This is a genomic window from Massilia sp. CCM 8734 (assembly GCF_011682155.1).
Lineage (GTDB): Bacteria > Pseudomonadota > Gammaproteobacteria > Burkholderiales > Burkholderiaceae_D > Telluria_A > Telluria_A rubra.
The window spans coordinates 1-57,671 of record NZ_WHJI01000026.1; the positions used below are offsets into that span (position 1 = coordinate 1).

Here is a 57,671-nt window from a genome sequence, read left to right on the forward strand (position 1 = left end):
CATCGTCGTTCCCGCGACGGCGGGAACCCAAGTTTCCAGAAGTTGCTAAGAAACTTGGGTTCCCGCCGCTGCGGGAACGACGGTTTTGCGGGTAGCGCTTCCTTGATTACTTGATCGCTTTCGCCGCCTTTGCCGCTTCCGCCGTCTTGCGAATCGTCTCCAAGGTCGCATTCGGGGTAATCAAATTCCCGTCGTAACGCAACTCGATCACCGCCGGCAAGGCATTGTCCCGGGTGTGCGCCAGCGCGCGCGCCAGGGCCGGGCCGAATTCCGCCGTGGCATTGACCACCTCGCCATGCGCGCCATACGCCTTGGCCAGTTCCGCAAAGTCCGGGTTGTGCAATCCGGTGCCCGATACGCGGCCCGGATAATCCCTTTCCTGGTGCATGCGGATGGTGCCGAACATGCCATTGTTGAAAACAATAATAATCACGCCGGCCTTGTATTGCACCGCGGTCGCCAGTTCTTGTCCATTCATCATGAATTCGCCATCGCCGGCAAACGTCACCACCGTGCGTGAGGGATCGACAATCTTGGCCGCGATGCCGGACGGCACGCTGTAACCCATCGCGCCATTGGTCGGCGCCAGTTGGGTGCGCATGCCGCCATAACGATAAAAGCGGTGCGCCCACGAGGCGTAATTGCCGGCGCCATTCGTGATAATCGTATCGCGCGGAACTTGCGCCATCAGTTCCTGCACCACTTGCCACAGGTCGAGCGGGGCCGTGCCATCCTTGAAAATCGGCGGCTGTTCCTGATAGGCGGCCAGCTCGGCCTTCGCCTCGGCGACCGTGCCGCGCCAGGCGGACGGGTCGACCGGCGCCATCGCGGCCAGCATGGTGCAGGCTTGCGCGGCGCCGCTGTTGATCATCAGCTCGGCCTGGTACACACTGCCCAGTTCCTCGGCGTCCGCATGAAAATGCACCAGGCGCTGGCTTGGCACGGGCGAGGCGAGCAGGGTGTAGCCGCCGGTGGTCATTTCGCCCAGGCGCGGGCCGATGGCGATGACCAGGTCGGCGTTTTTGACGCGCGCGGCCAGTTTCGGATTGATGCCGATGCCGACATCACCTATATAGTGAGGATGGGCGTTGTCAAGCAGGTCCTGGAAGCGGAAGGTGCAGCCGACCGGCAGCGCATTGGCTTCGGCAAACCGTTGCAGGTCGGCGCAGGCCTGGGCGTTCCAGCTGGCGCCGCCAAGCAGCACCACCGGACGTTGTGCGGCGGCCAGCATCTCGCGCAGGGTGGCGATCTGGGCGGCGGATGGCGACGCCTGCACCGGCTGGTAGCGGCGGGTGTCGGCCACGGCGGCGGTGTCGATCAGCATGTCTTCCGGCAGCGCCAGCACCACCGGGCCGGGACGGCCGCTGGTGGCGACCTGGAAGGCGCGCGCGATGTATTCGGGAATGCGGTCGGCGCGGTCGATCTGGGTGACCCACTTGGCCATCTGGCCGTACATGCGGCGGTAGTCGATCTCCTGGAACGCTTCGCGGTCGATGAAATCGTTGCCGACCTGGCCGATGAACAGGATCATCGGGGTCGAGTCCTGGTAGGCGGTATGCACGCCGATCGAGGCATTGGTGGCGCCGGGGCCGCGCGTGACGAAGCAGATGCCGGGTTTGCCGGTCAGCTTGCCATAGGCTTCGGCCATGAACGCGGCGCCGCCTTCCTGGCGGTTGATGATGAAGCGGATATCGGAGTCGTGCAGGGCGTCGAGCACGTCGAGGTAGCTTTCGCCGGGAACCCCGAAGGCGGTGTCGACGCCGTGAATGTTGAGCGCATCGACCAGAATCTGGCCGCCACTGCGGGAAGGGTGCGTCATGGAGTCTCTGCCTGGATGGTTGAGTATGCGTCATTCTATGCGAGCCGATTCGGGCAAGCTTTTGAAATTACGACATTAAATATCACAATTTCTATCCCCGCCGGACCGCGTGCGACATTGTGCTGCCTCAAACCCACGAATATGGCAGCGCTAACGTGGATGACTTGACCAACCCACCAGCCGCTTTCCATGGAATTGCTGATCATCCTCGTCCTGATCCTGCTCAACGGCGTGTTTGCCATGTCCGAGCTGGCGCTGGTATCGGCCAAGCGGGTGCGGCTCGAAAAAATGGCCGCCCGGGGCCGGGGCGGGGCGCGCACCGCCATGCGGCTGGCCGATGACCCGGGCGCCTTTCTTTCCACGATCCAGGTCGGCATTACCCTGATTGCCATCTTCAACGGCGCCTTCGGCGAAGCGTCGCTGACCGAGCGCCTGGCGCCGCAACTGGCCACGCTGCCGGTGCTGGCGCCCTATGCGCGCCAGGCGGCGCTGGCGCTGGTGGTGGCCGGCATTACGCTGGCGTCGATCCTGCTCGGCGAGCTGGTGCCCAAGCGCATTGCGATGCAGTATCCGGAAGCCGTGGCGGCCATCATCGCGCCGCCGCTGCAGGCGCTGTCGCGCGCCATGGCGCCGTTGGTGCGCGTGTTGTCGGCCTTGAGCGAGCTGATCATGCGGGTGCTGGGCATGGGGCGCGCGCCCGCCAGCGCCCCCACCGCCGACGAGATCAGCGGCATGCTGCGCGAGGGCGCCGACGCGGGCGTGCTCGACAAGACCGAATCGGACATCGCCGCGCGCGCCCTGCGCCTCGACGACCAGCGCATCGATGCGCTGATGACGCCACGCGCCGCGCTGCAACTGATCGACCTCGATGGCGAACGCGGCGCCAACCTGGCGCGCATCGCGGCCAGTCCGTTCAGCCGCTTTCCGGTGGTGCGCGGCGACGCCGCGCAGGTGCTGGGCGTGGTCGACGCGGGCGAACTGTTCGCCCAGGCGATCGCCCATGGCGCGCTGAACGCCATCGATATCGGCGCGGCCATGCGCGCGGCGCTGCTGGTGCCGCACACGGTCAGCGCGCGCGGCCTGCTGGAACAGTTGCGCCAACAGCAGGCCGAACTGGCGCTGGTGGTCGACGAGCATGGCGAACTGAAGGGCATGGTGACCCTGGTCGACCTGATGGCGGCCCTGATCGGCGCGCTGCCCGGCGACGAGGCGGGCGAGCCGGACGCGGTGCGACGCGAGGACGGCAGCTGGCTGCTCGATGGCGCCATGCCCCTGCCACGCCTGCGCGAGGTGCTCGGGATCGCTGATGTGCTGCCCGGCGAAGCGAGCGGGGCCTACCAGACCCTGGCCGGTTTCGTGCTGGAGCAACTCGGGCATGTGCCGGCCGCGTCCGACCGTTTTGTGTGGGAGCGTTTTCGTTTCGAGGTGGTCGATATGGACAGGCACCGGATCGACCGGGTGCTGGTGACGCAGCTGGAACAGGCCGGCGGCGCCGCGCCGGCCATTTCAGGCTGATTTACCGCTGTCAACGCCGCAGCCGGGGGCGGGCTGCGGCGCGATGCGGGACGTGCCCGGATTACCTGACGCTGAGCTTGCCGGCGCCCGCGTTGCGCAGTACCGACTCGCGCACTTTGGACGCATCGAGCACGACCGGGGTGTACGGCAGGGTCCAGCCGACCGCAGTGCTGAACTTGCAGCTCTCGCCGCCCAGGCCCAGCGCTACGCCGTTGAGCAAGGAACCGCTGTCGACGATGGCGCCGGTTTTGCCGGACGAGCCCGATGCCTCGACCACATCGCCGCATTCCTTGGCGCCGATGATGTCGAATGCGTTGTGCTGCGAGACGATCTTTGCCTTGTAGCCGACGCCGATGCTGTAGTTGTGCGGATACAGCTTGGCGTCGCGGTCGCCCTGGTAGTAATTGTTGTACACGTGAACCTTGCCGAAACGCACGCGCGGCGAGCGGCCGGTGATGTCGTGGTACAGATTGCCGTGGAAAGTGACGGTCAGGTGGCCATCGTCGGACGTGGTGCTGTCGGACGAGCCGACCAAGGTGTTTTTCTCGTGCAGCTTGAACACATTGTTCGACACGGTGACGTAGTCGGCGCCGTTCTTGATGTCGAGCGAGCCATCGTGGCACTGCTTGAGTTTGCCGTTTTCTTTCGGGAACTGGTCATCGGTGCGTGGGGCATCGGTGAAGGTGTTGTGGTCGATCCAGACGTGGGTCGCCCCGTCGACGTTCAAGCCGTCGTAGCGCGAGTTCCAGTTGCCGGTGCTGGTGTCTTTCGGATCCCACACGGGAGCGATATCGCAGGGGTTGGCGATGGTCAGGTTGCGTACGATGACGTTATCGACGCCCTTGATCATGATGCGGCCGTTGACAATGCCCGCGTCGGCGCCGACGCCGATCAGGGTGGTGTTCGATGGCAGCGAAATCAGGCTGCGCACGCCCTGGTCGGTGGCATTCTTGAACGGGCCGTCGGCAGCCATGTCGATGGTGCCGTAGATCTTGACCTGGGTCGGCTTGCCGCCCGTGTTCTTGAGCACTCCCTGCAGTTGTGCAGCCGAGCTGACCAGGAAGACATCTTTCTGCGTCGCCGCCGCGCCGCCGCGGGTGCCGCTGCTGTAGCTGGCCCAGCCCGTTGCGGGCGCTGCTTGCGTGAGCGGATCGGTGCCGGCCGGCGGCGTGGTTGGCGGCGTTGTCGGCGGCGTCGTCGGTGGGGTTGTCGGTGGCGTGGTTGGCGGGGTGGTCGGTGGCGTGGTGCCGCCGTCCAGCGGGCCTACCGCGCATTTTTTGTCGACGCCGGGATACGGATCGCTGCCGAAGGTGGCGGCGGTGCAGGCCACTTTGCCGCTGAGCGACTTGACCACCCACTTGTTCTTGATGCCGAACGATACCTGGCGCTTGGCGGCGCCGACGTCGCAGCTGCCGCCCTGGGCGGCGCATTTCGAAAAACTCTCCGGCCAGTCGGCGGCGTTGGCGGCGGAGGTGGCGAACAGGGCGGTGCTGATCAGTGCGGCAAGAGGCAACAGTTTCATTAAAGTTTCCTTGTTAAAAATTGTCTATATTGTAATAGTGAGTATGTACGTTGGGTAACGCAACTGCGATCACTTTTTTTGCAATAATGATATCGAAATCGATATCGATCGCATGGTGGTTGGCGGAAACTTGGTGGCGTGCGCGCTGGCGCGGTACAATGGAGGAGTGAAGCAGGCCAGACAGTCGCTGGCTGGCGCGTAATGCGTCGGCGGGAGGAAGGTCCGGACTCCATAGAGCAGGGTGACGGTTAATGGCCGTCCGCTGAAAGCCGACCGGCGCAAGCCGGGGAGTATAAGGCGAGGAATAGGGCCACAGAGACGAGCGTATTAAGTTACGGTGAAACGCGGTAACCTCCACCTGGAGCAATCCCAAATAGGCACGCGTTGAGGCGGCTCGCGGAGCGTGCGGGTAGGGAGCTTGAGCGCAGGAGTAATTCTGCGCCTAGAGGAATGGCTGTCATAGCGATTGCCCGCAAGGGTCGTCGCCGTAACAAAATCCGGCCTATCGGCCTGCTTCACACTGAATAATCCGGCGCGTAAGGCGCCGCTGAAACATCCTGCCTCGCCCCCGGCGAGGACATTCCCAAGGGATCCGCATGCGGGTCGGCCGCGCTGCGGCCCTGCCCCCGGCGCCATGCCGGCCTGCTGAAGAGCGACCTCAAATTTTCACATGTTGACACTCATTAATTATTTCTATAAAAGAAATGTTTCCTCATTCTTAATGGAATTTTTTGATGATCTCCGTATTTCGCAGCAATGATAATGCCGGTTTCCTGATCGGAAGCGCCGATAAGGACTATCTGTTCGGCATGGGTGGTGACGACCGCCTCGACGGCGGCGCCGGTAACGATACCCTCGTTGGCGGCACGGGCAACGACATGCTCAACGGCGGCGCCGGAGACGATACCTATTTTTTCGGGCGCGGCCATGGGCGCGACGTGATTAGTGCGGACTGGGGCGTCGCAAAGGAACGTAACCTGATCCGCTTCGCCGAAGGCATCAATCCGGCCGACATCGTCCTTTCCAGGGCCGGCTACGAGGACTTGACCTTGTCGATTCGCAATAGCGACGACAGCATCACCGTCAAGGGGTATTTTGGTCCGGGCGTGAACTTGTCGAGCGGCGAAGCGCGCCCCGCGCCGGTCGCGGACATCCGCTTCGCCGACGGCACCAGCTGGGACCACGCGGCCGTGTTCGGCCTGCTCAACCCCGTTCAAACCCTGTCCGCCGGCGCCGACTGGTTCCGGGGAGTCAACCTGGACGGCGGCGACGGCGACGACCGACTGCAGGCCGGCTACCCGGCCAGCCAGCTTGCCGGCGGCAATGGCAACGACAGCCTCGACGGCAGCGGTGGCGAGGACCTGCTGGTCGGCGGCGCCGGCGACGACTGGCTCTCGGGCGGCGAGGGCGTCAACACCTATCGTTTCAATGGCGACTGGGGGCACGACACCATTGTGACGAGCCGCTATGGCATGCACGTGGATCTGATCGCGTTGCCCGATCTGCTGGCGGGTGCGCTGACCTTCGCGCGCTCGGGCGGGGGGAAAGACCTGCTGATCGGGGTCAAGGGCGGGACGCAAAGCATCACCGTGACCAATTACTTCGATCCGCAATCGCCCGAGATCGCCACGCGTCTGCGCATCGTGCTGGCCGACGGCAGCAACTGGAATGCCGAGCAATTGCGCATAACGGCGATCCAGGCCAACGGTCTCGAAGTCAACGGCACCGACGGCGGCGACTTTCTTACCGGCGGTGCGCATAACGATTTGCTCAGCGGCGGCAATGGCAGCGACACGCTCGTGGGTGGCGAAGGCAACGATGTCCTCGTTGGCGGCGAGGGCAATGACGTTTTGTTCGACAATATTGGCGACAACCTCTTCGACGCGGGGGCCGGGAACGCCAGGTTGACCGGCGGCTCCGGGATCAATATGTACAAGTTCGGCCGCGATGCGGGAACGTATGTGGTCGACCCCGCCGTCGGCGGTACCCATATCGTGCTGCTGGGCGACGATGTACGCCCCGCCGATGTGAGCTTTGCCGCCAACTGGTCCAATCAGCTGAACATCGCTATTACCGGCACCAGCGCGTTGCTGCAACTGTCATTCAACATGTCGTCCGACGCCGAACCTGGCATGCGGGGCCGGGTGCAGCTCCAGTTTGCCGATGGCACCATCTGGAGCGAGGACGACATCCTGAATCGAGTGTACCGGGGCGATGAGGGCGATAATCTCATCAAGAGTGGCCAGGGGCTCGACGTTTTGTACGGCCTGGACGGCAATGACACGCTCGATGGCTACCGTGGCGACGACACTTTGTATGGCGGCAACGGCAACGACAGCCTGGACGGCGGCGACGGATACGATGTCCTGGTGGGCGGGGAGGGGCCTGACGTGCTCCTGGGTGGCGAGGGCAATGACCTGCTACAAGGCGGGGCCGGCAACGACAGGCTGTTCAGCGATAGCGGCGACGATACCGTGCGCGGCGGCGCCGGCGACGACGAGATCTGGGAAAAGGATGGCAGCAATACCTTCGTGTTTGCACGCGGCGACGGCAACGACGTGCTGCACATTACGCAAAACGATGCCAACCAGAAAAACGTGATCACCTTCGAGGGCGACCTCAAGCCCCAGGATGTCTGGGTCAGCCTGGTGAATGCGGGTGGGGGCAATGGCACCCAATTGACCCTGGAGTCGGGGGCGGGCCGTATTACCATCCCGAATTACGACTATCATTACTACGGCGCGACGTCGGTGCACGAAATTCGCTTTCCCGACGGCACGGTGTGGGATCGGGGCGCCATTTTCGCCTGCTCGCTGATCGGCAACGAGCGCGATAATATGCTGGAGGGCGACTTCCTCTCCAATGTCCTCGAAGGTAAAGGCGGCACCGACTCGCTGAACGGCCACAGCGGCCACGACACCCTGTCGGGTGGAACCGGCGACGACATGCTCGACGGCGGCGGTGATGACGCCAATACCTATTTGCTGAACCGCGGCGACGGTGCCGACGTCATCCGGGACTGGGGCGTCGGCAGCGTGATCCGTTTCGGCGCGGGCATCAGCCCCGCCGATATCGTTGCCGCCCCAGTCAGTGGTTCAATCATGCGCCTGAGCTACGGCAGCGATTCGGTGGTGATCGGCCGGATCTACAGTAGCAATGTGGCCGAGGTCCTGGCGCAGAGCTACCTCGAGTTTGCCGGTGGTGCGCGCATCCCCTTGTCGGCCTTCAACAACCACGCACCGGTCGCGACCTACGTCCCGGCGCCGCCGGCGGCTGAAGAAGCGCAGCGCTTCGAGATGGTGCTGCCGCGCGAGATGTTCTCCGACCCGGATCAGGGCGATAGCGGCGTCATGAGCGTCGGCGCTCTGCCGGCATGGCTGCACTTCGACCCGTTCACCCGCACTCTGAGCGGCATCCCGTCGTCCAGCGATACCGGCACGGTGCCGTTGACCGTGACCTGGACCGACAAGGGCGGCTTGCATGCCAGTGTCGTCATGGATCTGGCGGTCAAGCCGGCGGCCAGCGTAACGCTGAGCGGCGGGGCGGATGCCGATATCCTCACCGGCAAGTCGAATAACGACGACCTGCGTGGCTTCGATGGCGACGACCAACTGAACGGTATGGGCGGCAACGATACCCTGGACGGCGGCGCCGGCAAGGACACCCTCGCTGGCGGCAGCGGCAACGACAGCTACGTCGCCGACGCCACCGATGTCATCATCGAAGACGCCGGCGGCGGCCTGGACCAGGTCACCTCGGCGGCCAGCCTGACCCTGGCCGGGCATGTTGAAATCCTGACCCTGTCCGGTGCCGCACCGGCCGACGGCATCGGTAACGCGCTCGACAACCTGCTCAAGGGCAACGCCGGCGCCAACCTGCTGGACGGCCTCGATGGCATCGATCTGTTGCAGGGCGGCGCCGGCAACGACGGCTTGACCGATGCGCTCGGGCGCGCCAGCCTGCTCGACGGCGGAGCCGGCATTGACTGCCTGGTGGGCGGCAGCGGCAACGATATGTTCATCAGCGGCAAGGGCGCCGACACGATCACCACCGGCACGGGCGCCGACCTGATCGTCTTCAACCGGGGCGACGGCGTCGATACCGTGCTCGGCACGACCGGCGCCGACAATACCCTGTCGCTGGGCGGCGGCATCCGCTATGCCGACCTGCTGCTGACCAAGGCCGGCAGCGACTTGGTCCTGACCACTGGCGTGGCCGAGCGGATCGTCTTCAAGAGCTGGTACGCGGCGCCGGGCAACGCCAGCATCGGCACCTTGCAGGTGGTTACCGCCACTTCCACGGACTATCATCCCGGCGCGCTGAGCCCGATCAACGACAACATGGTCGAGCAGTTCGACTTCATCGGCATCGTGGCGCGCTTCGACCAGGCGCGTGCCGCCGGCGCGACGGCCTGGAGCGCGTGGACCACGCTCGAGCAGTTCCATCGTGGCGGCAGCGACACCGCAGCCATCGGCGGCGACCTGGCTTACCAGTACGCGCTCAACGGCAACCTGGCCAATGTCGGTGCAACGCCCGCGATCGGCATCGTCGGCAACAGTGGTTTCGGCAGCGCAGCGCAGGAATTCTTGCCCGCGTCCAGCCTGAACGACGGCTCGCCGCTGCTGTACTAAGCACGCATGAACCTCCATACCCGCGCGTTCTGCGGGGGTGTGGTGTTTTGCCCGGCGCCCCTTCCCACTCACTCCCGGGCCAGCATCGCAACGCGCCGGTAGCTGTTGGCGCAACGCGCCGGCGCGGCATGCTCTACCCACCCGCAAAAAATTGACCTTGGTTAATTAGTTGTATAAAAGTAAGCGCTCTTTCATCGGGACAGGTCCAATACCTGTTCCTTTTCAATTTTCTTCTCAACAACGGATATGCCCATGGCGCTGCAAACGAATAACGACCTCCCCCTCTTGATCAATGGTAGCGATATCGGGGAGACGCTCACTGGATTAGGCAATGGCGATCAGATATATGGCAACGGTGGAGACGACACCTTGATCGGCGCCGGCGGCGACGATACGCTCACCGGCGGCGCGGACGACGACCTGCTCAAGGGCGGCGACGGCAATGATGTGCTGATGGGCGGCGACGGCAGCGACGACCTTCATGGCGGCAGCGGCGTCAACGTGCTCCATGGCGGGCGCGGCGACGATGTCCTGCGCCATACGCCGAGTTGGGATGTCAACAATACGTTTGTGTTCAACCAGGGTGATGGCACCGACACGATCGTCGATGCGGGACTGAACGCCGTGATCGAGTTCGGCCCTGGCATTCAGGCCAGCGATATCGTGCCGGTCAATTTCGCGCCGACGATGGCGTTTGCCTATGCCAGCGTCAACGGCGCCATCGATCGGGTGGTGCTCGCCGACCACGCACGGCAGGCGGATTTTGTGAATGTCAGGTTCGCCGACCAGACAGTCAGGCCGCTCTCCGATTTCATCCGCCATGCGCCGCAGGTGGGCATTGGCATGTTCGACTTTGCGGTGCAAGAGGGCGACAGCATCGCGCTGACTGTCCCCGATGATGCTTTTGTGGATGTCGATGCAGGCGATGTACTGCGCTACAACCTGCGCACGGAACAGGGCGGCGCGCTTCCCGCCTGGCTCAGCTTCGATGCCGACGCCCGCGTCATGCTGCTCAGTCCGGGGTATCGCGACGCCGGCGACCTCAGGCTGATCCTCACCGCGACCGACAGCTCGGGCCAGTCGGCCAGCGCCAAGTTCACGCTGCAAGTGTTCGACCTTCCGCTCGCCCCGGTCGTCGGCACGCCCATGGCCGACCAGACGGTCGAGGAACAGCGCCCTTTCAGCCTGGTCCTGCCTTCGGATATGTTCGTCGACGAGGATGACGACGGCGCCGGCGTCATGACGGTCGGCGCGCTGCCGGCCTGGCTGGCCTTCGATGCTCTCAGCCGTACCCTGAGCGGCACCCCGGCCACTCCCGGCGCCGGCCCGCTCGCCATCGACGTTACCTGGACCGACAGCGCCGGCGCCAGCGCCAGCACCAGCTTCAATCTGAACGTGGCCGCGGCCGGCAGCATCGCCCTGCGCGGTACGGCGCAGGCCGACATCCTGCATGGCAAGTCGAATGACGACCACCTGGCCGGCCTGGGCGGCAACGACCAGCTGTACGGCCATCTGGGCAACGATGTGCTCGACGGCGGCGCCGGCAGGGACACGCTGGCCGGCGGCGCCGGCAACGACAGCTACCTTGTCGATGCCCAGGATGTCGTGACCGAAGAGGCCGATGCGGGACTGGATCAGATCAGCAGCGCGGCTGGCCTGACCCTGCCGGCGCACGTCGAGATACTGAGCTTGACGGGCAGCGCGGCGGTAAACGGCCGTGGCAATGGGCTCGACAACCTGCTCAAGGGCAATGTCGGCGCCAACCAGCTGAATGGGCAGGACGGGGTCGACCTGCTGCAGGGTGGGGCGGGCAACGATACCCTGACGGATACGGCCGGCCATGCCAACCTGCTCGATGGCGGCTCCGGGGCCGACCGCCTGAGCGGCGGCGACGGCAAGGAGCTGTTTTTTGGCGGCAAGGGCGCCGACAACATCGCCACCGGGGCGGGCGCCGACCTGATCGTGTTCAACCGCGGCAACGGCATGGACACGGTCGGATTCTCCTTGGGCACGGACAATATCGTCTCGCTTGGCGGCGGCATCGCGTATGCCGACCTGGCGCTGCGCAAGTCGGGCGCCGACCTGATCCTGTCGGCCGGCGCCGGCGACCAGATCACCTTCAAGAGCTGGTACGCGGGGCCGGACCATGCCAGCGTCGCCGTGTTGCAGATGGTCACGGCAGCATCGGCGGACTACCTCCCCGGCGCAAGCAGTCCGATCCACGATAACAAGGTGGAAACCTTCGATTTCATGGCCTTGATCGCTCAATTCGACCAAAACCGGGGCACCTTGGGAAGCACCTGGCGCTTTGGGGCAAGCCTGGAGCAATTCTCCAACGGCGGCAGCGACACGGCGGCCATCGGCGGCAACCTGGCTTATCAGTATGCGCTCAACGGCAACCTGGCCACGGTAGGTGCGGCGGTGGCGATCGCCATTGTCGGTAGCAGCGGTTTCGGCAGCTTAATGCAGGAGTTCTTGCCCGGCGCCAGCCTGAACGACGGCTCCCCGCTGCTGTACTAAGCCAAGTCCACTGGGCATTTGCAGCCATTCCCTGGGTTCCTGCGCTCGGAATGGCTTTTACGCCTTCGACAGCTGCATGGCCGGCGCCGGTGCGGGCACCATTCGCGCGGTTGCGCATGGCGCTACCGGACAGCGCGGATAGCGCTACCAGGACGGCATAAATTGACGCATGTGAAACATTTCTATAAAACCAATATTTACCTTAAAGAAATGGAAACGTGATGAATGTGATTCAACCGGACGTTCGAACAGCGACCGTTTGTATGGACTCGATGGTGATGACCAGTTATTCGGCATGGCGCATGATGATTTCCTGTGCGGCGGAAACGGTAACGATCTTCTTGACGGCGGCTCCGGTATCGATCTCTTGCAGGGTGGCGCGGGCAACGATGCCCTGTCGTCGGCGGGCGGGGGCAGGCTGCTGCTTGATGGCGGGTCGGGCGACGATCGCCTGCTCGGCGGCGAAGAAATCCGGATGTCGATCGGCGGCACCGGCGCCGATATGGTCATGGGCGGCGGCGCTGTGATAGCCTTCAACCGTGGCGACGGCCATGACACCGTGGTGACGTCCGACTCCTTCCAGGGCGACGCACTGTCGCTCGGTGGCGGCATCACCTACGCCGACCTGGTGCTGCGCAAGTCCGGCAGCGACCTTGTGCTGTCGTCCGGCGCCGCCGACCAGATCACCTTCAAGGGCTGGTACGTGTCTCCTGGCCATGCCAGCATCGCTACCTTGCAGGTGGTAACTGCGGCATCATGGGATTACAAGCCGCAAGCGCTGAGCCCGATCAACGACAACAAGGCCGAGCAATTCGATTTCCGGGCGTTGGTGGCGCGCTTCGATGAAGCCCGCGCAAGCGGCGCGACCGCATGGAGTGTCTGGACCACCTTGGAGCAATTCTCCCTGGGCGGCAGCGACACGGCGGCCATCGGCGGCGACCTGGCCTACCAGTACGCGCTCAACGGCACGCTGTCGAATGTCGGAATGATAACGGCTATCGGCATCGTTGGCAGCCCTGATTTCGGCACTGCCGGGCAACTGCTTCTCGACCCTGCCAGCCTGAACGACGGCTCCCCGCTGCTGTCCTGATCCGCCGCTTACCCGCGGCGCTGGCCGGCTGCGGGCTTCCTATCACACTCCATCGTCCACACCGGACAAATCACTCATCCGTTGCGCAAAAGTAAGCAGATGTAATTATTTTAAGTCTTGTTGTGTCTCGCAAACCCATGTGTATAGATGAGGTTGAACATTCACTGTCTTGTCTAAGTCTCTAATTTATCGACATATTTTCCTTTGAAGATCCTTCAAGGTAATGCGCTAAGTCCTTGACTTCATTAACAAAATTCCCTTTTAGCACGATTGAAAGCGCTTGACCGTCCAGATGGCTTCATCTAAAGTGGGCAACTGTGTGGAAAAGTGTAGTTTTGTGGGAGAGAATTCATGCTCCTGGCGCCAAAACACCGACTTCATAATAACTTTTTCAAGTAGGTAACTCGTGTTTCAAGGCGCGTCCGCAATCAATCTCGATGCGAAAGGCAGGATGTCTATTCCTTCCAAGCATCGCGACGCACTCGCAGTCCAGTGCGAAGGCCGCCTCACGCTTACCCGCCACCCGCACGGGTGCCTGCTGTTTTTTCCGCGTCCGGTGTGGGAATCGCACCGCGAGCAGATCGCCGCCTGGCCGATGTCGGCCCGCGCGTGGCAGCGTATTTTCCTCGGCAACGCTTGCGATGTCGAGCTCGATTCTGTCGGGCGTATCCTGATCTCGCCCGAGTTGCGCAGCGCTGTCGGCCTCACCCGCGAGGTCATGCTGCTTGGCATGGGCAGCCATTTCGAAATATGGGATGCCGCCAAACTGGCCGAAGACGAGCAAGCCGCCGTCGCCGGTGGCATGCCCGATGTGTTATCTAATTTTTCTTTCTAAGGCGCGCCGATGATGAATGTGGTGGCGGTGCCGGAATTTCAGCACCGGACGGTGTTGCTGGACGAAGCGGTTGACGCACTCGACCTGACGGGCGTGCGTGCCGATGGCACTTATATAGACGGGACCTTCGGTCGCGGTGGACATAGCCGCCTGATCCTGTCGCACCTGGGGCCGAACGGGCGCCTGTTTGCTTTCGACAAGGACTTGCAGGCGATCGCCACGGCCGGCCAGATAACTGACGCGCGCTTTGAAATCGTGCACGACAGTTTTGCCACGATGCAGCAGGCCCTGGCCGCGCGCGGCGTGGACCAGGTCGACGGCATTTTGCTCGATTTGGGCATTTCCTCGCCGCAGGTGGACGATGCCGCGCGCGGTTTCAGCTTCCGCAACGATGGCCCGCTCGACATGCGCATGGACACCACGCGCGGCGTGTCCGCCGCCGAGTGGCTGGCCAGCGAGACTGAACAACAATTGGAAAGGGTCATTCGCAATTATGGGGAAGAACGGTTTGCTTTTCAGATTGCAAAGGCGATTGTTGCTCGCCGGGCAGTCGAACCAATTTCAAGCACACGACAGCTTGCCGGCATCGTGGCAAACGCGGTTAAAACCCGCGAGAAGGGCAAGGATCCGGCCACACGGACCTTTCAAGCTATCCGGATTTTCATCAATAAAGAGCTTGAGGACCTTGAAACAGGCTTGAGCGCGGCTTACGCCATGCTCGCGCCCGGCGCGCGCATGGCCGTGATCAGCTTCCATTCGCTGGAAGACCGCATGGTCAAGCAGTTTCTGGCCAGCAAGGTCAAGGTCGAACAGCCCGACCGCCGCCTGCCGATCCGCGCGGTCGACCTGCCGCAGCCGCTGATGAAGCTGATCAGCAAGATGAAACCGTCCGAGCTTGAAGTCGAAGGCAATCCGCGCTCGCGCTCGGCCGTGATGCGGGTGGCCGAACGCTTGCCCGAATCTCGTCCCAATCGGAGCGCCGCGTGAACAGCAAGATTAACGCCGTGCTCGCCGTGCTGCTGGTCGGCTGCGCACTGTCGCTGGTCAACGCCCAGTTTCAGGCGCGCAACCTGTTCATCGAGCTGGGCAAGCTCGAACACCAGGCGCGCCAGCTCGACATCGACTGGGCGCAATTGCAGCTCGACCAGTCGACCCTGGGCACCAACGCGCGCATCGAACAGATCGCGCGCGACAAGCTCGACATGACGCCGCTGACCCCGGCGCGCACGCAGTACCTGACGGAAGGGGCGCAATGAAACGCGGTAACAATGGTGCGGCAGGCGCGCGTGTAGCGGCCTCGAAAGGCGTATCGTTCTCGAAAAGCCCGGTGCTGGCGGTCAGCCTGCCCACCTGGCGTTCGCGCGTGGTGCTGTTTGTGCTGTTCGCCTCCTTCATGGTGCTGGCCGGGCGCGCCGTGTGGCTGCAAACCGTGTCCAACGAATTCCTGATCAGCCAGGGCAAGAACCGCTACGAGCGCACCATCGAACTGCCCGCCACGCGCGGGCGCATCCTCGACCGCAACGGCCAGGTGCTGGCCTCCTCGGTCCCGGTCAAGGCGGTGTGGGCGATTCCCGAAGACGTGCTCGAGTCGCCGCCGGAAAAACTGCGCGCCCTGGCCGCGCTGCTCACCATGAGTGACGCCGCGCTGCGTAAAAAACTCGATTCGGACCGCACCTTCGTGTACCTGAAGCGCCAGGTCGAGATGCCGGTGATCGAGCAGATCGCCAAACTGGGCATCAAGGGCCTGGACACGCGCAAGGAATACAAACGCTTCTATCCGCAGGGCGAAATCGCGACCCACCTGGTCGGGTTCACCAACGTCGAAGACGCCGGCCAGGAAAGCATGGAACTGGCCCAGCAAAAAAACCTGGTCGGCACCACCGGCAGCCGCCGCGTGATCAAGGATCGCCTCGGCCAGATCGTCGAAGACGTGGGCCTGTCGAAAGAGCCGCACGACGGCAAGGACCTCACCCTGTCGGTCGACAGCAAGCTGCAATACATCGCCTTCAACCAGGTCAAGGAAGCCGTGGCCAAGTTCAAGGCCAAGGCCGGCGCCGCCGTGGTGCTGGACGTGAAAACCGGCGAAGTGCTGGCGCTGGCCAACTGGCCGACGTACGATCCGAACGACCGCAAGGGCCTGACCGGGGCGCAGCTGCGCAACCGCGTCATCACCGATACTTTCGAGCCGGGTTCGACCCTCAAACCGTTCACCGTGGCGCTGGCGCTCGACAGCGGGCGCGTCACGCCCACCACCCGCATCGATACCGGGGCCGGGCGCTTCGTGATCAACGGCGCGCCGATTTCCGACACCAAGGCTCACGGTGTGATCACGGTCTCCGAGATCGTCGAAATGTCGTCCAACATCGGCACCTCCAAGCTGGCGCTGTCGATGCCGCCGCGCGAAATGTGGGAGATGTTTACCGAAGTCGGTTTCGGCCAGCAGCCCAAGTTCGGCTTTCCCGGCGCGGTGGCGGGGCGCGTGCGTCCGTATAAATCGTGGCGTCCGGTCGAACAGGCCACCATGAGCTACGGGAACGGCATTTCGGTCTCGCTGCTGCAACTGGCGCGCGGCTACATGATGTTCGCGCGCGACGGCGACACCATTCCGCTGTCGTTCCAGAAGGTCACCGAGCTGCCAGTCGGACGCCAGATCATCAAGCCGAAAACCGCGCGCCAGATGCGCGAGATGCTCGAGCTGGTGGTGTCGGGCGCGCACGGCACCGCCAAGCAGGCGCAGGTTGCCGGCTACCGCGTGGGCGGCAAGACCGGCACCGCCTACAAGGTCGAAAACGGCAAGTACGCCATGCCGCGCAAGTACATCGGCAGTTTTGTCGGCATGGTGCCGATGTCGAACCCGCGCTTCATCATCGCCGTCATGATCGACGAACCGACCGCGATCGGCCACTTCGGTGGCATCGTGGCGGCGCCGACCTTTGCCGCGCTGGCCGCCAACTCGCTGCGCGCGCTCAATATTCCGCCCGATTCGGACGTGACCGAAATCGTCGCGCCGAACGATGGCTCCGGGGAGGTGATGTAATGACACAAATAGTGCCGTCCTTGAATCCGCAGCAGGTCTGCACCTGGATCGCCCAGGCCGCTCCCGGCGCCAGGGTGGTGTCCGACTCGCGCCGCGTCAAGCCGGGCGACGTTTTCTTCGCCTACCCGGGCGACGCCGCCGACGGCCGCGCCTACATCGCCAGGGCGATTGAGCAGGGCGCCGCCGCCATCGTCTACGACGACCGCGATTTCGCCTGGACTGACGCCTCGGGCGTGCCGCACCTGGCCGTGAGCGACCTGAAAGCGCACGCCGGTCCGATCGCGCACGCCTGCTATCGGCTCCCCGATGCCGCCATGTTCACCGTCGGCGTGACCGGCACCAACGGCAAGACCTCGTGCGCGGTCTGGCTCGGCCAGGCCTTTGCGCGCCTGGGCGAGACGGCGGCCGTCATCGGCACGCTCGGCGTGGGATTGTTCAGCGGGCGCGGCGAAGTCGAGTACGACGTCACCGGCTACACGACACCCGACGCGGTGCTGCTGGCCGAAAAACTGGCCGGCGTGCGCGATGCGGGCGCCACCGCGCTGGCGATTGAGGTAAGCTCCATCGGTCTCGGGCAAGGCCGTACCCTGGGCATGCATTTTGACGTTGCGCTGTTCACCAACCTGACGCGCGACCACCTCGACTATCACGGCACCATGGAATGCTACGAAGCGGCGAAGGCCAAGCTGTTCGCGTGGCCAGGATTGAAAACAGCAGTGCTTAACCTCGACGACCCGGCAGGACAACGCCTGGTCAAGCAACTCGTATCCCAGCCCGGCGGCCCTTGCGTGACCGGCTACACCCTGCGCGACGCGGCCACCCAGCCCGACATCGCCGGTGTGACCATGCTGCGTGCCTCGCAGTTCCGCAGTCGCCACGCGGGCACCGAATTCCATCTCGATTCGCCGCTCGGCGGCGCCCAGGTCAAGACGCGCCTGGTGGGCCACTTCAACATCAGCAATGCGCTGGCCGTGCTCGGCGCGCTGCTGGCCAAGGGCGTGGCCCTGCGCGCCGCGCTCGACGCCATCGAAGCGCTTACGCCGGCGCCCGGCCGCATGCAGCAGATCGGCGGCCAGGATGCGCCGATGGTGGTCATCGACTACGCCCACACCCCGGACGCGCTGGAGCAGACCCTGGGCGCGCTGCGCCAGGTGGCGCACGAACGCGGCGGCCAGTTGTGGTGCGTGTTCGGCTGCGGCGGCGACCGCGATCCGGGCAAGCGCCCGCAAATGGGGGCGATTGCGCAGATCGCCGAACATGTGCTGGTCACCAGCGACAATCCGCGCAGCGAAGATCCGGCAGCCATCATCAGCCAGATCGTGGCTGGCATGGATGCGGCCCATCCTGCCTCGCGCTTGCAGGCGATCGAAGACCGCGCCGCCGCGATCCTGTCGGCCGTCAAGCACGCGGCCAAGCCGGACGTGATCCTGCTGGCCGGTAAAGGCCATGAGCCGTATCAGGAAATCAAGGGCCGCAAGATGCCGTTTTCGGACGCCGACCACGCTGCCCTGGCGCTGGCCGCGCGCGTGACCATGATGAGGACTAACTGATGCACGGCTCGCTCGCACAACTGGTCGCGGCCATTCCCGGCGCGCGCATGACGGCCGAGGCCACCTTCAACAGCGTCTCGACCGACAGCCGCAGCGCCGGCGCCGGCGCGCTGTTCGTCGCCTTGCGCGGCGAGACCTTCGACGCCCACGACTTCCTGGCCCAGGTGGCCGGCGGCGGCGCCGCGTGCGTGGTGGCGGAGCGCCTGCCCGACGGCTGGACCCTGCCCGCCATCGTGGTGCCGGATACCCTCGTCGCCCTGGGCCGCATCGCCAACCACTGGCGCGCGCAGTATGCGATTCCCGTGATCGGCGTCACCGGCAGCAATGGCAAGACCACGGTCAAGGAAATGATCGCCGCGATCCTGGCGGCCGGCCTGTCGGACGACGCACGCCTGGCCACGCGCGGCAACCTGAATAACGAAATCGGCGTGCCGCTCACCTTGATGCGTGTGAGCAGCGCGCACAAGGCGGCCGTGATCGAACTGGGCATGAACCATCCGGGTGAGATCGCGCGCCTGACGGCGATTGCCGCGCCCACCATCGCGCTGGTCAACAACGCCCAGCGTGAGCACCAGGAATTCATGCACACGGTCGAAGCGGTGGCGCGCGAAAACGGCGCCGTGCTGGCCGGTCTGCCGCTTGACGGCGTGGCCGTGTTCCCAGGCGACGACGAATACACCGCGCTGTGGCAGGGCATGGCCGCCGCCCGTACCTGCATCACTTTCGGCTTCGACGCCGCCTGCAACGTCAGCTGCGGGCACCGCGCCACCGATTTCGGCAGCGAACTCGATGTAACGGTGCGGATCGACGGCGCGCCGACGCACAGCTTCAACGTCAAGCTGGCCGCGGCCGGTTTGCACAATGTGCGTAACGCGCTCGCGGCGATCGCCTGCACCATCGCCGCCGGCATTGCGCCGGAAGCCGTGGCGCGCGGGCTGGCCGCGTTCGAGCCGGTCAGCGGCCGCCTGCAGCGCAAGCACGCCACCTGCGGGGCCACCGTCATCGACGACAGCTACAACGCCAATCCGGATTCGGTGCGCGCCGCCATCGACGTGCTGGCGCAGGCGCACGCGCCGCGCATCCTGGTACTGGGCGACATGGGCGAAGTCGGCACGCAAGGGCGGGAATTTCACGAAGAAATCGGCGCCTACGCGGCCGCGCGCGGTATTGATTCGGTGCTTGTCACCGGCGACCTGACGCGCCACATGGCCGCCTCGGGCGCACAGCATTACACGCAGTTCGACGAATTATTGGCAGCACTCGATACACAATTGGGCAGCACCTCTGACGCGACTGTACTGGTGAAGGGTTCGCGTTTCATGAAAATGGAACGCGTCGTCGCTCACCTGGCCGGATCACATAACACAAGTAAGGAAGCCCACTAACATGCTGCTCTGGCTCGCACAAATGTTCCAGGACGAACTCGGTCCTCTGCGAATCTTCAACTTCATCACCTTCCGCGCGGTGTTCGCCACCATCACGGCGGTGCTGATCGGCCTGGTCGCCGGTCCGGCCGTGATCCGCAAACTGACGTCGCTCAAAGTCGGCCAGGCAGTGCGCCCGGACGGTCCGCAGACGCACCTCAAAAAACACGGCACGCCAACCATGGGCGGTGTGCTGATCCTGATCGCCATCGGCGTCTCGACCCTGCTGTGGTGCGACCTGTCGAACCGCCTGGTGTGGCCGGTGCTGGTGGTGACCCTCGGTTTTGGCGCCATCGGCTGGGCCGACGACTACCGCAAGGTGGTCTACCAGGACCCGGAAGGCATGCGCTCGGGCGAAAAATACTTCTGGATGTCGCTGATCGGCATCGCCGCCTCGCTGTACCTGGCGTTCTCGGTGTCGGCGCCGACCCCCGGCAAAGTGTGGGACCTGTTCTACGCCTGGGTGCAGTCTGGCTTTTCGCTCGACCTGCCGCCCAAGGCCGACTTGATCGTGCCGTTCGTGAAAACCGTCAGCTATCCGCTCGGCGTGTGGGGCTTCATCGCGCTGACCTACTGCGTCATCGTCGGCACCAGCAACGCGGTCAACTTCACCGACGGCCTCGATGGCCTGGCGATCATGCCGACCGTGATGGTCGGCTCGGCCCTGGGCCTGTTCGCCTACCTGACCGGCAGCGCCACGTACTCCAAATACCTGTTCATCCCGCACATTCCCGGCGCGGGCGAACTGTTGATTTTCTGCGGCGCGATGGCCGGCGCGGGCCTGGCCTTCCTTTGGTATAACGCGCATCCGGCCCAGATGTTCATGGGCGACGTCGGCGCGCTGGCGCTCGGCGGCGCGCTCGGCACTATTGCCGTCATCGTGCGCCAGGAAATCGTCCTGTTCATCATGGGCGGCGTGTTCGTGGCCGAAACGGTCTCGGTGATCATCCAGGTCAGCTGGTTCAAGTACACCAAGAAGCGTTACGGCACCGGGCGCCGCGTGTTCCTGATGGCGCCTTTGCACCATCACTTCGAACAAAAAGGCTGGAAAGAGACCCAGGTCGTCGTGCGTTTCTGGATCATCACGATGATGCTGGTGCTGGTCGGCCTGTCCACCCTGAAGCTGCGCTGATGAACCACCTCGAACTCTACGCCGGCAAACACGCCCTGGTCCTCGGACTGGGCGAGTCGGGTCTCGCCATGGCGCAGTGGCTGGCGCGCTGCGGTGCGCGCGTGCGCGTGGCCGACACGCGCGAAGCGCCGCAACGCCTGCAAGCGCTCAAAGACGCGGTTCCGGCGGCCGAATTCATCGGCGGTGAGCTGCTCGAAGCGCTGCTCGACACGATCGATTTCGTGGCCGTCAGCCCGGGTCTCGCGCCCGAACGCGAACTGGCTGCCATCATGCCGGCGGCCGCCGCGCGCGCCATTCCGGTCTGGGGCGAGATCGAACTGTTCGCCCAGGCCCTGGCCGCGTTGAAAGATGAACGCGCGTATGTGCCGAAAGTCATCGCCATTACCGGCACCAACGGCAAGACCACCGTCACCAGCCTGACCGGTTTGCTGTGCCAGCGCGCCGGCCTGTCGACCCGCGTGGCCGGCAATATCAGCCCGGCGGCGCTCGACGTGCTGCGCGAAGTGCTGGACCAGGACTGTTTGCCGCAAGCGTGGATTCTCGAGTTGTCGAGCTTCCAGTTGCATTCGACCTTCAGCCTGAACGCCGATGCCGCCACGGTGCTGAACCTCACCCAGGACCACCTCGACTGGCACGGTAACATGGACGCCTACGGCGTTGATAAGGCGCGCATCTTCGGCCCGTCGACGGTGCGCGTGCTCAATCGCGACGACCCGCTGGTCGCGCGCATGGGTGCACAAGGCAGCGTGGTGCGCACCTTCGGCACGGGCGAGCCGCAGGAAGCCGACAGCTTCGGCCTGCACAACGAACGCGGCGTGCTGTGGCTGACCGTGGCGGTGGCCGGCGAAGAGAGCGAGAAAAAGCGCAAGAAAAACGATCCGGTCGAAGTGGTGCCGTGCACGATCAGCCGCCTGATGCCGGCCGACGCCCTGCGCATCCGCGGCCTGCACAACGCCGCCAACGCGCTGGCCGCGCTGGCCCTGTGCCGCGCCATCGGCCTGCCATTCGCGCCGTTGCTGCACGGCCTGCGCGACTACCAGGGCGAACCGCACCGGGTCGAACTGGTGGCCGCCATCGACGCCGTCGACTACTACGACGACAGCAAAGGCACCAACGTCGGCGCCACGGTGGCCGCCCTGACTGGTTTGGGCAAGGCCTTCGGCGGCGAAGCGCAAAAGATCGTGCTGATCGCCGGCGGCGACGGCAAGGGCCAGCAGTTCGAGCCGCTGGCCGAACCGTGCTCGCGCTACGTGCGCGTGGTGCTGCTGATCGGGCGCGACGCGCCGCTGCTGCGCGCGGCCATCGAGCCGTCCGGCGTCGATGTGATCGACTGCGAAACCCTGCCGGAAGCGGTGCGGCGCGCGTCCGCACTGGCGCAGCTTGGCGACGCGGTGCTGCTCTCGCCGGCCTGTGCCAGCTTCGACATGTTCACCGGTTACGGCCATCGGGCCCAGGTGTTCGTCGACGCGGTGCGCGAACTGGCGCTCGATAAAGGACAGGATCTCTGATGGCCTTCCAGTTTCCATTCAAATTCGCCGGCCCGGCTTCGGACGCATTGTCCGGGGACCGCACACGCCCGTCGAAAATGATGGAATACGACCAGTTGCTGGTCTGGGTCACCGTGCTGCTGATGCTGTTCGGGATGGTGATGGTGTACTCGGCTTCGATCGCGTTGCCCGATTCGCCCAAATACGCCAACTACAAGACCACCTATTTCGTTCAGCGCCAGGCCATCTTCATCATGGTCTCGATGCTGTTCGGCTTCTTTGTGTTCCGCGTGCCGGTGGCGATCTGGCAGCGCTACGCCTCGGTCATGTTCGTCGGCAGCCTGGCGCTGCTGGCATTGGTGCTGGTGCCGCACGTGGGCTTTTCGGTCAACGGCGCGCAGCGCTGGCTGGACCTCAAATTCTTCAAGCTGCAGCCGTCCGAAGTGATGAAGATCGCGGCCGTGCTGTACGCCGCCGACTACACGGTGCGCAAGCAGGAATACATGCACAAGCTGACCAAGGGCTTCCTGCCGATGGCCGGTGCCATCGGCCTGGTTGGCCTGCTGCTGCTGCTCGAACCCGATCTGGGCGCGTTCGGCGTGATCGTCTGCATCGCCATGGGCATCTTGTTCCTGGGCGGGATCAACGCGGTCTGGTTCGGCGGCATCGGCGCGCTGCTGGTGACCATTTTCGGCGCCATCATCTTCTTTTCGCCGTTCCGGCGCGCGCGCATGTTCGCTTACCTGAACCCCTGGGAAGAGGGCAATTCGCTCGACAAAGCCTATCAGCTGACCCATTCGCTGATCGCCTTCGGGCGCGGCGAATGGTTCGGGGTGGGCCTGGGCGCCAGCGTCGAAAAACTGCACTACCTGCCCGAAGCGCACACCGACTTCCTGATGGCGGTCATCGGCGAAGAACTGGGCCTGGCCGGCGTGGTGGTCGTCATCGCCATGTTCTACTGGCTGGTCAAGCGCGCCTTCGATATCGGGCGCCAGGCCATCGCCATCGACCAGACCTTCGCCGGCCTTGCGGCCAAGGGCATCGGCATCTGGATCGGCGTGCAGACCTTTATCAACATGGGTGTAAACCTGGGCCTGCTGCCGACCAAGGGACTGACCCTGCCGCTGATGAGTTACGGCGGCTCGGGCGTATTGATCAACTGTGTGGGATTGGCGATTTTGCTGCGTATCGATTATGAGAACCGTGTGTTGATGAGGGGTGGACGGCCATGAAGCGTTTGATGATCATGGCGGCCGGCACCGGCGGGCATATCTTCCCGGGGATCGCGATCGCGCAGACCATGCGCCAGCGCGGCTGGGAAGTGAGCTGGCTGGGAACTTCGCACGGCATGGAACAGGAGCTCGTGCCCAAAAACGGCATCGCCATCGACAGCATCGATTTTTCGGGCATGCGCGGCAAGGGGCTGAAACACAGCGTGACCGGGGCCTTCAAGATGGCCGCCAGTTTCGTGGCCTGCCGCCGCTTCATCAGGCAGCGCAAGCCGGACGTGGTGCTTGGCATGGGCGGCTACGTGTGCGTCCCCGGCGGCATGATGGCGCGCGCCGCCGGCGTGCCGCTGGCGCTGGTCAATGCCGACGCCGCGCTGCTGTTGTCGAACAAGACGCTCGCGCCCCTGGCGAAAAAAGTGATGTTCGGCTTTCCCGCCGATTTCGGCAGCGCCGCCGCCAAGGCCATCGTCACCGGCAACCCGGTGCGCAAGGAAATCCTGGCCATGACGGCGCCGCTGCAGCGCTTCGACGGCCGCAGCGGGCCTTTGCGCGTGCTGGTCGTCGGCGGCAGCCTGGGAGCGAAAGTATTGAACGACAGCGTACCGGCCGCACTGGCGCTGCTGCCGGAAGGCCAGCGTCCGCACGTGACGCACCAGTCGGGCAAGAAGAATATCGATGCGCTGCGCGAGGCCTATGCCAAAGCCGGCGTGACGGCCGACGTGGTCGACTTCATCGACGACATGGCCGGCGCTTATGCAACGGCCGACGTGGTGATCTGCCGCGCCGGCGCGATCACGGTGTCGGAACTGACGGCGGCGGGCGTGGCCAGCGTGCTGGTGCCGTTCGTGGCCAGCACTACCAGCCACCAGCGCGACAACGCGCAGTGGATGGACAAGCAAAAGGCGGCAATTCATTTGCCGCAAACAGAATTGAGCGCGCAGCGCGTGGTGCAGCTGCTGCAAGGCCTTAGCCGCGAGGCTTGCCGCGCCATGGCGGTCGCCGCACTGGCGGTTGGCAAGCGCAACGCCAATGAAGCAATCGCGGATGTACTCGAACAACTGGCAGGAACAGCAAACAGAACATGAAACATAAAATCAAGAACATTCACTTCGTCGGCATCGGCGGCAGCGGCATGAGCGGCATTGCAGAAGTGCTGCTCAATCTCGGCTACAGCGTCTCCGGTTCGGACCTGGGCACCAACGTGGCCAGCCAGCGTTTGGCCAGCCTGGGCGCGCAGGTGATGCTCGGCCACGCGGCCGATAATATCCTCGGCGCCGACGTGGTCGTGACCTCGACCGCCGTCAAGGACGACAATCCGGAGGTGGTGGCGGCGCGCGCAGCGCAGATTCCCATTGTGCCGCGCGCGATTATGCTCGGTGAATTGATGCGCTTAAAGCGCGGCATCGCCATTGCCGGCACCCACGGCAAGACCACCACCACCAGCCTGGTGGCCTCCGTATTGGCCCAGGGCGGGCTCGATCCGACCTTTGTGATCGGTGGCCGCTTGAACAGCGCCGGCGCCAACGCCAAGCTGGGCACCGGCGAATACATCGTGGCCGAAGCCGACGAATCGGACGCCTCGTTCCTGAACCTGACGCCGATGATCGAAGTGATCACCAACATCGACGCCGATCACATGGAAACCTACGAGCACGATTTCGAAAAGCTCAAGCAGGCCTTCGTGCACTTCACCCACCGCCTGCCGTTCTACGGGCGCGTGATGCTGTGCATCGACGACCAGCACGTGCGCGACATCATCCCGTTCGTGACCAAGCCGATCACCACCTATGGCTTTTCCGAAGCGGCCCAGGTGCGCGCCATCAATGCCAGCGCCATCGGCCTGCAGATGCATTTCACGGTGGTCCAGGAAGGCTATCCGGATACACAGTTCATCCTCAACCAGCCCGGCATGCACAATGTGCAGAATGCCTGTTCGGCCATTGCGATCGCGCGCGAAATCGGGATCGACGACAGCGCGACCCAGCAGGGCCTGGCCGAGTTCCACGGCGTGGGCCGGCGCTTCACGCGTTACGGCGACATTGCCATTCCGGGCGGCGGCAGCTTTGCGCTGGTGGACGACTTCGGCCACCACCCGGTCGAGACGGAAGTGACCCTGGCAGCGGCGCGCGGGGCATACCCGGGCCGGCGCCTGGTGCTGGCCTTCCAGCCGCACCGCTATTCGCGCACGCGCGACCTGTTCGAAGATTTTGTGAAGGTGCTGGCCACGCCCGACGTGCTGCTGCTGTCCGAAGTCTACGCCGCCGGCGAGGCGCATGTGGTGGCCGCCGACGGCCGCGCGCTGGCGCACGCGCTGCGCGTGGGCGGGAAAATCGAGCCGATTTTTGTCGAGGCGATTGCCGACATGCCGGCTGCAATCATGAATGTGGTGCGCGACGGTGACGTTGTGATTACCATGGGCGCCGGCTCGATCAGCGGCATTCCGAATAAACTGGTTAATTCCGTGGAGGCTTGAGCATGAGTGGTTTTAATTCCGGCGACGCCGCCGCACTGGGCAAGGTCGGCGTGCTGTTCGGCGGCCGTTCGGCCGAACGCGATGTGTCGATCATGTCGGGCAACGGCGTGCACGCGGCGCTGCAAAGCAAGGGCATCGACGCCCATTTGTTCGATACCGGCGAGCGTAGCATCGCCGACCTTGCGGCCGAAGAATTCGACCGCGTGTTCATCGCGCTGCACGGCCGCTTCGGCGAAGACGGCAGCCTGCAGGGCGCGCTCGAGCAGCTCGGTATTGCCTACACCGGCAGCGGCGTGATGGCGTGCGCGATCGGCATGGACAAGATCTACACCAAGATGATCTGGCTGATGCGCGGCCTGCCGACGCCGCGATACGCGTCGCTCGACGCCAGCACCGACCTGGCGCAGGTGGTTGCCCAGCTTGGCCTGCCGCTGATCGTCAAGCCGCCGCACGAAGGCTCGAGCATGGGCATCACCAAGGTGCGCGCCGAGGGCGACCTGAAGGCGGCCTACGAGGTGGCGGCCGGTTTCGACGAGGTGGTGCTGGCCGAGGAATTCGTCACGGGGCGCGAGCTGACGGTGGCGGTGCTCGGTCGCGGCGCGCATGCGCGCGCGCTGCCGATCGTCGAAATCGTGGCGCCGGACGGTAATTACGATTACCAGAACAAGTACTTCACCGACGATACCAAGTATTTTTGCCCGGCCGTGCTGGACGAAGCGACCAGCGCGGAAGTGTCGCGACTGGCGGTGGAAGCCTACCGCGCCGTCGATTGCGAAGGCTGGGGCAGGGTCGATGTGCTGCTGCGCGCCAGCGACAACAAGCCGTTCCTGATCGAGGTCAATACCTCGCCGGGCATGACCAGTCACTCGCTGGTGCCGATGGCGGCGCGCGCGCTGGGCATCAGCTATGAAGACCTGTGTGTCGAGATTGTTCGTTCGGCACGCTTGAAAATGGCCCAGGGCCAGGGTTAATACAGTAATGTGGCATGACGTACGCTCTTTGAACGCAACCGCGAGCGGCTTGATGGCCGCCGTGGTGATCGCCTGCCTGGCGTCGGGTGTGTGGTGGCTGTCGCAGCTGCCCATGTTCACCCTGCGCACGGTGCGGGTCGACAGCGTGCACGCGATCGGGCTGCAGCACGTAAACAAGCTCACTTTGCGCGCCGGCGTGGTGGGCCGCATCAAGGGGAATTTTTTCACGACCAACCTGGAACAGGTACGCACCGCCTTCGAAGCGGTGCCCTGGGTCAGGCGGGCCACGGTGCGGCGCGAGTGGCCGGATCAACTGATTGTGGAAGTCGAGGAGCACGAAGCGCTCGGCACCTGGGGCGAGGATGGGCGCCTGTTGTCGGTCAAGGGCGATGTATTTACCGCCAACCTGGCCGAGGCGGACGAGGACCATCCGCTGCCGGCGCTGGACGGGCCGGAAGGCAGCGAGAAGGAAGTGCTGGCGCGGTTCATTGAGTTGCGTGCGATGTTTGCGCCGATCGCGCTGGTGCCGGAAAAGCTGGACCTGTCGAACCGCTACGCATGGACCGTGAAACTCGATAACGGCATGAGCGTGGCGCTGGGACGGGAGCAGGACAAGACGACATTCAAGCAGCGGGTGCAACGGCTGGTGGGGATTTATCCGCAACTGGCCAACCGTCTGCAGGATGGCATAGATACGATCGACATGCGCTATCAGAACGGCCTGGCGCTATCCGCCGCCGCGCTGGTACTGCCCGACGATCCGCACAAGCCTGTGAAGGCGGCGGCAAAAAAAGCAGTAAAACCGAACAGCAGATCAACCAGCAGCAAAATCAAGCAAAGACAGTAGGCGACAGCACATGACAAAAGACGCGAAAAACCTGATCGTCGGCCTCGATATCGGTACCTCGAAAGTGGTGGCCGTGGTGGCCGAGGTGATGTCCGACGGGCGCCACGAGGTGATCGGACTGGGTCAGCACGAGTCGCGCGGACTGAAAAAAGGGGTGGTCGTCAATATCGAGGCGACCGTCGAATCGATCCAGCGTGCGCTCGAAGAAGCCGAGCTGATGGCCGACTGCAAGATCCGCAATGTCTACGCGGGCATCGCCGGCAGCCATATCCGCTCGTTCAATTCGAGCGGCATGGTCGCGATCAAGGACAAGGAAGTGACGGCCACCGACGTGGCGCGCGTGATCGAAACGGCCAAGGCGGTCAACATCCCGACCGACCAGCAGTTGCTGCACACGGTGCCGCAGGAATTCATCGTCGACAGCCAGGAAGACGTGCGCGAACCGATCGGCATGAGCGGCATTCGCCTGGAAGTGCGGGTGCATATTGTCACCGGTGCGGTGTCGGCGGTACAAAACATTGTAAAGTGCGTTCGCCGCTGCGGCCTTGAAGTGTCGGACCTGATTTTGCAGCCGATGGCCTCGGCCGATGCGGTGCTCACGCTCGACGAAAAGGAACTGGGCGTGGTGCTGATCGACATCGGCGGCGGCACCACCGACATTGCGGTGTTTTCCGACGGCGCGATCCGGCATACGGCGGTCATTCCGATCGCCGGCGACCAGATCACCAACGACATCGCGATGGCGCTGCGCACCCCGACTTCCGAAGCCGAAGAGATCAAGATCCGCTACGGCGTGGCCAAGCAGGTGCTGGCCGATCCGCACGAATCGCTCGAAGTGCCGGGGCTGGGCGACCGTGGTCCGCGCAACCTGTCGCGCCAGGCGCTGGCGGCGGTGATCGAGCCGAGGGTCGAAGAATTGTTCGCGATGGTGCACCAGGTGGTGCGCGAGTCGGGTTACGAAGGCGTGCTCTCGTCGGGCATCGTGCTCACCGGCGGCACCGCGATCATGCCCGGCATGGTGGAGATGGCGGAAGATATTTTCCTCAAGCCGGCGCGCCTGGGCACGCCGGATTATCGCGGCCAGCTGGCCGACGTGGTGCGCAGTCCGCGCTACGCGACCGTGCTCGGGCTGCTGCTCGAAGCGAAGAAGCAGTATCTGCGCGGGCATATCGTGACGCGCCAGGATGGCTCGGTCAAAGCGGTCTGGCAGCGCATGAAAGAATGGTTTTTAGGGAATTTTTAGGTCGGCACGATTTGAAATACAACGCACACGGGTTCTTGTTATTTAACGGTTAACGCAGTTTTCAATCTCCAGGTTTCATACCACTATGAGTCCTGGCGCTTGGAAACCGCACTTTGATTAGGAGTTCATCATGGAGTTTGATATGGTCGATAACGCAGCACTAGGAACCGTCATCAAGGTCGTCGGCGTCGGCGGAGCAGGTGGCAATGCGGTTCAGCACATGATCAACAAGGGCGTGTCTGGCGTTGAGTTCATCGCGGCCAATACCGATTCGCAGGCGCTGGCCAAGTCCAGCGCGCACAACATCATCCAGATCGGCGAGTCGGGCCTGGGCGCCGGCATGAAGCCGACCGTCGGCCGCCAGCTGGCCGAAGAATCGCGCGCGCGCATCGAAGACGCGCTGCGCGGCGCGCACATGGTCTTTATCGCGGCCGGCATGGGCGGCGGCACCGGTACCGGCGCGGCTCCAATCGTGGCCGAAATCGCCAAGTCGCTCGGCGCATTGACGGTGGCCGTGGTCTCCAAGCCGTTTTCGTACGAAGGCCAGAAATGCATGGACGTGGCCGAGAGCGGGCTGGAAGAGCTGTCGCTGCACGTCGACTCCCTGATCATCATCCTCAATGAAAAACTGGAAGAGATCTACGAAGACGAATCGATGATCGAGTGGATGCGCCACGCCGATGATGTGCTCAACAACGCGGTGGCCGGTATCGCCGAGATCATCAACGTGCCGGGTCACATCAACGTCGACTTCAACGATGTCAAGACCATCATGGGCGAGCAGGGCAAGGCCATGATGGGCACCGCCACCGCCAGCGGCGTCGATCGCGCCCGCATCGCGGCCGAGCAGGCAGTCGCTTCGCCGCTGCTCGACGGGATCGACCTGTCGGGTGCGCGCGGGGTGCTGGTCAACGTCACCGCCAGCCGTGGTCTCAAGGGTAAAGAGATCAAGGAAGTCATGGCGGCCGTGCGCGCGTTTGCAGCGCCCGATGCATCGATTGCGCAAGGTATCGCGTACGACGACGAAATGGGCGACGACATCCGCGTGACCGTGGTGGCGACGGGCCTGGGCAAGGCCAAGAAGGCCATGCAGCTGGTCCAGCAGCCGATGCTGCGCACCGGTACCCACAACGGCCCGGCCATGTCGGCCGGCGGCGTGGGCGCGACCGTGGGCGTGTCGATGGGTTCCGGCTCGGCCAGCGGCCATGCCATGGAAGGCATGAAGCAGCCCGCCGTGTGGCGCCGCGAGCAGGCCTCCGAGCAGGTCCAGGCGATGCAGCGCAATGGCGTGGAAACCTACGACATTCCGGCCTTCCTGCGCAAGCAAGCCGACTAAGCCGGCCGCAGTGCTGGGTTGAAGAAGCCGGGAACTTTCCCGGCTTTTTTTATCGGTACGACGCCGCGCACGGGGAACTGTGCCGGATCGCAGCGCGCCCGCTGCCTGCAAGGTCGTCCAGGATCAGGCATACTAGCCGTCTTATCAACCCTACATTATGGAGCCTCGAATGACTATTAAAATCGGCGACCGCCTGCCGGAAGGCACCCTCTCTGAATTCGTCGAGACCGAAACCGAAGGCTGCTCGCTCGGCCCGAACACCTTCCAGGTAGCTGATCTGGTCAAGGGCAAGAAGATCGCGATCTTCGGCCTGCCGGGCGCCTACACCCCGACCTGCTCGGCACAGCACGTGCCGGGCTACGTCAAGCTGGCCGACGAACTCAAAGCCAAGGGCGTCGACGAAATCTGGTGCATCTCGGTCAATGACGCTTTCGTCATGGGCGCCTGGGGCCGCGACCAGAAAGCCACCGGCATCGTGCGCATGATGGCCGACGGTAACGCCGCCTACAGCAAGGCACTCGGCCTGGATGCCGACTTCTCCAAGTTCGGCATGGGCACGCGCTCGCAGCGTTACTCGCTGCTGGTGGAAGACGGCGTGGTCAAGCAGTTGAACGTGGAGCAGGGCGGCGCTTTTGAAGTGTCGAACGCCGAAACGCTGCTCAATCAAGTCGCTTAAACCCTACCTGTCACCCCTGTCGCACAAACGGCGCTGCGGCGCCGTTTTCTATATCGCCATGCATATTCAAACCGAAACGCCACGCCAGAGCGACGTCATCGCCATGCTCGAACGGCTGGACGCCTATTTTGCCGCTCTTTATCCGCCCGAGAGCAACCACCTGATGGATGTCGATTCGCTCTGCCAGAACGGCGTGGTGTTCCTGGTCGCGCGCGACGAGGAAGGCCGCGCGCTTGGCTGCGGCGCGTACGTCGACCGCGGCGGCTACGGCGAAGTCAAACGCATGTACGTCGAGCCGGCCAACCGTGGCCAGGGCGTGGGCGGCAAGCTGCTGGGCGAGATTGCGCGCCGCGCGGCGGCCGCCGGCCTGCCGGCGTTGATGCTCGAAGCGGGCATCAGCCAGCCGGAAGCCATCGGCCTGTATGAGCGCGACGGTTTTATCCGCTGTGCGCCGTTCGGCGACTATCAACCGGATCCGCTGAGCCTTTTCATGGTCAAGCGCCTGTGATGGCGCGCAGCGGCAATCTGCGCGCCATTTACGCGATGCTGATCGCGGTGGCCATGTTCTCGCTGATGGACACGGTGATGAAGCTGCTGTCGGCGCATTATCCGCCGCTGCAGGTGGCCGCCATGCGCGGCCTGTCGTCGCTGCCGCTGGTGCTCGCGTACGTGGGCTGGCGCGGCGCGTTCGCCAGCGCCTTGCAAGTGCGCTGGCCGCTGCACCTGCTGCGCGCGGGCCTGAGCATCACCATGCTTGGCCTGTTCGCCTTCGGCCTGCGCAATCTGTCGCTGGCCGAAGCGTATTCGATCTTCTTCATCGCGCCCGCCCTGATCACCGCCTTGTCGGTGGTGTTCTTGAAAGAGAGCGTGAACCTGGCGCGCTGGATCGCCATTGCGGTCGGCCTGGGCGGGGTGCTGGTGGTGCTGCGCCCGAGCGGGACCGGCATGCTGACCCTGGGCGGACTGGCGGTGCTGGGCGCGGCGCTGTGCTACGCGGTGTCGGCCATTACCACCCGCATCGTCGGGCGCACCGACCGCTCCGAACACATGGTGCTGTGGCTGATGGTGTTCCTGGCCATCGGCGCCACTGCCCTGGCCGCGCCCAACTGGGTGGCGGTGCGCAGCGCCGATGTGTGGCTGTTGTGCGGCCTGTCGCTGACCGGCTTCCTGGGGCAACTGGCGGTGACCGAAGCGTTCAATTCCGGCGAAGCGTCGCGCGTGGCGCCGTTCGAGTATTCGGGGCTGGCCTGGGGCGTGGGGCTGGACTGGATCCTGTGGCGCACCCTGCCCGACCAGTACACCCTGATCGGCGCGGCCATCATCATCGGCAGCGGCATCTACCTGGTGCGGCACGAGCGCGCGCACGCCCAGGCCGAGCATCCGTAGCTACCCGGCAGCGCCTGCCCATCAAGTTCGCTATAATCGCCGGATGTTAAAACAAAGAACCGTCAAACAACTGGTGCGCACCGTCGGCGTGGGGCTGCACTCCGGGACCAAGGTCGAGTTGACCCTGCGCCCGGCCGACATCGACACCGGCATCGTGTTTCGCCGCGTCGACCTGAACCCGGTGGTGGAGTTTCCGGCCAGCGCCGGCGTGGTGGGCGATACGCGCATGGCGTCGGTGCTGGTCAAGGATGACGCGCGCGTGTCCACGGTGGAGCACCTGATGTCGGCCTGCGCCGGGCTCGGGATCGACAACCTGTATGTGGACGTGTCGGCCGAAGAAATTCCGATCATGGACGGCTCGGCCTCGTCGTTTGTCTTTTTGCTGCAACAGGCGGGCGTGCAGGAGCAGGGCGCGGCGAAAAAATTCATCCGTGTGCTGAAAGACGTGGAAGTGCGCCAGGGTAGCGGCGCCAATGAAAAATGGGCGCGCCTGACCCCGTACGACGGTTTCAGGCTCGATTTTTTCATCGAATTCAATCATCCGGCGGTCGACGGCACGACCCAGCGCGCCTTCGTCGACTTTGGCGAGGTGTCGTATGTACACGACGTGGCGCGCGCGCGCACCTTCGGTTTCATGCAGGACGTCGAAAGCCTGCGCGGCATGGGCCTGGCGCGTGGCGGCTCGTTAGAGAACGCGATCGTGATGGACGAGTACCGCATCCTCAATTCGGATGGCCTGCGCTACGACGACGAATTCGTGCGCCACAAGATACTCGACGCGATCGGCGACTTGTACCTGGTCGGGCACCCGCTGCTGGCGGGGTACGAGGCGCACAAGTCGGGCCATGCGCTCAACAATTTGCTGCTGCTGGAACTGCTCAAGCATCCGGACGCGTACGAGATCGTGGCGTTCGAAAAACCTGGCAGCGCCCCGGCCTCGTACGTGCGCCAGATGGCGCGCGAGTGGGCGCTTACCTAGCTTAAACCGTCGTCCCAGCGCGGATTCCGATCAGCGCTGGCGCGCCGCCATCGCCTTGACGGCGGCGATCAGGGTGGCGTTGGCCTTGGTTTTCGGCAGCGCGTCACCGAGCGCTTCGAACGCGGAGCGCGCCGTGCCGGGCAGGATCAGCTGGTGCGTGTGCACCACTTGGGCGATGCTGCGCGTGACCTGCACCTTCAGTTTGATGTCGTCAATATGCCAGCCGCGCTTTTGCAGCGCCCCTTGCAGCTTGGGCAGTTGCTGTTTGAGCTTGGCGGCGACGGCCGAACTGGGCGTGGCCAGCACCAGGCGCGCGTCTTCGAACGAGAGCACGTCGCAATTGCCGAACATCGGCGGCAGCGCTTTGGCGCAGTCGCTCTGCAGGCTGGCCATGCGCATCGCCGTCGGCAGCAGGGCCGCCATCTTGTCGTTACGCTTGAGAAAATCAGTGGCGACAATCGAAGTGCGGCGCGTCTTGGTTCCGTAGATATGCATAAGGCGCAACATATCACAGCGCGCGGCGTCCCGCTACCAGCGCGTCCCGGAGTCATTTTATTAACTTTGTTTTGCCCCTGCCCCTTGAGTTCCGGGCCAATATCCCCAAGTGTGGCCGTATCGCATGATAAAATCACAGTCTTTTTTGCATAGTCGGCCGTTGGGTGATATGTTTTTGCTATCATTGCGGCTTCTTTTTGCGGCGTTTTTTTCAAGAATTCAAGCATGTCATTACTGACCCAGATTTTCGGTAGCCGCAACCAGCGGCTGCTCAAGCAATATCAAAAAACCGTGCGCGAGATTAACGCGCTCGAGCCACAGATCGAAAAGCTGTCGGACGCTGAACTTCAAGCGAAGACGCCGCAGTTCCAGCAGCGCTTCGCCAAGGGCGAAACGCTCGACCAGCTGCTGCCGGAAGCGTTCGCGGTGTGCCGCGAAGCGGCCAAGCGGGTGCTCAAGATGCGCCACTTCGATGTGCAGATGATCGGCGGGATGGTCCTCCATTACGGCAAAATCGCCGAGATGGGCACCGGCGAGGGCAAGACGCTGATGGCGACCCTGCCGACCTACCTGAACGCGCTGTCCGGCAAGGGCGTGCACGTCATCACGGTCAACGATTACCTGGCCCAGCGCGATGCCGAGTGGATGGGACGCCTGTACGGCTGGCTGGGTCTCACGACCGGCATCAACCTGTCGCAGATGGATCACAGCGTCAAGCAAGCCGCTTACGCCTCCGACATCACCTACGGCACCAATAACGAATTCGGTTTCGACTACCTGCGCGACAATATGGTGTTCGAGGCCAGCGAGCGCGTTCAGCGCAGCCTCAATTTCGCGGTGGTCGATGAAGTCGACTCGATCCTGATCGATGAAGCGCGTACGCCGCTGATCATCTCGGGCCAGGCGGAAAACCACACCGAGCTGTATCACCAGATTAACTCGCTGCCGGCCATGCTGACCCTCCAGATCGGCGAAGAAACGCCGGACGGCAAGGGCGAAGTATCGGTCCCGGGCGACTATACCAAGGACGAAAAAGCGCACACGGTGCTGCTGACCGAACGCGGTCACGAGAACGCCGAGGCGATGCTGACCAAAATGGGCCTGCTGCCGGAAGGCGCCTCGCTCTACGACGCCGCCCACATCACCCTGATCCATCACCTGTACGCGGCCCTGCGCGCGCACGCGCTGTACCACAAGGACCAGCACTACGTGGTGCAGAACGATGAAGTGGTGATCGTCGACGAATTCACCGGTCGCCTGATGACAGGTCGGCGCTGGTCGGACGGCCTGCACCAGGCGGTCGAAGCGAAGGAAGGCGTGCGGATCCAGAACGAGAACCAGACCCTCGCTTCGATCACGTTCCAGAACTACTTCCGCATGTACGCCAAGCTGTCCGGCATGACCGGTACGGCCGATACGGAAGCGTACGAATTCCAGGAAATCTACGGTCTCGAAACCGTGGTCATTCCGCCGAACCGTCCGTCGCAGCGCAAGGACCGCCAGGATCAGGTGTACAAGTCCTCGGCCGAGAAATACAACGCGATGCTGATCGATATCCGCGATTGCTACGAGCGCGGGCAGCCGGTCCTGGTGGGCACCACCTCGATCGAAAACTCCGAGATGCTGTCGGGGATCCTCGACAAGGCCAAGCTGGCGCACAACGTCCTCAATGCGAAGCAGCATGCGCGCGAGGCCGAAATCATCGCCCAGGCGGGTCGTCCGAAGATGATCACCATCGCCACCAACATGGCCGGCCGTGGTACCGACATCGTTTTGGGCGGTAACGTCGAAAAGCAGATCCAGATCATCGAAGCCAATGCCGCGCTGACGGATGCCGACAAGGCGGCCCAGGCCGAAACGCTGCGCAGCGAGTGGAAGTCGCTCAACGAGCACGTGGTGACGGCCGGCGGCCTGCACATCATCGGCACCGAGCGTCACGAATCGCGCCGCGTCGACAACCAGTTGCGTGGTCGCTCCGGCCGCCAGGGCGATCCGGGTTCATCGCGCTTCTACCTGTCGCTCGATGATGCGCTGCTGCGCATTTTCGCGGGCGACCGCGTGCGCGCCATCATGGACCGCCTGAAGATGCCGGAAGGCGAACCGATTGAAGCGGGCATCGTCTCGCGTTCGATCGAATCGGCCCAGCGCAAGGTCGAAGCGCGCAACTTCGACATCCGCAAACAGCTGCTCGAATACGACGACGTGGCCAACGACCAGCGCAAGGTGATCTACACCCAGCGTAACGAATTGCTGGAAACGACCGACATCGCCGAACTGATTGCCTCGCTGCGCGCCGGCGTGTTCACCGATGTGGTGCATGCCTATGTGCCGGAAGAATCGGTCGAAGAGCAATGGGACATCGCCGGCCTGGAAGCGACCCTGGCCAACGAATGGCAGCTCAACGTGCCGCTGGCGCAAATGCTGGCCACCGATACCAGCATGACCGACGACGACATCCGCGAGCGCGTGCTGGCCGCGGCCGACGCCTCGTACGACAGCAAGATCGCGATTGTCGGCAAGGAGTCGTTCGGCGGCTTCGAGCGCAACGTCATGCTGCAAAGCGTGGACAGCCACTGGCGCGAGCACCTGGCGGCGCTGGACCACCTGCGCCAGGGTATCCACCTGCGCGGCTATGCGCAGAAGAACCCGAAGCAGGAGTACAAGCGCGAAGCGTTCGAGTTGTTCGGATCGATGCTCGACATGATCAAGAACGAAGTGATCCGCATGGTCATGACGGTACGGATCCAGTCGCGCGAAGAGATCGATGCGGCCGAAGCGGCAATGCACCAGTCGCACGTCGAAAACGTCAGCTACCAGCACGCGGACTTCAATCCGGACACGGCGCCGGAAGACTTGCTGGCGCCGGTCGGCGTGGTGGGCGAAGACGAGATGCTCGGACCGAAGGTCGGCCGCAACGACCCATGCCCTTGCGGCAGCGGCAAAAAGTACAAGGCATGCCACGGCAAGCTCGCATAAAGCGCCCGGCATGACCGACAGGGGAGGCGGAACGTGATGTTCTTCCTCCCCTTTTTTTATGGCTGCGGGCAATTCGGCGCGGCCGTATCGCCATTAGGTCCCCATTATTCCAGGAGAATTCCATGACTGTTCCGGTGAACCGCACCATGCTGGCGGCGCTGACGCTGCTCGTTGGCGGGATGGCGCTCGCCGCGCCGGCGATCGAACAAGTTTTGCCGCCGGCGGGCTTGTACCGGCTCGATTCGGCATCGACCAGCAGCCTGCCGGCGCCGGCGCCGGCCAACCGGGTCGATACGCGGGTCGATGGGGCCAGCGGCGACATCGTGCGGCGCGAACGGGTCGCCGGGGCTGACTCGGGCGAGAAGGTTTATGAAGGCAAGGGACCGGTAACGCATTGCATCCGGCCGCGCAGGATCTCGGATGCGCTGTATTCGTCGGCGGTGGCGCTGGCGTCCTGCCCTGACCAATCGAGCCAGGTGGGCGCGGATGGGGTGCTGGTGCATACGGCGAATTGTCCGGCGGCGGTGGTGACGCTGACCATCCGGCGCATCGACAAGGTGACGTGGGAATACGACACCGTCAGCGCCACCCGGGCCAGCGATCCGGCGGCCGACCTGGCGTGGATGCGCCCCGTGCTCGAACGCGAGGCGGCGCAGGGCAAGACACCGGAGGCGCGCGCCAGGGCGGCGCAGCAGTTGCTTGATTTGCCACGCTTGCAGCGCGAGCTGGCGGAAAAGCAGGTGGCGGTCAATGTGGCGTTTGCGAAAGCGCTGCGCAATGCGAAGACGCCCAACGAGGCAGAGGAGGTGCGCGCGGCGATGGCGCAGTCGGGCAAGTCGGTGGCGACCGATACGCGCCAGCGGGTGCGCTGGACGCGGATCGGAAATACCTGTGCGGCTGGCAGCGGCGGCTGAATCGGTGTAGCGGCGTCGCGCGGGCGCCACGTTTGCGCGATTGTGTACAGGCAATAAAAGAAGAGTTGATACTACGCAACAATGGCGTGGACGCTTCCTGCAATGGTGAGGTTTCACCGCCAACCAAGAGGACGTCATGAAAGCCATTTTTGCCGCTGTCGCCGTGTTTGCAGGCTTGCTGCTTGCATCGGTTTGGACCAAGCCGCCCCATAAGCCGGGTGGGTCCGGGCTGACTGTGCAGCGCTCGGACAAGCCGTGTCCGGCCAACAGTTACCTTGCAGGGACGCATTGCGCCTGTCCTGAAGCGACCAACTGGACCGGTGCCGAGTGCATGCAGGTGTGGTCCAATTCGGACCGCAAGTTGGCTGTCGTAGCGCCACCTAAGCCGAGCGTGGCCAAGTCACGCCAGGTGCATATTTACTGAGCAATGAACAAGGCTGCAGGCCCCGTGAGGCGCCTGCAGCCTTGTTTCGCCGGCTGCCGTCCTGGTCAGGTCTTCACCACTTTAACAAGCTCGACCCGGCGATTTTTGGCCCGACTTGCTTCGTCCGTGTTGGGCACCAGCGGCTGGTCGGCACCGTGGCCGGCAGCGGCGAGACGTGTCTTGTCGATGCCGCTGGCCAGCAGGGCTTGGACGACGGCGTCGGCACGTTGTTTCGACAACGCGCTGTTGTGTCCGGCGTCACCGACGTTGTCGGTATGGCCTTCAATCGACAGGCGAAGCGCGGGATCTGACTTGAGGACGGTCGAAATTTCATCGACTGCCGCCTTGCCGTCCGCCTTGACGATGGCCTTGTCCGTATCGAAGTTGATATACAAGGCGATGTGGCCTTTGGCATCGAGTTCCGACTTGATTGTCGCAGCGCGCTTCAAGATCACCGGCGAGACCAGCTCCTTGGCTTGCGCAACGAAGATATTCGTACGCGATTCGTTCACCATCAGCACGATCCAGGAAATGCCTTCGGTGGTGCGCAGGGCGTAGGCGTCATAGGACATGCCCACTTGGGGGATATGCAAATCTTTGCGTAGTTTGGGAGAATCAAATTCCTTGAGAAACGTTGGATCGTCTGGCGATACGCTGTTCACTTTGACGGCACCGAGTGCCTCGATAGCATTGGTATAACTACGGTGCGAAGCCAACACAGTCAGATTTGCCTCCGGGTTCGAAAATAGAATTTCCGCATAACGTCCTTCCACAAAATGCACCTTGTTCTCAACAATGATGCCAACTCTGTCGAATTCCACAAGCTCCCCTCGATATTGATGTTTAGGGATTACTGCTGGATATTCAAAAAATGGGTAGGGCGGCACCGCAGCTGTGGTAAGGGGAATCTTATCCAAGATATCGCTTCTCGCGAGAGTGGGCGGCTCGGCATTTGCAGATCCCGAAATAGGGGAGTTTTCGAGGGTGGCCGGCGGACCAAGTGGAGCAGCTGACAATGTCGGCGGCGATGATGAAGTGGCAGGAAGAAGCTCCGCAGGGCTAGCGCTCTCAGCATGAAGCGTTGGCTCGGTGCGAGCTGCAGGCGTTGTGCCGGTGTCGGATTGGCGTGAACACCCGCTTAAGAGCGAGCAGATGATGGCGGTTGTCGGCAATAGAAGATAGAAATTGTTTGCCATGATATGCCCAATTAGGTTGATAGGAAAGTATTGGTTGACGATACATCAACGAAACCTGATTTCCAACGGTAAGAGTATTGGGAATTCTGCCAGATTAAGGTGACGTGGCCTCTGCGTGAAATTTCGCCGGGAAGCGATGAAACAATTCACGCAGCGGACAATCTTGGTTTTTTAAGTATCCACTCGGGGAAATTGACTGATAGTGATTCTAGCAAGAACTATTCGTCTCCGATCTTGACTTTCCTCAGACAAACACCTGCCAATCGGCTCACACCAATAAGCTCGTCATTTTCATGCTACCTTGGCAAGGTTCAGTTAGCGAGACTTAATAGCGCATCTTCATGCAGATTTGCTATTTATACGTTATTCTATAAATTTCAGCATGGCAATATTTTTTCTAGTTTGCAAACATGAATGAGGACATAGATCAAAACATTGAACTTATGATCAGCTAATCTGACTCAACGTTTTCATCCAGACACATTTCATACATGATCGTTCATTGGTTGAATCTGAATTAAATGGCAATCGCAGTTATCACGTCGACTATCAAGCATCGCAGGATTAAGATGTGAAAGGAGGTTGAACCAAATTTGCAACAGTTACGGAAAAGTCTTGAGACAATTTGATCTAGGTTAAACACCTTGCATTCAGGATTTTCCCCTTTCTATTACATGAGTATAGTTTGTTCAGTTCGTGTGGTTTCTCTCGATTAATTTTAATGGAGTCAACATGAATAAGTTCATTACGCGTCGTCGCCAAGTTGGCCAAGGCATGACTGAATACATCATTATCGTTGCGCTGATTGCTATCGCCGCCATTGGGGTATACCAGGCCTTCGGAGACGTGATCCGCGGCCAAACAGGTGTCGCCGCCTCGACCTTGGCTGGGGCTAAGAATGAAGGAGCGCGAAAGGTCGTGACTGAAGGGAACACGGCAGCAAATGCTCGGGCTAAAAGCCTCCACTTGGATGCCTACGAGTCGACTGCCGGCGTCAAATAATACGGGTAGTACTAGTTGATTTCTTGAGCTCGGGGGAGCGTCCCCCGAGACATAATCGCCGGGGGCGGTGTGCGAAAAATCAGAAACTATCAGAACGGCCAGGCTCTTGTCCTATTCCTTGCCTTTGCTGCTGCGCTGACCGGGATCATGCTCGTGGCGTTCAATTCCGGGCAGGTGACCAACGCAAAAATGCGCGCTATGAACGCGGCTGACGCTGCCGCCTACAGCGGTGCTGTGTGGCAGGCGCGTACTCTTAATTTTCAGGCTTACATGAACCGGGCCATGATCGTCAATGAAGTGACGATCGCCCAATCCGTGAGCCTTCGTTCATGGATTGATTATTTGGCGGAGCTTGTCAGAAATGTTGGTCATATAGCAAAATTTTATCCCCCCGTTTATGCTGCCGTTCAGAAGGTATCTGTGGTCCTGGACAAAGTCAACAACGAGATACAACGACAGTTACCACAGGTTGAAGATGCACTGCGCGCGCTAAATACCATTGAACACACCGCGCAGATTGTGTTTAATAACTCCGGTAGTGTTATCGCTGCTGACATTGCTTACGAGGTAACAAAGAGGAATGGTGCGGAAATATCGCGCGGTGGCGCTGCACTCTTCGCATATAACGTCAAAGAATGGTCTGAATTCACCGAAACATACAATAAGACAAATCGCCCCTCAATAGGGAAAAACAGTGATGGCCGTGCTCGCTTACGAGAAGTAGTGCTCAATTCGCGCGATGAGTTTTCTCGGGCGCGCGACTGGAAGCTGGGTACTGTTATAAGCCTTAGAAAGCAGGGCGGCACCGATTTGATCGATTATGATGCATGGAAGGCAATGGATTCATTGGAATTTCGCCTGGGTTTCTCCGGTTTTGGTGCGAAGATGCCGTTAGGGTGGGGCGGGGCACAAGCATATTCGACGTCTCGAGCCGTCAGCAAGATTGGTGAACATGGTGACTTCAACGACTGGGGAGCTTACGATGGCCTGTTGGCGCGTAATGCAGCGATGAGCAAGCTTACTGCAAATCAACTTACTTTCAGCGCTAAGCGAGCTTCCTTTCCGAATTACAGGGATATCCAGGAATTTGACGTCAAAAATACAAAGAAAAACATGCTTCCTTTTGCTGTCGAAGTGGTAATAAAAAGGAATGTTATAGCGACCGCTGCCAGCACAATGGCGGCTAAGACGGTGTTAATAGGTGGCACTGTGATCGAGTATGATCCGCAATACATAGATGAAGGCGGTGTTTATGCGATTGCCGAAGCATGTATCACCTTTCAACGTCCATTCGATCATCCGCGCGAAAATGGCGCGGTAGAGTTCCCGAGTCTGTTTAATCCATACTGGCGCGCTTCGCTGGCGACTGATGATGTTATACCAATGGGTATCGTTGCGATTGCTAAGAGAATTCCTGCTTTGAGTGCTGCAATGAAAGGTAGAGGATCATGCAGAATATAAAAAGCCCAATTTCGTTAAGATTTCGGTTGTTTTTTTTGATGGGGTTCGCACTGTTAGCTTCATGTAAAGACGAAAAAAAACCAGGGGTTCAAGATGTACTATCTACTATCCATAATAATGGCCGAGATAGTTATGAATTAATCACCATACGCCGGCCTACATCGGTTGAGGAATATTTCAAACTATGGAGTTTGCCTTATGAGCTTTGCGTTGCGTCTGCCAAATTGAACAACGTCCCTGTCAAACCGTTTCCAGCTATCCCAAAAGATTTTGTAATGAAGCGCACCACGGTAACAAGTGACGGGAAGTCATTTCGGACAACCGAAGAGGAGTTCGGAGTGGATATTCAAGATATAACGGTCGAAAATGGATGTGCAACAAGCTATGGGAGTGGTCTCAGGACTTGGGTTGCTCATAATGGAATCGAAGCTGACCTTGATTCTGAAATTCAAAGCGAGAATCACGAGGGGCAAGCTTCATATCAGATAAAGCCATATGATCCAAACCTTGCACAAGCCTATTCTGTTGAAAAAAAGATCAATGGAATTGCCGTCAGATGCACGGGGGCGCACGATTTTATGGTTGCTGGCAAAGTGGTTGCCGAAATGTGTGTACTCGATCCAGTTCTCGGCAGAATAGCAATGGCTGATGGCAAACCTCCAATTGTCTACACGCGCGATATTCCGGGTCCGTCATTGTTTGGTAGCGCTATGGTAGATGAGCCTATATCGTTAAAAGTTGGTATAGAGGTAAATCCTGAGATTTTTGTTAATGCGGCGGCAAAATGAGCATTTCCCCCTATCTCCTACGTCAGCGTGGTCAAGCGATGGTGGAAATGACCATAGTTGCGAGTTTTGTAGTTATGATTTTTCTTGCTATTTGCTATTTCGGGAAATTCCACGATATTCAGGCGAGCACAATTCAGGCTGCGCGTTATAGCGCATGGGAACGCACAGTACGCCCCCCGTCATTTAGCGATAGCAAGCTTCAGGAGCAGACACGTGCGCGTCTTTTTCATTGGAATCGGGACGCGTTTATGAGCGGCGACGGTATGACCGGTAGCTTAGAATGGGGCGTGCAAAGTGAGGTCTGGAAGGACCACTCGGGAGAACAACGTTTACTTGATAAACCAAGCGATGTAACGGTCCGCACTGTACACGGTAAACTGCCGGGGAAAGCCGCAAGCGTGATCACAGACGTTATGGGTATGGTAACGGAAACCCTCGCAACAATATCTGACGGCGAAAAACTCCCCGAAGGCGGCCTGTACACCAGCACCGTCAGCGTCAAACTGAGCAACGTGGCCTCACTGCCCGCACTGCTCAACGAGCTCAACCTCACACTCAACGAAACCTCTTCGCTCATTACCGACAACTGGGATGCGAACAGTCCGTCCCAGGTCGCCGAACGTACCCGTGTCTTCACCGGAGCCGGGCTGTTCCACAGGATAACGCCGGTGATCAAGGCCGCCAGCTACCTTCTGGTGCCCCTCGAACCAGCCTTTCGGCATTTCGAACCAGGCAAGATCTGCCCCGACATCGTCCCCGCCGATCGTGTCACAGGCAGCAATCTGCCGGCCTACGGGGGCGCTCAATGTTTCTGACAACGATGACGGCCCGCCTCGTACTTGTCCTGATGGCGCTCGCACTCCCTGGCATCGTCCGCGCCGGCTGGCAAGACATGCCCGACACGGTGCAGTTGCAAGCGATGGGCGACACCTTGCAGGTCAACGGCACGCCGATGCAAGTGCGCGCCTTCGCCTCGAGGCTCGCTCTCGACGCACTATTACAGGACGTCGAAACCCGCTGGCGCCGCTCGCCGGGCGAAGTCAAACGCTCAGTCAACAGCGCCTGGACCGTCCTCAATCAAACCGTCGGCGCGCAGCACCGCAGTTTTCAGGTGCGCCAGGCCAGCGCCTCGACCATCGAAGGCTTTGTCGCGCTGACATCGCCGTCGGCCACCCGCGAACCGAAGCTGGCAGTGCGCCTGCCGCCCGATATGACCCCTGTTTCCATCATCGATTCGGTCGACCAGGGCCGCGCATCCCAGCAAGTGATCGCCGTGTCGAAGCGTTCGATGACCGCCACCGCTGCCTCGCTTGAAGCATCCCTCAAAGCGTCGGGTTGGGAACGCCACCGCTTCAAGGCGGAACCCACCGGCATCGTGTTCGCGGCCAATAAGGGCAAGCAGCAGTTCGACGCAACCCTGACCGCGCAACCGAACGGTTCGATCGTGATGATGAATACCCTTCTTAACTAAGCCGCCAGGATGAATCGCATGCGCCGCCATCAATCGACTTCCACCGCAGCGCCACCGCCGGGCACACGCCAGCGCGGCCAGGCCATGATCGAATACCTGGTCGTGACCAGCACCGTGGCACTGGTCCTGTTCATCCCCACCGCCCTGACCAACGACATGTCGCTGGCCGATTACCTCGCGCGCGCTGTGCGGGCATTCTTCCGCAGCTACAGCTTCATGATGTCCGTTTCTTAACCCACCGTCCGAATGCGTCCCTTGAAAATCTCTAAAAATACCCTGTTGCTGGGTGGAGCGGTTGGTCTCGGCATCGTGTGCTTTGTCGGCGCCAACTACTTCCTGCGCGCCCATCTCAGTCGCGAGGAAGCCAGGCTCGCCGGCGACTACCAGACCAAGAAAATCCTCGTGGCCAAGGCCGAGATTCCGGCCGGCGCCACGCTCAGCGGCGACAATCTGGCGGTGCGCTCGGTGCCGGAGCGCTATCTGAGCAGTACCGTGCTGGCGCCCGATTCGTTCGATATGGTGCAGGGCCAGAAAATCATGGTGGCGCTCAAACCCGGTGACCCGATCGACCGCGGCGCGCTCGAGCGCGGCGACCACGCGGCCCTCTCGACCACCGTCGCAAAGGGAGAGCGCGCGATCACGTTTCCGGTCGACGAAATCAGTTCGATCTCGGGCATGCTGGTCCCGGGCGACATCATCGACCTGCTGTTCACCGGCCCCGGCACCACCAGCAATTCTTACAACCAGCCACCCGAAGCCGACGGTCAGGCGCGCGCCAGGGAGCTGCTGCATGTGCGCCTGATCATGCAGGCGGTATCGGTCATGGCGACGGGTAAAACCACCCAAAAGCGCGTCGTGCGCACCGAAGGCGGCGGCGAACGCGAAGTCAACGCGGAATTTAGCACCGTCACCTTGAACGTCGGCCCGCGCGACGCCGAGCAGATCCTGCTGGCCCAGCAAATCGGCAAACTGACTGCGGTGCTGCGCAACCCGGAAGACAAGGATGTGCTCAAGCGCGTCGTGCTCGACGAGGCGACTTTCAAGCAGGTGGAAGGCGCCCCGCCCAAGCCGGACGAGGGCCGCTTTATCGAGATCATTATCGGCGGCACCGGCACCGCCGGCGGGGCGCGCGTCAAGTCGCCCGAGGGCGGCGAGGCGCTGGTCAACTTGCTCAAGGAGATCGCGCCGCGCCCGGCAGCGCCAGCCGCCGCACCCACGCCGGCGCCAGCGCCCAGCGCGGGCAATGTGCATCACCGTCTCGGCCTTGTACCGGCGCCGTCGCCGTCGCTCACTGCCGCGGTGTCCCCCATCAAACCATAAGAACGGACCAACCAAGTGATCAAAGCATTCGTCGCTACATTGAGCATCCTGGTGATGCTGGCCACGCCGGCACATGCCGCGCCACCGACAACGATCGATATGTTCGTCGGCGAAGCGCGCGTGCTCCCCTTGTCGCCGTCGCGTATCGCGATCGGCAACGGCAAGGTGATCTCCGCTTCCAGCCTGGCCAATAACCAGATGCTGGTGCTGGCCGAAGCCGGCGGCAGTACCACCTTGCACGTCTGGCTCAAGGGCGGCGGCGAGAAAATCATGACGGTGCAGGTGCGCGAGGCGAATCTGGCGGCCACGCTGGAAGATATCAACCGGCTGCTGGCCAATGTCCAGAATGTCCGCGCCCGCGTGGCCGGTGCCCGCATCGTGCTCGAGGGCGAGATGGTCAGCGATATCAACCAGGAACGGGCGCAGTCGATCCAGAAGATGTTCCCGGAGCAGGTGGTCAATTTCGTCGGCAAGGTGGGCTGGGAAAAAATGGTCTACCTCGACGTCAAGGTCCTCGAACTGACCACCAAGGGCTCGCGTGACCTCGGCATCCGCTGGGACTCGAACGTCAACGGGCCGCATGCCGGCGTAGTCGCCGATTTCTACAGCAACCCGACGTTTCGCTACCTTCCCCCCGCCGGCAGCAGTGGCATCGATATCGCCGACGGCGCCCTGGCCAACAAGATCTGGCCGCCGAAAGGTTTCATCAACCTCACGTCGCTGATTACCTCACGCATCAACTTGCTGGTGCAGGATGGCGAAGCCCAGGTGCTTGCCGCCCCCAGCCTGAGCACGCGCAGCGGTTCGAAAGCGCGCTTCGTGGCCGGCGGCGAAATCCCGCTGCCCAGCGTCGATGCGCTTGGCCGTACCAGCGTCGAGATGAAGGAATATGGCGTCATCCTCGATGTCACGCCGGTGACGGACGAATCGGGCGCCATTTACGCCAAGGTCGACGTCGAAGTGAGCAGCATCGACCGCTCGGTCACGGTGCTCGGCGTCCCTGGCCTGCTCAAACGTAAATCGACCGCCGAATTCAATTCGCGCGACGGCGAAACCGTGGTCCTCAACGGCATGTACTCGTACGAGGGCGCGCGCGACACGCAGAAGGTGCCGGGGGCCGGGCAGATTCCTTTTCTTGGTGGCCTGTTCCGCAACAAGGCGACAGTGAGCGCCACGCGTGAAGTGGCCATCATGATCACGCCGCGCCTGGTGCAGGCCACCCCCAATCCCACTGCCGGGCCGGCGGACGTGAACAAGCAGAAGTTGTATGAATTCGACAAGGCCCTGCGCGACAAGCAGCTTGGGCCGAAGCCCCCCGCACCGCTGACGATGACGGAATAATCCCATGATCACGATCGAATCCAGGCAGCCCGACGGCCAGTTCGCCGACTATCTCATCAGCAAAACCGCCGTGATCGGCGCCGAGGCAGCCTCGCCGATTCCACTGCCCGCCGCAGCCGGCAAGGGCGCGCTGCGCCTGACCGTGGACGCGGAAGGCGGCGCCAGCGTGATCGACCTGGCCTCGCTCGCCGGCGTCTTCGTCAACGGCGAGCGGATCGTGCGCTACGGCCCATTGCGCGTGGACGACGCCATCATGGTCGGCGGCCAGCACCTGCGGGTCAAGGCGGTCGGCCTGGCGCGTCCGGCCGAACCGGTCAAGCCTTCCCTGTGTGACCCGGCCACGCCGGGCGCCGCCGCGCAGGCGCCGCTCCAGCCGGGCGAGGAGCCGCGCGGCGGCGCCCGCAGCGACGCCGCGCGCGCACTGCACCTGGCCCTGTCGCGCAATGCCGAGGTGCTGCACGCGGAGCTGATCCAGACACTCGACCTGCGCCGCCAGGATGTGACGCGCATGGGCGACACCGAGTTGCGCGGCGTGGCCGATAAGCTGATCCGCGAGTTGATGGCGAAGGTCACCCTGCCGGCCGTGACCGATCCCGATGAACTGGCCAGGTTCGTGCTCGACGAAGCGGTCGGCCTGGGCGTGCTCGAAAGCCTGCTGGCCGACGACTCGGTGACCGAGATCATGGTCAACGGCGCTCAGGATATTTTTGTCGAACGCGATGGACAGACGCGCCGCAGCGACATTGCCTTCAGCAGCGAGAAGGCGCTGATGGGCGTGATCGAGCGCATCGTCTCGCCCATCGGGCGCCGCGTCGACGAATCGTCTCCCTTGTGCGACGGGCGCCTGAAAGACGGCTCGCGGGTCAATATCGCGATCCGCCCGATCGCGCTCAAGGGGCCGGCGGTCTCGATCCGCAAGTTCGCCAAGCGCCGCCTGGGTGTGGCCGACCTGGTCAAGTTCGATTCGGTCGACGCTGCCATGGTCGCCTTCCTGCGCATTTGCGTCGAGCAGAAAAAGAACATCGTCATCTCCGGCGGCACCGGCTCGGGCAAGACCACGCTGCTCAATATTATTTCGAACCTGATTCCGCCCTACGAGCGCATCGTCACGATCGAAGACGCCGCCGAACTGAAGCTGTACCACGACAATCTGGTTACGCTCGAAGCGCGCCCGGCCAACGTCGAGGGGCGCGGCCAGATCACCATCCGCGAGCTGGTCAAGAATGCGCTGCGCATGCGGCCCGACCGCATCGTGGTCGGCGAATGCCGCGGCGGCGAGGCGCTCGACATGCTGCAGGCGATGAACACGGGCCACGATGGTTCGCTTACGACGGCCCACGCCAATTCGCCGCGCGATATGCTCTCGCGCCTCGAAGTGATGGTGATGATGGGCGGGATGGAGCTGCCGGTGATGGCGATCCGCGAACAGGTGGCGTCCGCGGTCCAGATCATCGTCCAGCAAACCCGCTTTGCCTGCGGCACGCGCAAGGTCACCAGCATCACCGAAATCACCGGCATGGAGCGCGGCGTGATCCAGATGCAGGAAATCTACCGCTTCCAGCGTCTCGGCTTTTACGATAACGGCAAGGTGCGCGGCCAGTTTGTCCCGTGCGGGAACGTGCCGACCTTTTACGAAGAACTGCGCGGCTTCGGCATCGACATCGACCTGACCACCTTTGGCGTCGACGGCGCCGTCGCGGCGGGCCAGGCCGGCCATGGATGACGCGCTGCTGCCCAGCGTGATCGCGGCCGGCATCGCCGTGGCCACGGTGCTGTTCGTGGCCGCCGTATGGATGCTGGGACGCAGCCTGGCCGCGTCTTACCAGGAAAAGGTGCTCGATACGACCAGCCTGAAGCTGTCGGACATGTTCATCTTCATGGACCCGCGCCTGCTGACCAAGCTCAGTATCATCGCCACCGTGCTGGTGCCTGTGGTGCTACTGGTCTTGAGCCGCAATCCGCTGCTGGCCGTCGCCGGCGCCATGGCGTGCCTGGTCGGCCCCGGCCTGGTGCACAAGCGCCTCAGGGCGCGCCGCCGCAGGATGCTGATCCGCCAGTTGCCCGACACCCTGGACTCGCTGGTCGGCGCCCTGCGTTCGGGCATGAGCTTGCAGCAGGGGCTGGCGCTGCTGGCCGAGCAGTTGCCCAAGCCATCGAGCCAGGAGTTTTCGCTGCTGGTGCGCAAGCTGCGCATGGGCGTGGGCATGGACGAAGCGGTCGATGAACTGGAGTCGCGCATCGGCTCGCGCGAGTACACGATGTTTGCCACCAGCATGCGCATCGCGCGCGAGGTCGGCGGCAACCTGACCGAGTCGCTCGAACGCCTGGCCGACACCATGCGCCGCAAACTGGCGATGGAAGACAAGATCGACGCCCTGACCGCGCAGGGCAAGCTGCAAGGACTCATCGTCGGCTGCCTGCCGCTGTTCCTCATGGCGGCGCTCAACGGCATGGAGCCGGAGGCCATGGCGCCGCTGTTTACGACCTGGATCGGTTACGGCGTGCTGCTGCTCATTTTCGTGCTCGAGTGCGTCGGGTTCGTCCTGATCCGCAAGATCGTCGCCATCGATGTGTAAGAGGAGCTGCGCATGATCGAAATGTATCTGCTTGCCGGCGCGTTTGCGATGGCCATGATGTTCGGCGCGGTATTCGCTTACCGGATCGTCACCGCGGTCCAAGTCGAAGACCGCACCTATGCCGACAAGCCGCCGCCGGCCATGGCGCGTGTCTGGCCGCTGATTGTCCTGGCCACCCATTATCTTGGTCCCTTGCTGTCGGTCGAGTACCGCGAGAAGACCATCCGCCGGCTGCGCAAGGTGGAACTCGATTATGCGCTCTCGCCCCAGCAGTGGTTTGCGTCGAAGGTCGTGTATGCGTGCCTGATCGGCGCCATGGTCACGCTGCTGGCCTTATGGGTGGGGGCGAAAGGCCTGGTGATACCGATGGCCGGCTTCCTGTTCGGTTTCTGGTACCTCGAAATATGGATGCGCGACCGCATCAAGCGCACCGAGATCGACGTGCTGAAAAATCTGCCGGCCTTTCTCGACATGCTGACCCTGGCCATCGAATCGGGCTGCAACCTGACCGTGGGGATGAACATCGCCGTCGAGAAAACGCCCGACAATGCCTTGCGCCGCGCCTTTGCCCGCCTGCTGCGCGAGATCCGCTCGGGACGCAACCGCATCGACGCGCTGCGCATGCTCGAGGAGCGGCTCGACAACGCCGCCGTCAGCTCCCTCGTCAGCGCACTGGTCCAGGCCGAAAAGACCGGCGCCAGCCTCGGCATGGTGCTGCGCGCGCAGTCGACCCAGCGCACCAACGAGCGCTTTTCGCGCGCCGAGAAGCTGGCCATGGAAGCGCCGGTCAAGATGCTCGGCCCGCTGATCCTGTGTATTTTCCCTTGCACCTTCGTCGTGATCGGTTTTCCCATCGTGGTCAAGATGCTGGGCGCAATCAACTGAGGAGGCCTTGATGCTCAAGCCAGGCAACGCCGTTGTTCGCGCAGCGCTGATGTGCTGCAGTTCCTTTCTGTTGGCTTGCGCCACGCCGGCGCCGGCGCCGCATGCCACCGGCCCGATGAGCGAGGCACAGATGATGCAACTGGCCGCGCGGGCCGAGCAGGAAATCGGCGCCGGCCGTTTTGGCGATGCCGAGCTGCGTTACGTGCAGATCGTGCATGCCTTTCCCGCCAACGCCACGGCCTGGTTCCGGCTCGGCACCGTGTACCTGCGCACCAAGCAGGTGCGCCAGGCCCAGGGCGCGTTCGAACAAGCCTTGCGGGTCGAGCCGGGCATGGTCAAGGCCCATGCCAACCTGGCGCTGGCCCACGCGATCTTGTTGCGCGGCGCGGCCGGCATCGCCGTGCGCAGCGGCGATGTCGCCGCGCCGAACCGGCAAGCGCTGCAAGCGCTGATGCGCGATGTCGATCATGCGCTCGGCCCGCAGGCGCCGAGCGCGCCGCAGGCCGCGCCGGAGCCGTTGCAGTGACACGGCGTGATGCCGCCGGCCGCGTGCGCGCTCAGTGCGGCGCCGCGACGATCGAGTTCTATATCATCGCGTTCTGGGTTCTGGTTCCCTTGTTCATGGCGATCCTGCAACTGGGTTTGTTCATGGTGGCCAAGAACACGGCCAATGTCGCCACGCTCGCCGCCGCCCGCGCCGGAGCGGCCTCGGGGCTGGACATGGGCGAGATGCGCCGCGCTTTTGCCTCGCACATCGCGCCCTTGTACGCTACCAGCGGGTTGCGGCGTATCAGCGATGCGGGCTTCGCCGACGCGCAATCGAATTACAAGAGCGTCGGCCTGTCCGCGATTGCGCGTGCCAGATTGGAGACCGAGGGCGTGAAAATCCACCGCATCACGGTCCTCAACCCGACCAGCAAGTCATTCGACGACTTCCAGATCACGCGTGCCTCGGACAAGGCGCAGATTATTCCGGTGGACGGGCTGTACGCCAACAATGCCATGGGCGGAAAATCGCAGCAGCAGCGTTCCGATGCACTGCTGCTCAAGATCGAAACGCGCTACTGCTACCAGATGATCATTCCGGTCATCGACAGCATGATCATCAAGGTACTGACCAGCGACCTGTGGTCCGATCATAGCGTCGATCACCTCACCTGTTATGCCATCAACGCAATCCCGATCCTGTCGCAATCGGTGGTGCGCATCACCGTGCCGCCGGAACGCGGCAAACTGGAGAAATGAACATGGATCATCACGACATTGAGGTGCGTGGCATACGAATCAAGGTGGCGTACTCGTTTGGCGCGCGCCTGGTCGGCTTGCTGGGACGGCGCGCGCTGGCGCCGGACGAGGGGCTGTTGCTGGCGCCCTGTTCCAACATTCATACCTTGTTCATGCGCTTTACCATCGATGTCGTGTTTCTCGACAGTGAAGGGCTGATCCTGGCGATCCACCGCGACGTCAAGCCGTGGCGCGTGCGGGCCGCGCGGCGCGCGTACGCCTGCCTCGAACTTGCCGGTGGCGGAGCGCTGCGGGGCGGGCTGGCAGTGGACCAACGCCTGGCCAGGCTGGCGAGCCACCGTCTGGCCGTGGCGCCATGATCCGCGCATGCCTGCTGATAGCGATGCTGGTGGCGCTGCCGCCCGCGCTGGCTGAAATCCATGTTCGCGTCGATCCCGCCAGCGGTGTTACCGTATTGAGCAATGTGCCGCCCAAACCCGGGCTCACCACAGCGCCGTTCTCCCCGGCAGTCCCGCTGCGCAGTGCGGCAGCGGCATCGTTCCCCAAGGTCGATCCGCACACGCAACAGGAGCGCGACATCGATCGCCGTGCGATCCTGGAAAACGAATTGGTCTCGGAACAGAAGGCGTTGACGACTGCCCGTGAACATGGCGCCGACGACGATGCGCGCCATCGTCATATCGCCAACCTGGCGGCGCTGCGACGTGAACTGCGCAGCATTCGCTAAGCGCTGGTCGCGCATGCCGCGCAAGGCGGTGGGAGGCGCGGCGGCCATCGTGCGATGGCCGCCGGTTGATGCCTGGCTTGGTTACCGCTCAGGTGCTGCTTACTTGCTACTTACTTGCTGCGGCGCGCCCGCTTCTTGCCGCCAGCGGCCGGCGTCTTGCCAGCGCCGCCCGGCATGGCGATGGCCTTGCCGTTGACCGTCAGCTTGCCGGCCTTGTAGTCGAGCATCGACACCAGCACATCGCCTTCCAGGCGCGCATAGCCCGCATCGACGGCCATTGTCACGTACGTGTCGGTCATCGACTTGACGGTGGCGTCGATCGCTTCAGGCGATGGCTTTTCGGCCTGCTTTTCAGCTTGCGACAGCGTGATCTTGCGCGTCACGGCGCTCACCAGCGCGACCGGCACGCGCATTTCGAAGCGCGCATCCATTTTCTTGACCAGCGCGGTGGTCGTTTTAAAGTCGCTCTCGACCGTCTTGCCCAGGGAGAAGCGGCCTTTCAGGAGCGCGCGGTGCCCCAGGTAGCCCACGCTCATCTCGGTCAACTCGATCGCCGTGCCGCGCGCGGACATGCCCTTGGCGAAGGCCTTGATCTGCGGGCCGAACTCGTCCAGCTTCGGCTCGGCGCCCGGCTTGGTCTTTTTCCTGATCTCACTGCTTAATTGCTCGAACGCTTTCAGGTCGAGCTTGCTCATGCGCAGGGACGCGCGCAAGTCCTCGATTTTTTCGTCCATGACCGTGATCAGTTCGATGCGCAAGTCGCTGGCGAGGTCGTAGTCCTTGCCGTTCGGCTCAACCACGGATGTGGCCGACAGCTTGTCCATTTTTATGCTGAACGGCTTGTCCTTGCCGCTCATCTCGATCGACTTGGCCTCCACGCGTGCCGCGCCAATCCAGACGTCGTCGCTGTTGCGGCTTTGCTTGCTTTCCAGGGTGATATTGTTGACGATCCCCTTGCCCGATTTACTGTCGAACATGAACACCGGCCAGCTTCCGGTGCTGGTCATGGTGCGGCCGGCCTCGTCGGTAAGCATATGGAGCTTGAGCGCGCTCCACGACCAGTTTTGCTCGTTCAGGTCGGCGTAATTGTGCGCGGGCACCGAGAAATCGAAAGCGATCATGCCGCCTGCGGCCGGCGCGCGCGTGAGCGTGTACGGACGGGCCGAACCGAAGACTTTTTTCAGCTTCTCGCCGGTCGGCGCGCTGAACTCGTACACAGCCAGCTTGTCGAAAATAGGAATCGGATTGCCCTTGGCCGTACCGAAACTCTGCTCGAGTTCGAGTGTGGCCGCTTCCATGGCGTCGGCCATGTTCGACTCGGTCTTGGCGGCCGGCGCCTTGGCGTTGTCGGTGGCATTGGCGGCCATGGCCGGGAAGGAGGCCATCAGGGCCGCGCACAGGAGAAGTTTTTTCACTGGAGATTGATTGATAAATAGATAATGTTAGACATTATCCGGCAAATGTGTTTACTTGTCATTAAGCATGTTTATCGTTGCTAACTAGCAACGCCTGGAAGATCCCGCTTTGTCTTGCGACAGCGAGCAGCCAGCGCGGCCCTGGCTTGCGAGCCGTTGCAGCCATCCCGGCGCCGCACCCCTACGAGCGAGGCGCGGTGTGCCCGCGTAGCGCCGCCTCGATCACGTGGACCGCCGCGCCGGGCGCGCGGTGCGCGGCGCAGCGCGCCTGCGTTGCCTCGCCGTCAGTGCCCCAGACGTCGAAGATCAGCTGTGCGCCGATGCGCTCGACGATGGCGTCCATGGCCTCGTAATCCTTGGCCATGCAGGCAAAGTAGGCGAACGCATTGAGGTTCCACGCGGCCGGGTACAAGTTGACCAGGTGTTCGAAGCTGGCGCGCATGGTCGGCCAGTCGGCGCGGCCGGCGTCGAACAGGCGCCCGTGATACTCGCTCTGGTCCATGAACCAGTAAATGCGCGCATACATCGACGGCTGCTCCCTGCCGGCGGCATGGCTGGCATCGTGCGCCAGGCGCGCCACGCCATCGGGCGTGCCGCCCCAGCGCGGGTGCGAGTACAGCGCGGCGGTGAAGTAGGCGGCGTGATAGTTCGGATGGCGCGCCAGCGCCTGCCACACCTTCTTGCGATAACCCTCGGCCGACATGCCGTCCACGTAGGGCGCCACGCTGAGCATGGCGCGATGCCATTCCGGATCGTTGGCCCGCTCGGCCAGGACCCGGGTCTTTTCCAGCATGCGCATGGCCACGTCGGCGCCGTACGAGACGGCGTCGCGCTGCTGTTCCGGCAGCTTGCTGAACAAGCCGCTGCCGCGCGCCACATGCAGCCGCCCCAGTTGCAGGTACACGCCGAACAGGCGCGCCGGCACCGACTTCGGATAGCCGGCCTGCCATTGACGTGCCTGCTCTTCCACCGCCTCCCAATAGTCCATGTCGGTGGTGTGGGTGCCGAAACGGCGCAGCTGGTTGTAGAAGATCGCCAGTTTCCACAGCCCGCTCGGGGTGCGCTGGCCGGCGTGGTTCAGGGTGCGATACAGCGCTTCCAGGCGCCGGAAGTCGCCCGCCACCAGATAGCGCTCGGTTTCCTGCTTGATCGCTTCGTGCGCGTGCGTTTCCGCATCCGCCGGCGGCGTGTTCGTTGCGGCCGGCGCGGCGGCGTGGCTGCACAAGGCCGCCGACAGGCACGCCAGCGCGAGGAAGGCGCGGGCGCCCCGGGAAATGCGCGAAAATGTCGTCATGATGTCCCTTTCAGTGCCGGATCGCGCCTTGAAACGCATCCACGGCAGGGAAATAATGACAGCGTGCAACTCTTTACGATCTGCGAAAACGCAAGAGATGACGCCGGGCGCGGGCAGGGCGGATACGGGTAGCGCTGCGCGGCCGGGGCCGGGCGGGCGCTCGATGCCCTACGGGCGCGCTGCGGCAGGGGCCTGGTGCGCCAGGCAGCGCGCGTGCGTTGCCTGGCCACCGGCGCCCCAGAGGGCGGGGACCAGCCCGGGGCCGATGCGTTCGACGATGGCGTCCATGGTCTTGTAATCCTTGGCCATGCAGGCAAAATAGGCGAACCCGTTCAGGTTCCAGGCGACCGGGTACTGCGCGACCATGTGCTCGAAGCTGGCGCGCATGCTTGGCCAGTCGGCGCCGCCGGCATCGAACAGGCGCCCCTGGTACGCGCGCTGGTCCATGGCCCAGAAAATGCGCGCATACATCGAAGGCGATTCCTTGCTCCCGGCATGGCTGGCGTCGAGGGCCAGGCGCGCCACGCCGTCGCGCGTGCCGCCCCAGCGTGGCTGTGAGTACAGCGCGGCGGTGAAGTAGGCCTCGTGATAGTCCGGGTGGCGCGCCAGCGCCTCCCGGACCTTTGCGCGGTAGCCGTTGGCGGACATGTTACGCATGTACGGCGCCACGTTGAGCATGGCGCGGTGCCATTCCGGATCGTTGGCTTGAACGGCGAGGCGCCGGGTATCTTCCAGCATCTGCATGGCCTTGATCGCGTATGCATCGAGGATGCGGCGCTCCACCACCTTCAGCTTGCCGAGGGGGCGGCCGGCGCGCGTTATCTCCAGCAGCTCCAGTTTCACGTACACATCCAACAAGCGCGCCGGCACCGAGTCCGGATAGCGGGCCTGCCACTGATTGGCCTGGCCTTGCATCTCAAGCCAATCATTCATGTCCGGGACCTGGGTGCGGAAGCTGCGCAGCTGATTGTAATAGATGGCGAGCTTCCAGATTCCGCTCGGGGTGCGCTCGCCGGGCCGGTTCAGTCTGATGTGCAGCGCTTCGAGGCGCTCGAAGTCGCCCGCCAGCACATAGCGCGAGGTTTCCTGTGCGATCTCTTGTTGGGCGCGTGCTTCCGCGTCCGGGGTCACCCCCTCGTTCCCGGTCGCAAAGGCGGCATGGCTGCACAGGCTCGCCGACAGGCCGGCCAGCACCAGGAGCGAGCGCATCCCCAGTAAAATACGCGTAATGATTGTCATGACGGTTCTTTCAATGGTCGATAAGGTTGCGGATCGTCTCCACGGCGGTTCAACATCACGGCGCATCACAGCGGGCCGGCGCCCGCCTACGCGGCGGCGGCGCTGGGCACGAAGCAGTTTTCCGGCACTCCGTCGTTGGCCTCGGCATAGGTGAAACCGAGTCCCACCGAGAACGCCGGCAGGCCGAGCGCTTCGGCCAGGCGTTCGTGCCGTTCCACCGCCATCATGAACGACTCGTCGCGCAGCACGGCCTCGACCGCGCCGACATCGGCCGCGCCGAACGCGGCGCACAGGCGCGCTGCGTCGCCCCCTTGCGGCACGCCGAATCCATCCTCGTCGTCTTCCGAAAACGCCGCCGGATTCGAGTTGTACTGATCGGTCTTCGCGCCGTTCTCGTACAGCTCCAGGTACAGGAAATTGTCATCGTGATTGAGCAGCGCCAGCACCGGGCAGGCGAAAAAGGCCGACAGGCTTTGCGCCAGTGCCCCGAGCACCTGCGGGTCCTGGCATTCGCTCGCTTCGTCGAGCACGGTGAGATTGCCGTCTTCCTCGCGCGAGACGAAGGCGCGCCGCTCGTTCATGTGGGCCAGCACGGCCTGCTGGCTCGGACCGCGCAATGTGTGGCTGGTGTAAAAAGAACCCATGTTCGCTCCCTTGCGGTGATTGATTGAAGGCGCATCCGGCTTGATTTGATGGCGATATTTCAATGCTACTATAAGTTGCCTGCCGCCTCGATGGGACGGTGTTGCAGCGCCCGGCCGCCGTCCGCTTGCAGTTGCCTCCCGCATATCGTTTCAAGCGTTACAATAGCGTCTTCCCACTTCCACGCTAGAGAATCCGCCATGGCCGTTAATTCCCCTCTGCCCGTCGCCGCCGACCTGAAGCCCGTCAATGGGATCGAGATCGGTTTTGCCGAAGCCGGTATCAAAAAGCCCAACCGCAAGGACATCCTGGTGATGAAGCTGGCCGACACGGCCACCGTGGCCGGCGTGTTCACCACCAACCGCTTTTGCGCCGCTCCCGTGCAGGTCAGCAAAGCCAACCTGGCGGCCGTTGCCGCCGGCGGCGCGCCGATCCGCGCGCTGGTGGTCAACACCGGCAACGCCAACGCCGGCACCGGCGAGACCGGCCTTGCCAGCGCCAACGCCACCTGCGCCGCGCTGGCCAAGCTGCTCGCCTGCGAGCCGCACCAGATCCTGC

Annotated in this window: 50 protein-coding genes and 1 other RNA gene (1 of these 51 running past the window's edge); 43 read left to right on the forward strand and 8 right to left on the reverse strand. The window is 62.9% G+C overall.

The features are described 5' to 3' along the window. Nucleotides 1-106: 106 nt before the first annotated feature. The gene (locus F2P46_RS21975) at nt 107-1,819 is read right to left on the reverse strand and encodes a thiamine pyrophosphate-binding protein (RefSeq protein ID WP_166894142.1); all 1,713 of its coding nucleotides are present in this window, start codon (nt 1,817-1,819) and stop codon (nt 107-109) included. A 189-nt stretch (nt 1,820-2,008) separates the two neighbouring features. Here F2P46_RS21975 and F2P46_RS21980 point away from each other — a divergent pair, with 189 nt between their 5' ends. Beyond that, complete coding sequence (locus tag F2P46_RS21980) at nt 2,009-3,334, forward strand: hemolysin family protein (RefSeq protein WP_166894144.1); 1,326 nt, start codon at nt 2,009-2,011, stop codon at nt 3,332-3,334. 61 nt (nt 3,335-3,395) lie between these two features. Here the strand turns inward: F2P46_RS21980 and F2P46_RS21985 are convergent, their stop codons facing one another. Beyond that, the gene (locus tag F2P46_RS21985) at nt 3,396-4,856 is read right to left on the reverse strand and encodes a hypothetical protein (RefSeq protein ID WP_208296726.1); all 1,461 of its coding nucleotides are present in this window, start codon (nt 4,854-4,856) and stop codon (nt 3,396-3,398) included. Between the two features lie 168 nt (nt 4,857-5,024). Between F2P46_RS21985 and rnpB the strand changes: the two genes are divergently transcribed. From rnpB to lpxC, 23 genes are all read left to right on the forward strand, one after another. Further along, an RNA gene (gene rnpB / locus F2P46_RS21995) (RNase P RNA component class A) lies at nt 5,025-5,377 on the forward strand. A gap of 213 nt (nt 5,378-5,590) precedes the next feature. Next, nucleotides 5,591-9,487 (forward strand): calcium-binding protein, encoded by a 3,897-nt coding sequence (locus tag F2P46_RS22000; RefSeq protein WP_166894148.1) that lies wholly within the window; start codon nt 5,591-5,593, stop codon nt 9,485-9,487. A 252-nt stretch (nt 9,488-9,739) separates the two neighbouring features. Next, nucleotides 9,740-12,007, forward strand: coding sequence for a putative Ig domain-containing protein (locus F2P46_RS38290; RefSeq protein WP_208296727.1), 2,268 nt, complete (start codon nt 9,740-9,742; stop codon nt 12,005-12,007). Nucleotides 12,008-12,200: 193 nt separating this feature from the next. Beyond that, complete coding sequence (locus tag F2P46_RS22010) at nt 12,201-13,097, forward strand: calcium-binding protein (protein ID WP_368737941.1); 897 nt, start codon at nt 12,201-12,203, stop codon at nt 13,095-13,097. Nucleotides 13,098-13,503: 406 nt separating this feature from the next. Continuing rightward, a complete protein-coding gene (gene mraZ, locus F2P46_RS22015) occupies nt 13,504-13,932 on the forward strand; it encodes a division/cell wall cluster transcriptional repressor MraZ (RefSeq protein ID WP_166894154.1) in 429 nt (142 codons plus the stop codon). 12 nt (nt 13,933-13,944) lie between these two features. Then, nucleotides 13,945-14,919, forward strand: coding sequence for a 16S rRNA (cytosine(1402)-N(4))-methyltransferase RsmH (rsmH, locus tag F2P46_RS22020; protein ID WP_166894306.1), 975 nt, complete (start codon nt 13,945-13,947; stop codon nt 14,917-14,919). Further along, complete coding sequence (gene ftsL / locus F2P46_RS22025) at nt 14,916-15,188, forward strand: cell division protein FtsL (RefSeq protein ID WP_166894156.1); 273 nt, start codon at nt 14,916-14,918, stop codon at nt 15,186-15,188. The genes rsmH and ftsL overlap by 4 nt, the downstream gene beginning before the upstream one ends. After that, nucleotides 15,185-16,969 (forward strand): penicillin-binding protein 2, encoded by a 1,785-nt coding sequence (locus tag F2P46_RS22030; protein ID WP_166894158.1) that lies wholly within the window; start codon nt 15,185-15,187, stop codon nt 16,967-16,969. Before ftsL ends, F2P46_RS22030 begins: the two co-directional genes overlap by 4 nt. After that, nucleotides 16,969-18,519, forward strand: a complete 1,551-nt coding sequence (locus tag F2P46_RS22035; protein WP_166894160.1) for a UDP-N-acetylmuramoyl-L-alanyl-D-glutamate--2,6-diaminopimelate ligase — start codon at nt 16,969-16,971, stop codon at nt 18,517-18,519. The genes F2P46_RS22030 and F2P46_RS22035 overlap by 1 nt, the downstream gene beginning before the upstream one ends. Beyond that, entirely contained in the window at nt 18,519-19,904 is a 1,386-nt protein-coding gene (gene murF, locus F2P46_RS22040; protein WP_166894162.1) for a UDP-N-acetylmuramoyl-tripeptide--D-alanyl-D-alanine ligase, read from the forward strand. The genes F2P46_RS22035 and murF overlap by 1 nt, the downstream gene beginning before the upstream one ends. Before the next feature lies 1 nt (nt 19,905). Continuing rightward, the gene (mraY, locus tag F2P46_RS22045) at nt 19,906-21,075 is read left to right on the forward strand and encodes a phospho-N-acetylmuramoyl-pentapeptide-transferase (protein WP_166894164.1); all 1,170 of its coding nucleotides are present in this window, start codon (nt 19,906-19,908) and stop codon (nt 21,073-21,075) included. Next, a complete protein-coding gene (murD, locus tag F2P46_RS22050; RefSeq protein ID WP_166894166.1) occupies nt 21,075-22,583 on the forward strand; it encodes a UDP-N-acetylmuramoyl-L-alanine--D-glutamate ligase in 1,509 nt (502 codons plus the stop codon). Before mraY ends, murD begins: the two co-directional genes overlap by 1 nt. Next, nucleotides 22,583-23,794, forward strand: a complete 1,212-nt coding sequence (gene ftsW, locus F2P46_RS22055) for a putative lipid II flippase FtsW (RefSeq protein WP_166894168.1) — start codon at nt 22,583-22,585, stop codon at nt 23,792-23,794. The genes murD and ftsW overlap by 1 nt, the downstream gene beginning before the upstream one ends. Further along, complete coding sequence (gene murG / locus F2P46_RS22060) at nt 23,791-24,876, forward strand: undecaprenyldiphospho-muramoylpentapeptide beta-N-acetylglucosaminyltransferase (protein ID WP_166894170.1); 1,086 nt, start codon at nt 23,791-23,793, stop codon at nt 24,874-24,876. The genes ftsW and murG overlap by 4 nt, the downstream gene beginning before the upstream one ends. Then, nucleotides 24,873-26,264, forward strand: coding sequence for a UDP-N-acetylmuramate--L-alanine ligase (gene murC, locus F2P46_RS22065; RefSeq protein ID WP_166894172.1), 1,392 nt, complete (start codon nt 24,873-24,875; stop codon nt 26,262-26,264). Before murG ends, murC begins: the two co-directional genes overlap by 4 nt. Nucleotides 26,265-26,266: 2 nt before the next feature. Continuing rightward, complete coding sequence (locus F2P46_RS22070) at nt 26,267-27,235, forward strand: D-alanine--D-alanine ligase (protein WP_166894174.1); 969 nt, start codon at nt 26,267-26,269, stop codon at nt 27,233-27,235. A gap of 7 nt (nt 27,236-27,242) precedes the next feature. Further along, a complete protein-coding gene (locus F2P46_RS22075; RefSeq protein WP_166894176.1) occupies nt 27,243-28,082 on the forward strand; it encodes a cell division protein FtsQ/DivIB in 840 nt (279 codons plus the stop codon). A 10-nt stretch (nt 28,083-28,092) separates the two neighbouring features. After that, nucleotides 28,093-29,325: a cell division protein FtsA gene (gene ftsA / locus F2P46_RS22080; RefSeq protein WP_054266460.1), complete on the forward strand. Its 1,233-nt coding sequence runs from the start codon at nt 28,093-28,095 to the stop codon at nt 29,323-29,325. Nucleotides 29,326-29,455: 130 nt separating this feature from the next. After that, entirely contained in the window at nt 29,456-30,661 is a 1,206-nt protein-coding gene (gene ftsZ / locus F2P46_RS22085) for a cell division protein FtsZ (RefSeq protein WP_166870608.1), read from the forward strand. 169 nt (nt 30,662-30,830) lie between these two features. Beyond that, nucleotides 30,831-31,337: a peroxiredoxin gene (locus tag F2P46_RS22090; RefSeq protein ID WP_166894179.1), complete on the forward strand. Its 507-nt coding sequence runs from the start codon at nt 30,831-30,833 to the stop codon at nt 31,335-31,337. A gap of 58 nt (nt 31,338-31,395) precedes the next feature. Next, nucleotides 31,396-31,845 (forward strand): GNAT family N-acetyltransferase, encoded by a 450-nt coding sequence (locus F2P46_RS22095; protein WP_166894181.1) that lies wholly within the window; start codon nt 31,396-31,398, stop codon nt 31,843-31,845. Continuing rightward, nucleotides 31,845-32,723, forward strand: coding sequence for a DMT family transporter (locus F2P46_RS22100; protein ID WP_229509396.1), 879 nt, complete (start codon nt 31,845-31,847; stop codon nt 32,721-32,723). The genes F2P46_RS22095 and F2P46_RS22100 overlap by 1 nt, the downstream gene beginning before the upstream one ends. Before the next feature lie 43 nt (nt 32,724-32,766). Beyond that, a complete protein-coding gene (gene lpxC / locus F2P46_RS22105; RefSeq protein WP_166894183.1) occupies nt 32,767-33,702 on the forward strand; it encodes a UDP-3-O-acyl-N-acetylglucosamine deacetylase in 936 nt (311 codons plus the stop codon). A gap of 30 nt (nt 33,703-33,732) precedes the next feature. Here lpxC and F2P46_RS22110 read toward each other — a convergent pair whose 3' ends face one another. Then, the gene (locus tag F2P46_RS22110; RefSeq protein WP_166894185.1) at nt 33,733-34,197 is read right to left on the reverse strand and encodes a DciA family protein; all 465 of its coding nucleotides are present in this window, start codon (nt 34,195-34,197) and stop codon (nt 33,733-33,735) included. A gap of 225 nt (nt 34,198-34,422) precedes the next feature. On the opposite strand from F2P46_RS22110, the gene secA reads away from it, so the two are divergent. From secA to F2P46_RS22125, 3 genes are all read left to right on the forward strand, one after another. Then, the gene (secA, locus tag F2P46_RS22115) at nt 34,423-37,173 is read left to right on the forward strand and encodes a preprotein translocase subunit SecA (RefSeq protein WP_166894187.1); all 2,751 of its coding nucleotides are present in this window, start codon (nt 34,423-34,425) and stop codon (nt 37,171-37,173) included. A 122-nt stretch (nt 37,174-37,295) separates the two neighbouring features. Beyond that, nucleotides 37,296-38,087 carry a hypothetical protein gene (locus tag F2P46_RS22120; protein WP_166894189.1) on the forward strand — a complete coding sequence of 264 codons (792 nt, stop codon included), beginning with the start codon at nt 37,296-37,298 and terminating at the stop codon, nt 38,085-38,087. A gap of 136 nt (nt 38,088-38,223) precedes the next feature. Beyond that, the gene (locus F2P46_RS22125; protein ID WP_166894191.1) at nt 38,224-38,511 is read left to right on the forward strand and encodes a hypothetical protein; all 288 of its coding nucleotides are present in this window, start codon (nt 38,224-38,226) and stop codon (nt 38,509-38,511) included. A 65-nt stretch (nt 38,512-38,576) separates the two neighbouring features. Here F2P46_RS22125 and F2P46_RS22130 read toward each other — a convergent pair whose 3' ends face one another. Next, entirely contained in the window at nt 38,577-39,428 is an 852-nt protein-coding gene (locus F2P46_RS22130; protein ID WP_166894193.1) for an OmpA family protein, read from the reverse strand. Between the two features lie 1,011 nt (nt 39,429-40,439). Between F2P46_RS22130 and F2P46_RS22135 the strand changes: the two genes are divergently transcribed. From F2P46_RS22135 to F2P46_RS22205, 15 genes are all read left to right on the forward strand, one after another. Then, nucleotides 40,440-40,709 carry a hypothetical protein gene (locus F2P46_RS22135; RefSeq protein WP_166894195.1) on the forward strand — a complete coding sequence of 90 codons (270 nt, stop codon included), beginning with the start codon at nt 40,440-40,442 and terminating at the stop codon, nt 40,707-40,709. Nucleotides 40,710-40,778: 69 nt separating this feature from the next. Then, nucleotides 40,779-42,170: a pilus assembly protein TadG-related protein gene (locus F2P46_RS22140; protein WP_166894197.1), complete on the forward strand. Its 1,392-nt coding sequence runs from the start codon at nt 40,779-40,781 to the stop codon at nt 42,168-42,170. After that, nucleotides 42,158-42,958 (forward strand): hypothetical protein, encoded by an 801-nt coding sequence (locus F2P46_RS22145; RefSeq protein ID WP_166894199.1) that lies wholly within the window; start codon nt 42,158-42,160, stop codon nt 42,956-42,958. The genes F2P46_RS22140 and F2P46_RS22145 overlap by 13 nt, the downstream gene beginning before the upstream one ends. Beyond that, entirely contained in the window at nt 42,955-43,773 is an 819-nt protein-coding gene (locus F2P46_RS22150; RefSeq protein WP_166894201.1) for a TadE family protein, read from the forward strand. Before F2P46_RS22145 ends, F2P46_RS22150 begins: the two co-directional genes overlap by 4 nt. Next, a complete protein-coding gene (locus F2P46_RS22155) occupies nt 43,764-44,429 on the forward strand; it encodes a hypothetical protein (RefSeq protein ID WP_166894203.1) in 666 nt (221 codons plus the stop codon). The genes F2P46_RS22150 and F2P46_RS22155 overlap by 10 nt, the downstream gene beginning before the upstream one ends. A gap of 18 nt (nt 44,430-44,447) precedes the next feature. Further along, nucleotides 44,448-44,663 carry a hypothetical protein gene (locus F2P46_RS22160; protein WP_166894205.1) on the forward strand — a complete coding sequence of 72 codons (216 nt, stop codon included), beginning with the start codon at nt 44,448-44,450 and terminating at the stop codon, nt 44,661-44,663. A gap of 21 nt (nt 44,664-44,684) precedes the next feature. Beyond that, a complete protein-coding gene (gene cpaB / locus F2P46_RS22165) occupies nt 44,685-45,749 on the forward strand; it encodes a Flp pilus assembly protein CpaB (RefSeq protein ID WP_166894206.1) in 1,065 nt (354 codons plus the stop codon). A 15-nt stretch (nt 45,750-45,764) separates the two neighbouring features. Continuing rightward, entirely contained in the window at nt 45,765-47,090 is a 1,326-nt protein-coding gene (locus tag F2P46_RS22170) for a pilus assembly protein N-terminal domain-containing protein (protein WP_166894208.1), read from the forward strand. A 4-nt stretch (nt 47,091-47,094) separates the two neighbouring features. Next, nucleotides 47,095-48,813, forward strand: coding sequence for an ATPase, T2SS/T4P/T4SS family (locus tag F2P46_RS22175; protein ID WP_166894210.1), 1,719 nt, complete (start codon nt 47,095-47,097; stop codon nt 48,811-48,813). Then, nucleotides 48,806-49,666, forward strand: coding sequence for a type II secretion system F family protein (locus F2P46_RS22180; RefSeq protein WP_166894212.1), 861 nt, complete (start codon nt 48,806-48,808; stop codon nt 49,664-49,666). Before F2P46_RS22175 ends, F2P46_RS22180 begins: the two co-directional genes overlap by 8 nt. A gap of 12 nt (nt 49,667-49,678) precedes the next feature. After that, on the forward strand, nt 49,679-50,551 hold the full coding sequence (locus F2P46_RS22185; protein WP_166894214.1) for a type II secretion system F family protein: 873 nt from the start codon (nt 49,679-49,681) through the stop codon (nt 50,549-50,551). A gap of 10 nt (nt 50,552-50,561) precedes the next feature. After that, nucleotides 50,562-51,077 (forward strand): tetratricopeptide repeat protein, encoded by a 516-nt coding sequence (locus tag F2P46_RS22190; RefSeq protein WP_166894216.1) that lies wholly within the window; start codon nt 50,562-50,564, stop codon nt 51,075-51,077. Continuing rightward, the gene (locus F2P46_RS22195) at nt 51,074-51,796 is read left to right on the forward strand and encodes a TadE family protein (RefSeq protein ID WP_166894218.1); all 723 of its coding nucleotides are present in this window, start codon (nt 51,074-51,076) and stop codon (nt 51,794-51,796) included. Before F2P46_RS22190 ends, F2P46_RS22195 begins: the two co-directional genes overlap by 4 nt. Before the next feature lie 2 nt (nt 51,797-51,798). Beyond that, a complete protein-coding gene (locus F2P46_RS22200) occupies nt 51,799-52,155 on the forward strand; it encodes a DUF192 domain-containing protein (RefSeq protein WP_166894220.1) in 357 nt (118 codons plus the stop codon). After that, complete coding sequence (locus F2P46_RS22205; RefSeq protein ID WP_166894222.1) at nt 52,152-52,523, forward strand: hypothetical protein; 372 nt, start codon at nt 52,152-52,154, stop codon at nt 52,521-52,523. The genes F2P46_RS22200 and F2P46_RS22205 overlap by 4 nt, the downstream gene beginning before the upstream one ends. A 110-nt stretch (nt 52,524-52,633) precedes the next feature. Here the strand turns inward: F2P46_RS22205 and F2P46_RS22210 are convergent, their stop codons facing one another. The 4 genes from F2P46_RS22210 to F2P46_RS22225 all read right to left on the reverse strand — a co-directional run bounded on the left by F2P46_RS22210 (nt 52,634) and on the right by F2P46_RS22225 (nt 57,115). After that, nucleotides 52,634-53,938, reverse strand: coding sequence for a DUF945 family protein (locus F2P46_RS22210; RefSeq protein WP_166894224.1), 1,305 nt, complete (start codon nt 53,936-53,938; stop codon nt 52,634-52,636). 181 nt (nt 53,939-54,119) lie between these two features. Continuing rightward, nucleotides 54,120-55,232 (reverse strand): hypothetical protein, encoded by a 1,113-nt coding sequence (locus tag F2P46_RS22215; RefSeq protein ID WP_166894226.1) that lies wholly within the window; start codon nt 55,230-55,232, stop codon nt 54,120-54,122. Nucleotides 55,233-55,400: 168 nt separating this feature from the next. Then, the gene (locus tag F2P46_RS22220) at nt 55,401-56,471 is read right to left on the reverse strand and encodes a hypothetical protein (RefSeq protein WP_166894228.1); all 1,071 of its coding nucleotides are present in this window, start codon (nt 56,469-56,471) and stop codon (nt 55,401-55,403) included. Between the two features lie 86 nt (nt 56,472-56,557). Then, on the reverse strand, nt 56,558-57,115 hold the full coding sequence (locus F2P46_RS22225; RefSeq protein ID WP_166894231.1) for a hypothetical protein: 558 nt from the start codon (nt 57,113-57,115) through the stop codon (nt 56,558-56,560). Nucleotides 57,116-57,313: 198 nt separating this feature from the next. On the opposite strand from F2P46_RS22225, the gene argJ reads away from it, so the two are divergent. Next, on the forward strand, nt 57,314-57,671 hold the 5' portion of the coding sequence (gene argJ, locus F2P46_RS22230; protein ID WP_166894233.1) for a bifunctional glutamate N-acetyltransferase/amino-acid acetyltransferase ArgJ. It continues 881 nt past the right edge of the window; only the first 358 of its 1,239 coding nucleotides appear in the window; its start codon is at nt 57,314-57,316; its stop codon lies beyond the right edge, outside the window.

Excerpts from the sequence above, each read along its gene's own strand:
- F2P46_RS21975 (WP_166894142.1), bottom strand. The coding sequence starts at position 1,819 with ATGACGCACCCTTCCCGCAGTGGCGGCCAGATTCTGGTCGATGCGCTC.
- F2P46_RS21980 (WP_166894144.1), top strand. The coding sequence starts at position 2,009 with ATGGAATTGCTGATCATCCTCGTCCTGATCCTGCTCAACGGCGTGTTT.
- F2P46_RS21985 (WP_208296726.1), bottom strand. The coding sequence starts at position 4,856 with ATGAAACTGTTGCCTCTTGCCGCACTGATCAGCACCGCCCTGTTCGCC.
- F2P46_RS22000 (WP_166894148.1), top strand. The coding sequence starts at position 5,591 with ATGATCTCCGTATTTCGCAGCAATGATAATGCCGGTTTCCTGATCGGA.
- F2P46_RS38290 (WP_208296727.1), top strand. The coding sequence starts at position 9,740 with ATGGCGCTGCAAACGAATAACGACCTCCCCCTCTTGATCAATGGTAGC.
- rsmH (WP_166894306.1), top strand. The coding sequence starts at position 13,945 with ATGAATGTGGTGGCGGTGCCGGAATTTCAGCACCGGACGGTGTTGCTG.
- F2P46_RS22030 (WP_166894158.1), top strand. The coding sequence starts at position 15,185 with ATGAAACGCGGTAACAATGGTGCGGCAGGCGCGCGTGTAGCGGCCTCG.
- F2P46_RS22035 (WP_166894160.1), top strand. The coding sequence starts at position 16,969 with ATGACACAAATAGTGCCGTCCTTGAATCCGCAGCAGGTCTGCACCTGG.
- murF (WP_166894162.1), top strand. The coding sequence starts at position 18,519 with ATGCACGGCTCGCTCGCACAACTGGTCGCGGCCATTCCCGGCGCGCGC.
- mraY (WP_166894164.1), top strand. The coding sequence starts at position 19,906 with ATGCTGCTCTGGCTCGCACAAATGTTCCAGGACGAACTCGGTCCTCTG.
- murD (WP_166894166.1), top strand. The coding sequence starts at position 21,075 with ATGAACCACCTCGAACTCTACGCCGGCAAACACGCCCTGGTCCTCGGA.
- ftsW (WP_166894168.1), top strand. The coding sequence starts at position 22,583 with ATGGCCTTCCAGTTTCCATTCAAATTCGCCGGCCCGGCTTCGGACGCA.
- murG (WP_166894170.1), top strand. The coding sequence starts at position 23,791 with ATGAAGCGTTTGATGATCATGGCGGCCGGCACCGGCGGGCATATCTTC.
- murC (WP_166894172.1), top strand. The coding sequence starts at position 24,873 with ATGAAACATAAAATCAAGAACATTCACTTCGTCGGCATCGGCGGCAGC.
- F2P46_RS22070 (WP_166894174.1), top strand. The coding sequence starts at position 26,267 with ATGAGTGGTTTTAATTCCGGCGACGCCGCCGCACTGGGCAAGGTCGGC.
- F2P46_RS22075 (WP_166894176.1), top strand. The coding sequence starts at position 27,243 with ATGTGGCATGACGTACGCTCTTTGAACGCAACCGCGAGCGGCTTGATG.
- ftsA (WP_054266460.1), top strand. The coding sequence starts at position 28,093 with ATGACAAAAGACGCGAAAAACCTGATCGTCGGCCTCGATATCGGTACC.
- ftsZ (WP_166870608.1), top strand. The coding sequence starts at position 29,456 with ATGGAGTTTGATATGGTCGATAACGCAGCACTAGGAACCGTCATCAAG.
- F2P46_RS22090 (WP_166894179.1), top strand. The coding sequence starts at position 30,831 with ATGACTATTAAAATCGGCGACCGCCTGCCGGAAGGCACCCTCTCTGAA.
- F2P46_RS22095 (WP_166894181.1), top strand. The coding sequence starts at position 31,396 with ATGCATATTCAAACCGAAACGCCACGCCAGAGCGACGTCATCGCCATG.
- F2P46_RS22100 (WP_229509396.1), top strand. The coding sequence starts at position 31,845 with ATGGCGCGCAGCGGCAATCTGCGCGCCATTTACGCGATGCTGATCGCG.
- lpxC (WP_166894183.1), top strand. The coding sequence starts at position 32,767 with ATGTTAAAACAAAGAACCGTCAAACAACTGGTGCGCACCGTCGGCGTG.
- F2P46_RS22110 (WP_166894185.1), bottom strand. The coding sequence starts at position 34,197 with ATGCATATCTACGGAACCAAGACGCGCCGCACTTCGATTGTCGCCACT.
- secA (WP_166894187.1), top strand. The coding sequence starts at position 34,423 with ATGTCATTACTGACCCAGATTTTCGGTAGCCGCAACCAGCGGCTGCTC.
- F2P46_RS22120 (WP_166894189.1), top strand. The coding sequence starts at position 37,296 with ATGACTGTTCCGGTGAACCGCACCATGCTGGCGGCGCTGACGCTGCTC.
- F2P46_RS22125 (WP_166894191.1), top strand. The coding sequence starts at position 38,224 with ATGAAAGCCATTTTTGCCGCTGTCGCCGTGTTTGCAGGCTTGCTGCTT.
- F2P46_RS22135 (WP_166894195.1), top strand. The coding sequence starts at position 40,440 with ATGAATAAGTTCATTACGCGTCGTCGCCAAGTTGGCCAAGGCATGACT.
- F2P46_RS22145 (WP_166894199.1), top strand. The coding sequence starts at position 42,158 with ATGCAGAATATAAAAAGCCCAATTTCGTTAAGATTTCGGTTGTTTTTT.
- F2P46_RS22150 (WP_166894201.1), top strand. The coding sequence starts at position 42,955 with ATGAGCATTTCCCCCTATCTCCTACGTCAGCGTGGTCAAGCGATGGTG.
- F2P46_RS22155 (WP_166894203.1), top strand. The coding sequence starts at position 43,764 with ATGTTTCTGACAACGATGACGGCCCGCCTCGTACTTGTCCTGATGGCG.
- F2P46_RS22160 (WP_166894205.1), top strand. The coding sequence starts at position 44,448 with ATGCGCCGCCATCAATCGACTTCCACCGCAGCGCCACCGCCGGGCACA.
- F2P46_RS22175 (WP_166894210.1), top strand. The coding sequence starts at position 47,095 with ATGATCACGATCGAATCCAGGCAGCCCGACGGCCAGTTCGCCGACTAT.
- F2P46_RS22180 (WP_166894212.1), top strand. The coding sequence starts at position 48,806 with ATGGATGACGCGCTGCTGCCCAGCGTGATCGCGGCCGGCATCGCCGTG.
- F2P46_RS22185 (WP_166894214.1), top strand. The coding sequence starts at position 49,679 with ATGATCGAAATGTATCTGCTTGCCGGCGCGTTTGCGATGGCCATGATG.
- F2P46_RS22190 (WP_166894216.1), top strand. The coding sequence starts at position 50,562 with ATGCTCAAGCCAGGCAACGCCGTTGTTCGCGCAGCGCTGATGTGCTGC.
- F2P46_RS22200 (WP_166894220.1), top strand. The coding sequence starts at position 51,799 with ATGGATCATCACGACATTGAGGTGCGTGGCATACGAATCAAGGTGGCG.
- F2P46_RS22205 (WP_166894222.1), top strand. The coding sequence starts at position 52,152 with ATGATCCGCGCATGCCTGCTGATAGCGATGCTGGTGGCGCTGCCGCCC.
- F2P46_RS22215 (WP_166894226.1), bottom strand. The coding sequence starts at position 55,232 with ATGACGACATTTTCGCGCATTTCCCGGGGCGCCCGCGCCTTCCTCGCG.
- F2P46_RS22220 (WP_166894228.1), bottom strand. The coding sequence starts at position 56,471 with ATGACAATCATTACGCGTATTTTACTGGGGATGCGCTCGCTCCTGGTG.
- F2P46_RS22225 (WP_166894231.1), bottom strand. The coding sequence starts at position 57,115 with ATGGGTTCTTTTTACACCAGCCACACATTGCGCGGTCCGAGCCAGCAG.